We start from the raw sequence: 57,671 nt of genomic DNA, 5'->3' as shown, positions 1-57,671 counted from the left end.
ATATTGTCCTTTTTCAACATATTCCGTTCGAATACGTTCCATATCTTTTTTATCTTCTTCTGTCAATTCACGTACAACTTTAACAGGCGAACCGAAAGCTAAACTGTTCGGCGGAATTACTTTCCCAGGGGGGACGAGACTCCCTGCACCGATAAATGCACCTTCTCCGATGACAGCACCGTCTAAAATCGTTGCATCCATCCCGATTAATGCTTTCTCTTTAATATGGCAACTATGGAGTGTTGCGCGGTGTCCAATCGTGACGTCATTTTCTAAAATGAGTGGATGGCTAGGGCTTTGATGCAAACAACAAAAGTCTTGCACGTTCACTCGCTCTCCAATTTTTGTCGGTGAGACATCACCTCGTATAACTGTATTAAACCAAATCGAACTGTACGCACCGATCGTTACATCACCTGTAATTGTTACAAAATCCGCAATATAAGCGGTTTCATCAATATTAGGTGTCTTTCCATCGTATGGATAAATCATTCCGTTCACTCCTCTCTTCATAAATCATGTATAATAAGCCTAGCAAAAAATAATTGAAAAAGAAATGAAATAGGAAGAAAAATAAGGAATCCTTTCATTTTTGAAGCAGATTGGAGTCGATTTGATTGTGGAAATGGGAAGCAGAGGGACAAGCGAAAGCTGTAGTTGGGCTCATTCATAGTGCTTACGAGCATCACGAACGATATGCTTGGCTCATCCAACAGTTGCGTTCAAATCAATGCCACGTCATTACAGGAAATTTACCGGGTCACGGAATTGAAGGCCATGTACATAATGAGGCAATCGGCACTTATAATTTATATATAAAACGTCTTATTGCCGCATGTCATGCGGAAGAGTTGCCATTATTTTTAATCGGTCATGGTTTTGGCGCAACATTGTTAATTCGTTTACTTCAAAAAGAAAATATCGAATGCGCAGGCGTTATTTTAACGTCTCCATGGCTCGAGTTAACATATCAACCTCCTAAACTGTTGACGATGTTAATGAAAATTAGTCCAAGTTCTAAAATTGACCACGCGATCAATAGTACGTTGCTGACGAGAGACGATTTACACCAACGTCAGTTTGAAGAGGATCCGCTATATCATTGCGTCGTGACGAGCTCTTGGTATCACGATTTGCAACTCTTGATGAAGACGATTGAACAGACAGAACGCAAATATCAAGACATTTCGACATTAGTTTTTGTCGGGGCAGAAGATGAAGTGACAAATCCAAATTACACGCAACAATGGTTTTATGAGAGGAAATTATCTCATTTACAGTTTAAAAAATGGCCGCTCGTACGTCATGACGTGTGGCAAGAAGAAGAGCGAGAAGAGATGCTCGCTTATGCGAATGATTTTATGAACAATGTGTTACGTTCTTTAGGATATATCGTGTAAGAAAGGAAAGAATAATGACTCAACAACAAAAGAAAGAACAACCGAAAAACTTTAAACAGTGGATTATTTCCATTATCGTCGTCGCCATTGCTGGATATTTCGGTATCGATTTACTCGACTCGGAAGATGCCACACCTTCAAGGGAAGGATTAATTCCTGTTGAATTAGTCCGCGTCGTCGATGGAGATACGATTCGAATTATGTACGAAGGAGAAGAGAGAGCAGTTCGTTACCTTCTCGTCGATACACCGGAAACTGTCCATCCTAAAAAAACGACAGAACGATTCGGACCTGAAGCCTCCAATTTTATGAAAGAATTGATGAAAGACGGTAAAGTTGAAATTGAATTTGATGTCGGTGAGAAAGAAGATAAATATGGTCGCTTGCTCGCATATATTTATGTCGATGGCGAAAGTGTGCAAGAAATGTTACTCCGCAAAGGACTCGCACGTGTCGCTTTCGTTTACCCGCCAAATGATTCATACGTGACGCGCTTTAAAGAAATTGAAGCGGAAGCGAGAGAGAATAAATGTGGAATTTGGAGCTTAGAAGGATATGCGCATTCAAGAGGATTTAATACAGATCGTTATCCATATGACGAAAAAAGCAAAAAAGATATTCAAAAAGTATGTGATTGATAGAAATATGTGTTATACTAATTAATACAAAACTTATAAAAAAGAGGGATAACGATGAATATCGCACCCATTTGCATACAAAGACACAACTGTATATGTTTTTTAACACGCTAAACCTGACATTCCGATGTCAGGTTTTTTTGTTGCCTGTATGCAAACTTTTTGAAAGGGGAGAAATTTGATGGAACAAACAGTAGAACAGAAACACTCCTTCGCAGCACTCGTCGCGATTTGGGTTAGTTTAATTAGTAATATTTTATTAACGATTTTAAAAATAGGAGTAGGGGCGCTTTTCAACAGTCCCGTCTTACTTGCGGACGGTTTTCATAACGCGGCAGACGTCGTCGCATCACTAGCAGCACTCACATCGATGCGCATTTCAAAACGACCAGCCGATGAAGATCATCCTTGGGGACACGGAAAAGCAGAAGTGATCGGTTCAGGAATCGTTGCGATTATTTTAGCGGGTGCTGCGATTTATATCGCATACGAAGCGATTGTCACATTGTTTGAAGAACCGTTAAAAGCGAGTTACATCGCATTAATTACAGCAATCGTTTCATTAGTATGGAAACAAGCGTTATACATGTATACGATCAAAATTGGAAAAGCTGAAAATAGTAAAGGGTTAATTGCAACAGCGTACGACCATTTAGCAGACGTTTACGCTTCAGGAGCAGCGGTCATCGGTATTGGATTAGCACTCGTCGGAGATGCAATAGATAAACCATTTTTAAGTTATGGAGACCCGATTGCTGGGTTCATTGTCGCTTTACTCGTCTTAAAATTAGCGATTGAAATGGGGAAGGAATCGCTCGACGTATTGATGGAGAAAAGTGTTGCGCCAGAACGTCTCGTACAGTTTGAGGAAGTCATTCGTCAATTTGACGACGTTCGTCGTATCGACCGTTTACGTGCACGTGAACACGGTCATTACGTTTTAGTAGACTTGAGGATTGCCATTCCAGCGACGTTATCGATTCAAGAAGGACACGATTTGTCGAGTTCGATTCGCAATGCTATTATGGAAACATACCTAGATGTTGATGAAGTACTCATCCATTTAAACCCGTGGTATGAAGAAGCGAATTTTGAAATGAAGTGAGGAATGAATATGAACTACACGATTGTCGACCGCTGTTTAAAAGAAACAGACGAAGTCGTTGAACAACAAGTAACAGACGTAATACAACAGCCTTTAACGTATTTACAAACGCATCAAGATAGTTTTATTTATGTAGAGTCTGCGACATTTGATGAAGTGAATGTCGATTGCATGACGATTGAATTAGATGATGTGTTTCAAACATATACGGCATTATTCGGATTACGCGTATCGAAAGATGAGGAAGCTTTTTTAAAGTATTTCATCGAGACGGAGACGAATCCGACATTAGCGAAACATGCGATTTTATATGCGCAAGCGGATAAAATGTTCGATATGAATGTAACGTTGGAAGCGTTAAATGGTTTCGAAGCGAATTGGACGATTGAGCAAGCGATTGAAGCGGTCGTTCAGTTGATGCGCAAGTATGAAGCGGCACGTCAAGAAGCGCGATGAACTATTTATATTATTACGTGCGCCATATGGATGAGCGAGAAGTATGTGAATTGGAAATGCGTGCGCTTTTCGGAAAATCATCAAACGCTCCATATATCATTACGGAGCGTTGTATTGAACCGTCGCGCAGTCCATTTATAAAAGGTCGTCTCGCTATTTGGATTGAAGCGGATACGGAAAAAGATTTGATCGAACGTGTAGCGAGTTATTCATTTAAAACAGATGAAACGTATAAATTAACATGTTTAAATGAAGTCGATTTTGACGATGAGAAAAAATGGTCACATACGCAGAGACGTCAAATTGAACGTTCAGTCGGTTCTGCGATTACAGCAGAAGTAGACTTACATAATCCGACGGTCGAACTCGGTGTCATTTATTTAGAAGGAACGTATTATTTCGGTGCTGTTCAAAAAGGGGAAGCGGTGTGGTTTCATCATCAACAGAAGCCCCGCATGTATTCGACAGCGCTCAGTTCTCGCTTAGCTCGAGCGATCGTCAATATCGCGGTACCTCATATTGAAGCAGTCGAGAAAGTGATCGACCCTTGTTGTGGGATTGGGACGGTACTCGTCGAAGCGTTATCAATGGGTGTGCCGATTGAAGGAAGCGACGTCAATCCGCTCGTCTGTGACGGATCGCGTGAAAATATCGCTCATTTCGGTTATGACACGAGCGTGACATTATGTCCGATTGAACGAGTTGAAGGGCCGTACGACGTAGCCATTATCGACTTACCTTACAATTTATTTACACATGTGACGGATGAACAGTTGACGTCTATTTTAAAGTCAGCGTATCGCATTGCGAGTCGTGTCGTCTTCGTTGCGATTGAATCAGTAGAAGAACAGTTACAACAAATCGGATTTACAATTGTCGATGAAGCGATCGCTCGAAAGGCAAAATTTGAACGAAAAATTATCGTTTGTGAACGTTAAAAAAGGAATGGCTCCTCATATAAGGAGTCATTCCTTTTACTTTATACCGTTTCAGCGTCAAAATCTTCCGCAATTAAACTTGATAACACGTGTACTCGTAAAATAATACCAAGAATGCGGTTTTCTTCGTCTGTTACGACGAGAGGTAAGCCGGATTGGAGAACGAGTGGGATTAAATCTTGAATATACGTATCCGGTGACACTGTCGTCACTTCGCGTCTTAAAATAGATTCAATTGATTTCTTTTCACGAATAGCATCGATTGCGTCATCGATCGTAATATAGCCTTCTAACTTACGACTACGATCCGCAACGAAGAGTGAAGAAATACCGTTTTCTCGCATCATTTTAACCCCGACTTGCAAACCGTCTTTTAAAGTTAAAATGTTGTGCGGACGCGACATAACATGTTCCGCTTGAAGTACTTTCGAACGGTCAATGTCGTGTGTGAAGGAGGAAATATATTCGTTTGCAGGTTGCTCTAAAATTTCTTCAGGTGTGCCAATTTGTTCGACTCGACCATCTTTCATGACAGCGACCCGGTCCCCGAGTTTAAACGCTTCGTTAACATCGTGTGTAATGAAAATAATCGTTTTTTGAAGTCGTTCTTGTAAGTCGATTAATTCTAACTGCATTTCGCGACGAATGAGTGGGTCAAGCGCACTGAACGGTTCGTCCATAAGTAAAATATCAGGATTGTTCGTTAAAGCGCGCGCGATGCCGACTCGTTGCTGCATACCGCCTGATAGTTGGTCAGGATATTGATCTTCATACCCTTTTAATCCGACGTTTTCTAATTGATCCATCGCAATTTTACGTCGTTCCTCTTTCGATAAACCTCGAATTTCAAGTCCGTATTCGACGTTCTCTAAAATCGTTCGGTGACTAAACAATCCGAAATGTTGGAACACCATCGCGATTTTCTTTTGACGATATTCTCGCAATTGTTGTTTCGAATACTTTGTAATATCTTCTCCGTCGACGAGTATGCTGCCTGCTGTCGGTACGTTCAACATATTAAAGCATCGAATTAATGTCGATTTACCACTACCTGATAGTCCCATAATGACGAAAAATTCTCCGTCATAAATGTCCATCGAAGCGTCGTATACACCGACGGTATGTTTCGTTTCTTTCAAAATTTCTTCTTTTGATTTGCCTTGTTCAATGAGTGGCACAATTTTTTGTGGACGCGGTCCGAAAATTTTGCTCACATGTTGAAGTTGAATTTTAACTGTCATGATGCCTCACCTCTACGACTTTGCATTTTATCCGCAATTCCAGCAGTAATTCGGTCGATAATGATCGCTAAAAAGACGATACTAATACCCGCTTCGAATCCGAGTGACATATCGATTCGGTTTAACGCATGAAGGACGCGCTCACCGAGTCCATCTGCTCCAACCATCGAACCGACGACCGCCATCGATAATGCCATCATCGTCGTTTGGTTCACTCCCGCCATAATCGTCGGTAAAGCTTGAGGTAACTGGACTTTCACGAGCATTTGCATCCGTGATGAACCGAAAGATTCGGCACTTTCAATCACTTCTTCATCGACATTGCGAATGCCTAGTTCCGTTAAACGCATAACGGGTGGTAATGCATAAATAATTGTCGCAATCACCGCTGGAACATTTCCGAGCGGGAAGAAGAAAATAACAGGAATTAAGTAAACGAATGTTGGCATCGTTTGCATCGCGTCTAAAATCGGTCGCATAATAGATGCAAATGTTCGGTTGAACGCCATTAAAATTCCGAGTGGAATTCCGATTAGGAGGGAAAGGACGACAGAAATAATAATAACAGCTAGTGTCGTCATCGTTTGAGACCATAAGTCAAATGTTCCAATTAAAAATAAGAAGACACCAAATGTGATGCCACCTTTCCACGAAGTGAAGTACGTACCGATTGCGACAACGATCAAAATAAGTACCCACCAAGGAAGCATGAGTAGGCCTTGCTCGGTCGCTTTAATCGTGGAAGAAAAGATTACGAATAAAAAATCAAAAAATCCTTTAAAGTTTAAAGCTAAAAAATCGATAAACGCTGCTACTGTATCCCCAATGGGAAACTGTATGTCAGGAAAACTTTGCATAAGTATCGCTAACGTTCTAAGTTTGCGTTAGCGTAAGACCACCTTTCTCTATCATTTAGAAAACGTGCAGAAAGTCTGCACGCTTCGTTAAAATTATTGAATCGCTGATTTTACTTTTTCAGCAATATCTTCTGGCACCCATGAAGTCCAAATGTCTTCATGTTCATTCATCCACCATTTTGCAGCTTCTTCAGGTGAAGCATCGTTTTCATTCATGTAGTCCAGTGCTTCTTCTGTTAAAGTGTTGCTCGTTTCATATTTTTGTAAAAATTCATACACATCTTCCGCTTGTGTAGGGAAGTCTTTATGAACTGCGATGACGACATCATTCGGTGGGAATTCTGTGCTTCGATCTTCTTCCCATTTTTCTAAATCGAATGGTTCATCTTCTAATAAAACGAGGTCAAAGCTAGCTGTTACCCAAGTAGGTGACCAATAGTAGCCGACCCAAGGTTCACCTTGTTTCACTGCCCCAGCGAGTGAAGCGACAATTGCTGAGTCACTGCCAGGAACTAAATAGTTGTATTGCTCATCTAAGCCATATGTCTTTAATTTTTCATCTAAGTACTCACTGATGATCCAACTAGAAGGTGCACCAACGACACGGCCTTTTGACGTATCTTCTGGATCAATAAAAACATCTGCATATTTTTCTAAATCTTTTACTGTCTTTAAATCAGGTGCTACTGGTTCGATCCCGCGTTCAGAATCACCTTCAATGACGTAACGTGGTACGTAAAGACCTTGTGTATTGTCATCAAAGTTCGTTGCTGCACGTACGATATCACCGCGATCAATTGCTTTCGTGTAAATTTCTTCTAAGTTATCTGTCCACACTTCCATATAAACATTTAAATCACCTTGTTGAAGTGCTTGGAGTGTTGCAGTTGAAGTACCATTCGTCACTTCCGTGTCATAACCGTAACCATTTTCGATAATTGTTTGTGCCACACTATTGTGGAAGCGAATGCTATCCCAACCAGCATCAGCAAAGTGAATTGTTTCGATTTCTGTTGCTGAGTCTCCGTCACCACATGCTGCGAGGACGAAAAATAGTGAAGCAAACATCATTGTTAGCCATTTCTTCATGGAAAATATTACCCCTTTTCTAAAAATATAAAACAAAATATCCATTAATTTTAATGAATACATTAATTAATGATACGGGAACTATTTTTATAAATCAAATAATATCGTTGGAATATTCTGATAAAAAGCGCTAAAAAGTGACTAAGTACCTTGTTTTGACACTAAAAATGATTATAAAGAATTATTTTTAATATTTCGTTAATCGAACCTTTCAATAAATTATGAACATTCTTTTTATAGCAAATCATTATATTGAAGCGCTTTCTTATGGTATGATGAGGTGTAAGAGAAAGTGTAATATTTATTGAATAAAGGAGCGGAGTGTATGATTACGACTGAGGATAAATTATTTTTAGAAACGCCGATCGAACAATACTTAATATCAGCAGAAAAAGTAGCCCATGTCCAAATCGGAAACAATGCGGAACATGCGTTACTCGTCTTGACGAAAACGGGTTATTCAGCCATTCCTGTATTAGACGCACAATTTAAATTGCAAGGCTTGTTAGGAATTGGGATGATTACAGATGCCATCCTCGGCCTAGAGCGAATCGAATACGAACGTCTATCCGATTTGAAAGTAGACGACATTATGAATGTTGATATTCCGAGAGTGTATACGACAGATCGATTTCAAAAGGGTCTCGACTTACTCGTGAATCACACATTCTTATGTGTAGTAGAAGAAGACGGTACATTTGCAGGAATTTTAACACGACGCGTCATGCTGAAAGAGTTTAAAAAATATATTTATCAGCCACGCTAACATGTGATGGAATAAAAACTGTAGCCGAACGCAGCGCTGCAGTTTTTTATTTTGGAGGTGGAGAAATGAAGCGTCCCGTCGTCTTAGTCGCTGTCATATTAGCGATGTTCGTCAGTGCAGTAGAAGCGACAATCGTCACAACGGCTATGCCATCAATTGCCGCATCATTCGGAAGTTTTTCACGTTATAGTTGGATTTTTTCATCTTATTTATTAATGAGCACGGTTTCAGTTTTAATTTACGGCAAGTTGGCAGATGTGTATGGGAGAAAACGTATATTTAATATCGGGATGACGATTTTTTTAATCGGTTCATTGTTGGCAGGTTTTGCGACGACTTTTGAACAGTTGACGGTGTATCGTCTCATTCAAGGACTAGGAGCGGGCGCTTTATCACCGATTGCTTCAACGATCGTTGGCGATATTTATACGATGGAAGAGCGAGCGAAAATTCAAGGATACTTATCGAGTGTTTGGGGTATTTCAGCTGTGCTCGGTCCTGCATTAGGCGGTTTACTCGTTCAGTATTTCAGTTGGCATTATGTATTTTGGATTAATTTACCTCTCGGACTTTTAGCGATGCTCGGCATTACGCTATTTTTGAAAGAAGAAGTGGAGCCGAAACGAGTGGAGATTGACTATAAAGGAGCTATACTTTCCACGATTGTCCTTTCTTTATTTATCGTTTGGATTGTAGAAGGTGGACAGTCATTTGAGCGTTTCTCATTACTCGGATCGTTGATGCTTTTGCTCACAATTTTATTTTTATTTTTATTTATTCGTGCAGAGAAGCGAGCAATCGATCCGATTGTGCCGATGAACATATGGCGAAATCCACTCATTTTATATGCAAATATTGTATCATTATTAACTGGCATTATTTTGATGGCCATATCTTCTTATTTACCGACTTATGTGACCGGTTTGATGGAAGAGCATGCGCTCATCGCTGGATTTACATTGACTGCGATGTCTATCGGATGGCCGATTGCATCAACGATTTCAGGTCATTTACTCGTTCGTTACGGACCGTTTACGACATCTCTTGCTGGAGGAATTAGTTTAGCTGTAGGTGCAGGATTATTTGTGACGATGACACCGACGAGTGGCCCGATTTGGGCGGGTTTCGGGAGTTTTTGGATCGGTGTCGGAATGGGATTAACGAGCACGGCATTTTTAGTCGCGATTCAAAATAGTGTACCGTATGCATTAAGAGGAAGTGCAACGGCATCGAATATGTTTATGCGTAACTTCGGAAATACGATTGGTGCTGCGTTATTTGGAGCGGTATTGAATCGTTCGATTACTCATTACTTTCAAACGTTTGGAGCGAAAGGGACGATTGACGATATGAACGTTTTATTGACGAGCGAATCACGTGCGACATTGGAGGAATCTGTTTTACAATTGCTTCAACAAGTATTAGCACAGTCGATGTTCGTTGTCTTTAGCGGTGTGTTCATAATCGTAGCGATTTGTTTTTACTTTATATTTAAAATACCGAGAGGGAAGGTTGTCACTCATGACAGTGAATGAATTTGAAATTATCGTAACATTAGCGGAAGAACGCAATATGAGGAGGGCAGCAGAGCGTCTTTTCATTTCTCAACCGGCTCTGTCTCAGCGGCTTCAATCTATTGAAAAAGCTTGGGGAGAGCAATTGTTTATCCGCTCTCAAAAAGGGCTTGAACCGACTTCTGCAGGAGAGTTAATTATCGATTTCGCAAGAGGAACATTGTTGCGCAAAGAAGAAACGTTAGAACTGATCGCCTCTCTTCATAATAAAGTGCATGGAACATTGAAAATCGCTTGTGCGACAATTGTCGGGCAAACGTGGTTACCTCGCGTCTTGAAAGATTTCGTTGCGCGCTATCCCGATGCGAAAATATCGCTTATGACGGGGTGGAGCTCAGAAATAGTTCAAGCGATTCATAACGGAGAAGCGCATGTCGGAATCGTACGCGGAGATATCGATTGGAAAAGCGAAAAAACATATTTATTTCGCGATCAATTATACTTAGTGGACCGTGAAATCGATCAAGTGAGCGACATTATGCATTCAGAGCGTCCATTCATCCAATTTAAATCAGACTCCAGTTACTATATGGACATTGAAAAATGGTGGAAAGAAAAATTTAGTGCACATCCACAACGAGAAATTATCGTTGATCAAATTGAAACGTGTAAACAGCTCGCCTTAAATGGAATCGGATATGCGATTTTACCTTCGATTACATTGACAGGAAAAGAAGATGTCAACATGATTCCGCTCGTTGAAGAAGATAGTCCTGTCGAGTTATCGCGCGATACATGGCTCATCGGATATGAATCGGCATTTGAACTTCAACAAGTCGCAGCCTTCGCACAAGTCGCCAATATGCATGCGATTCAATTACGAAAAAAGTTGAAATCATTAACGTAAAATGTACATGAATATGCTTCCTTTTCTTTGTATACTAATAGAAAAGGAGGCGGTTGGATGGAGCGTTATGTATTTGAGGTAGTGCGCCAAGCGATTGTTCAGTTGGAGAGACCGGAAGTAATCCATTACCGCCAAGAGCGAATCGATTTTTTCTATGAAGGAGATCAATCTTATCCACATCATTTCATCTTTCGTGACGAATATTATTTACTCACTTATGAACTGAATGGGCTTGGTCCCCTACAAATTAACATAGAACGATTTAGATGGGATTTACAATTTCAAAAATGGTTGAAACAAAAAAATGAGTTTAGCGATGAAAGCTAAACTCATTTTTTTAAGATAATGCGCTTTGTTTTCTTTGAGAAGAGGCGTTTTGGACGAGCTCTGTATTGCGAATAGACCAGGTTTTCGTAATAGCATATCCAATAATTAATGTGAGCATACCTACGATATAAGGCGAACTAATGTTCCAGTCAAATAAAAGACCCGCTGTTGCAGGGCCGAACATATTTCCGAAGCTCATATATGAGTTCATCATACCAGCGGCATATCCTTGACGACTTTTCGAAGCTAATTTTGAAACGAATGTATTAACTGCTGGACGAAGGAGCGATGTCGATGTGAAGAAAATCGCTGCGACGAGAGCGATCGACCAAAATTGATGGACGAATAAAATGCCGAGCATCGAAAGACCCGCGACGATTAAGTTCATCAAAATGATACGCATTTCTCCGAAGCGTTCGAACAATTTTTGAATGAAGAAAGATTGTACGATGACACCTGCAAATCCTCCAATCGTAATAACGATTGCAATTTCTTTCGCACCATATAAAAATACTTTGTCTAAGAAAAGGGATAAAGTCGATTGGAAGTTCGCCAAGCCGAATGAGAAGATGAGCATGACGAGCAGTAAAACGAAGTAGTTTTCTTTCGTCGATTGTTTTAATTGTTGTACGAGTGACACGCGCACTTTCGCTTGTTCTAATTGTTCTTCAGACGGTTCGATATTCGGTAAGAAGAAGATGGAAAGTACGAACGCTACTAATGTAGCACCTGTCGCAAAGTAAAGTGGGAATAATAATGTAATTCCTGCTAAAAATCCACCGAGTGCTGGCCCGACAACGAACCCTAATGTGATCGCAGCACCGAGCATCCCCATTCCTTTACCGCGACTTTCAAATGGTGTAATATCCGCTACGAATGCCATCATAGGTGGGATGAGGAAAGCAGCCCCAAACCCTGAGAAAAATCGTGCGACGTACAACATCCATAATTGAGTAGATAAACTGAAAGCTAATTGAGATGCTGCATAAATGAGCAGTCCGATTAAAATAATTTTTTTACGTCCATGTTTATCGGATAATCGTCCAGAAATGGGCGAAAATAAAAATTGCGCAAATGAAAATGTCGCAATAATAAAGCCGAGTGCGGTTCCGACAGTATCTGCTGAACCGAATCCTTTTAAAAATTGTGGCATGATCGGAATGATAAGTCCGATACCTGCCATTGTAATAAATGTATTTAACATTAAAATACTTAACGCAATTTTATTTTGTTGTTTCATACATATTTCACCCCCATTCTATTAAATATACTCCGTTTCTTCATAGAGTTCACCGATTATGCCTTATTACTTAAAAAAGCTGTTTTACTTGAAATTTTTCCCTTCCATCCATTGACAATTAGAAAAACGACTATCGAAATAGTCGTTTTTTGAAAGTTATTGTAAGCTCATTTTAAACTCTAAAAAGTGTTCATTGTAGATGCCTAAATTTTTTAAACCGAGGTTTCGATACACTTCGAGATGTTCGCGCATTTCTTCATCTGGATAGTAGCGCTCGTCTTCGACAATTTCAGGGTCCATCAGCTCCAAAGCGGCTTCGTTCGGTGTCGTATAGCCGACGTACTCTGTATTTTGTGCCGCGATATCAGGACGGAGTAAAAAGTTTAAAAAGGCGTGTGCTCCTTCGATATTTTTAGCGGTGCACGGAATGACGAAATTATCAAACCATAAGTTAGAACCTTCTTCTGGGACGATGTAGTCGATGTTTTCATTGGAATACATCATATCTGCGGCTTGTCCAGACCATGTGAGAGCGACTGCTGCTTCTTCGTTCACCATCAGTTGTGTCACTTCGTCTCCGATGACCGCTTTCACATTTGGTGTGAGAAGAGCGAGCTTATCCATCGCTTCTTGAATTTCGTCACGGTCAGTCGAGTTCAGTGAGTAGTGAAGGGAGTTTAACCCCATGCCGACGACTTCTCTCGCACTATCGACTAAAATGACGCGTTGTTTTAAAGAAGGGTCCCATAAATTGTCCCAAGATTCGAATGTTTGGCCTTCCAATAAAGTAGGGTTAAAAGCGATTCCGAGCGATCCCCAAAAGTATGGAATCGAGTAGAGATTTCCTGGATCAAAAGGCAAGTCGAGAAAGTAAGGATCAATATTTTTTAAATTTGGCAAAAGTGAATGGTCGAGTGGAAGAAGTAAGTCTTTTTCCATCATCATTTCAATCATATATTCACTTGGAGCGGTAATGTCATAATTCGTTCCGCCTTGTTCGATTTTTCCCATCATCCCTTCATTGGAATCGAACGTTTCGTAAATGACTTTAATGCCGGTTTCTTGCTCAAATTGTTTTAAAACGTCGGGATCGATATAGTCTCCCCAGTTATAAACCGTGATAGAATCTGTCGTACCAGAAGCGGAGCCTTGTTCGAGTTTCCAAGCGATTCCGAGCATCGCAAAACCGACGAGTAAAATCGCGACAGCACTTTGAATGAGTGTTTTCATCGTTTCACCCCCGCAATGGATGTTTTAGAGCGTTTGCTAATGAAGTAATAGCCGACGACGAGTAAAATCGTAACGACGAATAAAATCGCAGACAATGCGTTAATCGTTAAAGTAACCCCAGTTCGCGCCATTGAATAAATTTCAACAGATAAGGTTGAAAAACCGTTTCCTGTGACGAAAAAAGTGACAGCGAAATCGTCTAAAGAATACGTTAACGCAAGAAAGAAACCTGCAAAAATCCCAGGCTGAATGTACGGAAGAATGACACGTTTTAACACGTCTTTTCTTGTAGCGCCGAGATCGAGCGCCGCATCGATGAGCGACGTATTCATTTCAAACAGTTTTGGCAAAATCATAATGACGACAATCGGAATACTAAATGCCGCATGTGAAATTAAAACGGAAGCGAAGCCGAGTTTCACACCGAGCATCGTAAATAAAATTAAGAAGCTCGCACCGATAATGACATCGGGGCTAACGATTAAAATATTGTTTAAAGAGAGCACCGTTTCGCGTGCTTTTTTATTTTTCATAAAATAAATGGATAATGCGCCGAGTGTGCCGATCGTCGTCGAGATGAGCGCGGAAAAGAGCGCGATAATGATTGTATTTAATACGATGACGAGCAGACGTGTATCTTCAAAAACAGCGGCATAATGTTCCCACGTAAAACTTTCGAAATGACTCATTTTTCCTCCGGAGTTAAAGGAATAAAAAATGAGATAGAAGATCGGTAAGTACAAAATAAGAAACACGAATGCTAAATAAATTTTCGGTCCTTTACTTAACTTTGTCATGTTTTTTCCCTCCGATCTCTTTCGTCGCTGTTAAGCGCATAATGATGAACATGAAAATAATTAAAAATACGGCAATTGTTGAACCCATTCCCCAGTTTTGTGTGACGAGAAATTGTTGTTCGATCGCTGTACCGAGGGTGATCACTTTATTCCCCGCAATGAGTCGCGTAATCATAAAGAGTGAGAGCGCAGGAATAAAGACGACTTGTACGCCGGATTTCACACCGTTTAATGTAAGTGGCCAAATGACTTTACGAAATGTCGTCCAACCGCTTGCCCCTAAATCTTTCGCCGCATCTAAATAAGAAGGGTTCAATTGGTCGAGTGCGTTGAAAATAGGCAAAATCATAAACGGAATAAAAATGTAAACAGCGACAAATACGAAACTAAAATCGGTAAATAAAATTTGCTGTTGATCGAACCCGAGCGCTGTAATGAGCGCATTGATCGGTCCATGCAATCCCATAATTCCGATGAAGGCATACGTTTTGAGTAAAAGATTAATCCAGCTCGGAACGATGACGAGCAATAACCATAATTGTTTATGTTTCGTTTTTGTGATGAAGTAAGCGGTCGGGTATGCGATGAGTAGTGTGAAAAATGTAATGAGAAACGCATACCAAAAAGAATTAATCGTTAAAATGATGTACGTCGATTTAAAAAAGTCAACGTAATTGGATAAAGTGAAAGCGCCCGTAATATCAAAAAACGAGTAATAAAAAATGAGTGCAATCGGAGCGATGACGAAAAAGGCGATCCAAATCATGTACGGAATCGTATACCACGGTCGGAAATTCGATTTATTCATCTTCAGCACCTCCGTAAGTTTCCATACGCATATCGAAAGCTTCTTCTGTTTCATTTAAACGCATGACGTGAACATCTTCAGGGTCGAAATGGAGCCCGATCGTTTCACCTACTTCTGCTTTTTTTGTTGAATGGACGAGCCATTCATTGCCATCTGCATCATATGTCGACAGTTCGTAATGGACACCGCGGAACAGTTGAGTATCGACTTCGACATCGATCATCCCCGCTCCTTGTGCAGTGATGACGAGGTCTTCAGGACGGATGATAATATCGACTTTTTCATTCGGTTTCACGCCACCGTCGACACATTCAAACTGTTTGCCATTAAATTCAACGAGATAATCGCGCACCATGCGTCCTTCAACGATGTTCGATTCTCCGATAAAGTCTGCGACGAAACGGTTGATCGGCTCGTCATAAATATCGAGAGGAGTGCCAGATTGTTGAATTTTCCCTTCATTCATGACGAAAATTTCATCGCTCATCGCGAGCGCTTCTTCTTGGTCGTGTGTGACAAAGACGAACGTTTTGCCGAGACGTTGTTGTAGCTCGCGAAGTTCGTATTGCATTTCAGAACGTAATTTTAAGTCGAGAGCTGACAACGGTTCATCGAGTAAAATCACTTTCGGATCGTTGACGATCGCACGGGCAATCGCTACACGTTGGCGTTGTCCACCTGACATTTCAGTAATTTCACGATTTTCAAAACCAGCTAAGCTTACGAATTTTAATGCTTCGAGTACACGTTCTGTCACTTCTTTATTGTTCACCTTTTTAATGCGGAGTCCAAAAGCGACATTTTCGAAGACATTTAAATGAGGGAAGAGCGCATAGTCTTGGAAGACTGTATTCACTTGACGCTCATTCGCTGGAATATTGTTGACGAGCTGTCCATCAAAATAAATATCTCCTTGAGTTGGTTCTATAAAGCCTGCAATGAGTCGAAGAATAGTCGTTTTCCCGCAACCTGATGGTCCGAGCAATGTGTAAAATTTCCCTTCTTCTAATTCAAAGCTAATGTCATCTAAAATGAGCTTCGAATCGTCATAATTCATCGATACATGTTCGAAGCGGATAATTGGTTTCGTCATAATGACCCTCCTTTATAAGTACGATTCTGTCGCAATTAATAAAAACTCACTCACTTTTTTACTCGCATTTTGAATTTGGTGGTGATCGAGTGATTCAAAGTAGACAGAGTCGCCTTCTTTAGCGATAAATTGTTTCGCTCCAATCGTAATTGTAATTTTCCCTTTCAAAACGTAAATAAACGTTTCAGCTTCCGATGGTTCATATTCTTTAAAGGCTCCACCAGGTTGCAATGTAATGTGAACGGGATCCATTTCATTTTCGTTTGAGCGCGGGATGAGCCATCGAATATCGTATTGTAAATCTTCATTTGTATAGACCGTTTGATCGCTCGCACGATAGACGACTTTCCCTAATTTTTTCGGTTCGTCAAAAAATTCTTTCGGACTGGAACCGAGCACTTCTAAAAGTAAAAATAACGTTTCGATAGAAGGGGAGTTTAAATCGCGTTCTAATTGTGAAATAAAGCCTTTCGATAAATCTGTTCGTTCCCCAAGTTCTTCTTGTGTCAGTCCTTTTTGAAGTCGTAAATTTTTAATTTTCCTTCCGATATCCACAGCACACGCTCCTTTATAATTAAAGTTTAGTAAAAGTAAACTTAAAGTTTATTTCAACCTTTTTAATTATAATCATTTCTTCTCGATTTGCAATAGTTTTTTTGCATGTTTTGGATGATTTTTTCAAAAGAAGAATGGAGCTTTCATTCGATACGTGAAAGGGAACGTGATACACTATAAAGAAAAAATAGGGAAGAAGGATTAAGATGAAAAAAGAGTTTGCCGTCATCGGCTTAGGGCGTCTCGGAGGAAGTATCGTCCAAGAATTAGTCGCGCTCGGTGCGAGTGTTATGGCAATCGATATCGATTCGGAGAAGGTAGATGAATTTGCACAAATTGCAACGCAAGCGGTCGTGGCAGATACGACGGATGAATCGGTATTGCGTTCACTCGGTATTCGCAACTTCGAACATGTCGTCGTCGCGATCGGTGAAAATATTCAAGCGAGTATTTTGACGACTTTAATTTTGAAAGAAATCGGGGTGCCTCGCATTACGGTAAAAGCGCAAAATGATCATCATGAGAAAGTGTTGCTTAAAATTGGCGCGGATCAAGTCGTTCACCCTGAGCGAGATATGGGGCGTCGTATGGCGAACAATATGTTATCGAATAACATTTTAGATTATTTAGAGCTGTCGGATGAATATTCCATCGTGGAAGTGAAAGCGAATCGTGAACTCGTCGGACATACGTTAATCGATTTGGACATTCGTGCGAAATACGGAATTAACATTGTCGCGATTAAGCGTGATAATCATCTTCTCGTTTCTCCACAAGCGATTGAACGGATTAAAGATGGAGATATTTTAGTCGTCATCGGTTCAGATCTTGACATTCATCATTTTGAAAAAGAAATTTTAGTATAAAAAAACTCGTAAATGGTTCGGAGAAAATCCGACCGTTTACGAGTTTTGTTTATTATTTTGAAACGTTCAACGCATAGTCTGCAAGTAAACGAGCACCGAATCCAGTTGCCGATTTTGCATAATAGCCTTTTGCAGCCGGAGCTTCCATCGTACCTGCCATATCGACGTGTAACCATTTCGTTTCTGGTTTCACGAAATGTTGTAAGAAGAGACCAGCTGTAATCGAACCAGCGAATCCGAGGTTACTAATGTTATTTAAGTCGGCATAGTCACTCTTTAAGCCGCGATTATAACTTTGAACGAGTGGCATCGGCCAGTTGAAGTCTCCGTTTTCATCCCCGATTTTTTTCATTTCGAAAGCGAGTGATTCGTCATTGCCGAAGACTCCTGCGATATCTGTGCCGAGTGCGTTATGAATCGCTCCTGTTAATGTTGCGATATCTACGACGTATTCAGCACCGAGTTCGTCTGCACGGAGGAGCGCATCTGCTAAAATGAGGCGGCCTTCTGCATCTGTATTCCCAACTTGTACTGTCGTCCCGTTTTTGTACGTAATAATTTCACCAGGGTAGACGCTCGTATTGTCTGGTGCGTTTTCAACCATTGGGATGAGACCGATGACGTTGACGTCTGCATTCGTTTCTGCGAGTAAATGCATCGCACCGACGACAGCAGCAGAGCCACCCATATCCATACGCATATCCGATAAGTCAGCACCTGATTTTAAGCTGATGCCACCTGTATCGAAAGTAACTCCTTTACCGACGAGTGCGACGAGCGGTTTAGAAGGGTTGTTTGCGAGACGGAGTTCAGCAAATCGCTGTTCGTATTTACTTCCTTGTCCGACTGTTAAAACACCGTTCATTTCATGTTCGATTAAAGCATCGCGATCTAAAATTGTTACGTCAACATTCGTTGAAGCGAAATGTTCTGTCATCCACTCTGCATAATATTCAGGGTTTAAATGGTCTGACACTTCATTCATTAAGTCACGTGCTAAAGCCATCGCATCCGCTCGTGTTTTTCCGAGTGAGACTGCTTCTGCGTCCGCTCCTTCAATGATGAGTTGTGCGACTGGGTTTGCTTTTTTCGATTTGTATTTATCGAATGCGTAAGCACCGAGGTGGAATCCTTCGACGAATGCAGTCGTTGCATCGTTCATGAGTGTGTCGATCACTTGTTGTGCCGCTGTCACACGCTCGATTTTTGCTTGTTGCGCATGGCGTGAAATGTCACCCGCGAGTGAGCGAACTTCATCGAGTTTGTTTTCTTTTAATGCAGAAGGGCGAACGACATAGTAAAGGTCACCGTCGATAAATGCTGTTGTGAATGTTCCTTCTTGGTCGTTCATATAGTTTGTTGCTTCGAGTTGACGTGTAATGCGTGCGTCATCTTGTAAAATAATATGTGCTTGTACCATAAAAATAGTACCTCCTTTAAACTATTTCGAATTCTAAAATAGTTTATCACATAAATGATATTTTGCCTAAAGGAAACAAACTGAAAATACAAAATGGTATACTCTTTAAAAAGGAGGGGATGAGATGCATGTATGGATCGATGCGGACGGTTCTCCCGTCGTTAAACAAACGTTGCACGTCGCGAGTCGCTATCATATATCCGTAACGATCGTTACAGATCGCTCGCATGAAATTTACGATGAACGAGCAGAAACAATCGTCGTGGATGAAGGACGCGACGCGGTTGATTTTGAAATTATTGCGAGGATGAAGGCGGGAGATCTCGTCATTACGCAAGATTACGGTCTCGCTTCTCTCGTACTTGCCAAAAATGGATTTGCGATGAATGAAAATGGTGTCATGTATCGTGAGGAAACGATTGATGTTTTATTGTATCAGCGAGCGATGCATGCGCATATACGCAAAAGTGGGGGACGGATGAAAGGGCCTAAAAAAAGAAAAACTGCTCAAAATGAACAGTTTTCCAAAAGTTTTAATCAATTTCTCCAGTCGCATGACATTCGTCTGAAATGAGTTGAATCGCTTTTAACTTATCATCATAGTCATGCATAAACATGACGAGCATTACTTCTTCAGCATGGTATTTTGCAGCGAGCTCTTTAATTTTGCGCTTCGCTGTTTTTGGTGAGCCGACGATCATCCGTTTTCGATTGTCTGCAATCGCTGCCAATTCATAACTATTATATTCACGATTCATCGCCTCTTCCGGTGACGGCGTACCATTTGATGGCATACCTGTCGCTTGCATAAGGAGTGAAAGATCCGCTGCTTTCGCTAAGTATTCAGCCTTTTCGTCCGTCTCAGCACAGATGAAAAAGACGGCGACCCCTTGCTCAGGATAAGCGAGTTCGTCGGAAGGGACGAAATGCTTGCGATAAATGCTCGCGGCATAATCGCCTGCTTCGTGATTGATAAAGTGAGCAAACATGTAAGGGAGTCCTTTACTCGCTGCGAGTTGTGCAGAACTCGTACTAGAGCCGAGCATCCAAACAGGAGTTTTCGTCTCCGTTAACGGTGTCGCTTTTAAATTACCGTACGGGTGGTTTTTTGGCAATGTATCGTATAAATAATGTTTTAACTCATCCACTTGTTCGGGGAAGCGGTCGACATTGCGATATTGTCCGTTGTTGAGCGCATATGTCGCACGTGGCATCCCCCCTGGTGCCCGTCCGATTCCAGCATCGATTCGGTTCGGGAAGAGTGTCTCAAGAATTTTGAAGTTTTCCGCCACTTTGTATGCAGAATAGTGGGGAAGCATAACGCCTCCTGTTCCAACGCGAATTCGTTTCGTTTGAGAAGCGAGATGGGTCATTAAAATTTCTGGAGAAGATCCCGCAAATTTTTTCGTATCGTGATGTTCAGATACCCAAAAGCGATGAAAACCTAGTTCATCCGCAAGTTGTGCAAGTTGTACTGTATTTTGAAGCGCTTCCGCCGCATTGCTCCCTGTCGCAATACGCGATTGATCTAATATGCTTAATTTCATAAAAAACATTCCTCCTTAACAAATTAGTATAGCGTTCTTTTGCAAGTTCATGAAGTTATTTCGAAACATTATCGGGAATAGGTCGTATAAGAGTGGAAGAAGATAAAGGAGGAATGAAAGATGACGAGTTATTCATTGCAACAATTTATCGATGAGACGAAGCAAGATGATAAAAAAGCTGATTATTTTCAACTGGAAACAGAGCGCGTGTTGGAAGTCAATTTAGACGGTACCGTATGGGCAAAGATGGGCGCGATGATTTCATATAAAGGGGATATTAAGTTTGAACGGGAGCGCATGGCTGAACACGGTCTCGGTAAAATGTTTAAAAAGGCATTTACAGGAGAGGGAACGTCCTTAATGAAAGCGATAGGAAAAGGAGAATTGTACTTAGCGGATCAAGGGAAAAAAGTGACAATTTTTGACCTACAAGGAGATACATTGACCGTCAATGGCAATGACTTACTCGCTTTTGAACCGAGTGTCGAGTGGGATATTCGCTTCATGCGAAAAATGGCAGGCATGATGGCGGGAGGATTGTTCAATGTCCATTTAAAAGGACCAGGGAAAGTAGCGATTACGACTCATTTTGAGCCTCTCACGTTAATCGTAAAACCTGGAGAACCCGTCATAACAGATCCGAATGCGACAGTCGCTTGGAGCGGTCATTTAGAGCCGGAGTTTGTGATGGACGTGTCGATGCGAACATTTATCGGACGAGGCAGTGGAGAGTCCGTTCAAATGAAGTTTGAAGGAGAAGGCTTCGTCATTATTCAACCATTTGAAGAGACGTATGCTACACAAGATAGTTAACAAAAAGTGCGAGAGAATCGCACTTTTTTGGATAGGAGGCGAGATGATGTTACAACGTTCTTTTTACGAGCGTCCTGTCATTCAAGTCGCTCGTGAGTTAATTGGCTGTTATTTAGTGCGTGAAATAGACGGAGAAAAGCTCATTGGCAAAATTGTCGAAACGGAAGCGTATGCAGGGCCTCTTGACCGTGCTGCTCATTCGTATTCGAATTGTCCGACAGAACGTACGAAAGCGATGTTTCAAGAGGCGGGACATGCGTATATTTATGAAATGCATACGCATGCTCTACTCAATGTCGTTACAGGAAGAGTGGGACAACCACACGGTGTACTCATTCGAGCGGTCGAACCGATTGCTGGTTTAGAAATAATCGAACAAAATCGTGCGACTGTGAAAAGACAAATTGATTGGACGAACGGTCCTGGAAAATTGACGAAAGCTTTCAATATTACGAAGGAGCTTTACGGACATTCGCTTAATGAATCTCCTCTCTATATAGAAGACAGCGAAAGGTTTGTTGACATTGCACGCAGCCCACGTGTCGGCATTGCAAATAGTGGACAGGCTGCACATTATCCGTGGCGATTTTTTGAGCGAAATAACGCTTATGTTTCTGCTTTTCGTAAATAAAATATACCCCCTTGAGCATTTTGTGAAGAAAACATGAACAATTATGATAGGATGTAGCAATAATGTGATATGAGGGAGGAATCAGGGTGAAAGAGAAACAAATCGATGCCATCGTCATAACAGATGAGAAGCAACAACAACTGTATAAACGGACGTTATGGATCGTTATTTTATCACAAATTTTTAGTGGAGCAGGGCTTGCTGCTGGGATTACAGTCGGAGCTTTAATGGCGAAAGAGATGCTCGGTGGAGACGGGGCAGCAGGGATTCCGAGTGCACTTTTCACATTCGGGTCAGGGCTTGCTGCTTATTTAGTTGGACGTTATACACAAAGCCATGGACGTCGTCTCGGTTTATCTTACGGATTTTTCGTCGGTGCAATCGGTGCAGTAGGGGTCATTGCTGCTGCTTATTGGGAGAGTGTCCCGCTTTTATTATTGTCATTATTCATTTACGGTTCAGGGACCGCGACAAATTTGCAAGCGCGCTATGCAGGAACAGACTTAGCACTTCCACAAAAGCGAGCGACAGCAGTAAGTGCCGCGATGGTTTCGACAACATTCGGTGCAGTAGCAGGACCAAACTTAGTAGCGCCAATGGGGCGTTTTGCTGACTCGATCGGCTTCCCGACATTGTCAGGGCCTTTCATGTTAGCGGCGGTCGCTTATGCATTAGCAGGTCTCGTTTTATACATTTGGTTGCGTCCTGATCCATTTATCGTCGCGCAACAATTGGAGAAAGAACGTCAACAAGATGAAGAAGTGGAAGTGGAAGTACCTCCAATGTCCGCACATGAAAAACGCGGTGTGACGATCGGTACTGTCATTATGGTCATTAGTCATGTCGTCATGGTAGCAGTTATGACGATGACACCGATTTATATGCAAAACCATGGATTTACGATGGAGCAAACAGGTATGGTGATTGGATTCCACATTGCAGGGATGTACTTACCTTCACTATTCACAGGAGTCCTCGTCGACAAAATTGGTCGTACGTGGATGGCGGTCGCTGCAGGAGTGACATTGCTCGTCGCAGGTGTGCTCGCAGCATTTGGCCCGATCGATTCACTCGGTCCGATTTTAATAGCGCTTATCTTATTAGGAGTCGGTTGGAACTTCGGATTAATTAGTGGAACAGCGATCGTTGTCGACTCGGCACATAAATCACGCACAGCGAAAGTGCAAGGTTCTGCGGACGTATTTATCGCATTGTCAGGAGCGGGAGGCAGTATTTTATCTGGTGTGATTGTCAGTCAAATGAGTTATTTAGCACTCGGCGTCATGTCTGGAATTTTTGCCTTTTTAATCGTTCCCTTCATCTTATGGGGACAAGCGAAACAACGTGCGACACTATTCAATCAATAAAAAAACAGTTTCTTTTCACATTATGTGAGAAGAAACTGTTTTTTACTTTATCCGATAATATTGTATCCACCGTCTACATAAATGATTTCACCTGTAACGCCTGTTGATAATTGGCTAAGCATCGCGATCGACATGTTCGCAACTTCTTCTTGCGTGATGTTACGTCGAAGCGGTGCTTCTTCTTCAATGCGCGTCAAAATGTCATTGAATGCAGGTACCCCTTTTGCGGAAAGGGTACGCACCGCACCTGCGGAAATCGCATTGACACGAATGCCTTCTTTTCCTAAATCATTTGCTAAATAACGAACACTTGATTCGAGTGCTGCTTTTGCGACCCCCATAATGTTATATCCGTCTAATACACGCTCTGCTCCGAGGTAGCTCATCGTTAAGATTGAACCGCCTTCTGTCATTAAAGGACGTACTGCACGGCTCACTGCCGCTAAAGAATAAGCGCTTGAATCGAGAGCGAATGCGAATCCGTCACGTGACGTATTGATGTAATCATCACGCAAGTCTTCTTGATGTGCGAATGCGACAGAGTGAACGAGTCCGTGAACAGTTCCTGCTGTCTCCTTTAATGTGGAGAAAGCTTCTTGAATGCTTGCATCTTCATTCACATCACATTGAATAATCGCATGTGCTTTAAATTCTGCTTTTTCCAATGCACGTTCCAAACTTTTTTTTGAACGGTCTTTTCGATAAGTGAAAATGACGTTCGCCTCGAGTGCGAATAATTGTTTGGCAATCCCCCACGCGATGCTTCGTTCGTTTGCAACACCCATGACGACGATGTTTTTATTTTTTAATTGTAATAAGTCCATTTCATAACCCTCCATTTATACCTTCTATTAGTACCTACTACTAAAACAAGTATAACATAATTTACAGAAAAGTTATAAACAAATAAAAATACATTTGACTTTATAAATATACATGTATATACTAATAATTACGAATACGAAGAGGTGAAGGAAATGAAAATTGCAATTATTGGCGCAACAGGTTTCGGAGGAGCTGAACTCATCCGCTTATTGCATAGTCATTCAAAGGTAGAAGCAATTGATGTCTTTACATCATCGGAAGTAGGGGAGTTATACTCCAATAAATATCCGAGTATGATTCAAATATACGATCAACCATTACTTGAGATTAATTATTCAAAATTAACACAGTATGATGTTATTTTTGCAAGTACACCAGCAGGGGTCACATCGACACTGTTTGAACCTTTAATGAATAAAGATGTCGTGTTAATCGACTTATCTGGCGATTACCGCCTTAAAAATTTAGAAGATTATGAAAATTGGTACAGCAAAAAAAGTGCGAAACAACAATATGTGGACAAGGCAGTATACGGCTTAACGGAATGGGCGAAGGAAAATGTGAAAGGATCGACATTCATTTCAAACCCTGGTTGTTATCCGACCGCAGCATTATTATCGACAATCCCATTGTATAAAGAGGACCTTGTTATTCCAGGCACATGCATAATCGATGCAAAAAGCGGTGTGACAGGTTCAGGAAATAGCTTAGTGAAAAGTTCTCATTTTTGTGAAGCGAATGAAAATATTTCAATATATAAAATGAATAAACATCAACATATTCCAGAAATTGAACAAGGATTAAAAATGTTTGCAGGGGCGGAAGATACGATTACGTTCTCTACCCATCTCGTTCCGATGATGCGCGGTATTTTGAGTACGACGTACATTAACGTTAAAGAAGGAACGACGGAAGACATGATTCAACGAGCGTTTGAAGAAGCGTATAAAGATGCTCCGTTCGTTCGTTTAATTGAAGAAGCAGGTATGTTTGGAACGAATCGTGTACGCGGAACGAACTATTGTGATATTCACTGGGACTTAGATGAACGTACAAATCGTTTAACAGTTGTCGCAGCAATCGACAACTTGGTGAAAGGCGCAGCAGGGCAGGCGATTCAAAATATGAACGTACTGTTCGGTTATGATGAAATGGACGGATTAGATCAAATACCATTATATATGTAATGAAAGATAGGAAGGTGACATGCATTGGAACTCGTACAAAAAATTCAAAAACAATATTCTCATAAAAATGTCATTACACCGAAAGGGTACCGCGCAGGCGGTATGCATTGTGGACTGAAATATAAGCGCAGCGACTTAGCAATCATTTATAGCGAAGTTCCAGCGCATGTCGCAGGAGTATTTACGACGAATGCGATTCAAGCAGCACCTTTACACGTGACGAAAGAAGTCGTTTACGAAACGAAAAAGATGCAAGCGATCGTCGTCAATTCAGGAAACGCCAACGCATGTACAGGAAAGCAAGGACTGGAAAATGCGTATAAAATGCAGCAAGCGACAGCTGAAAAATTAGGGATTGACTCTAACTTAGTCGGAGTAGCGTCAACAGGCATTATCGGGGAACAGATGAATATGGAACCTGTATTAACAGGAATCGATAAATTATATATCGGAACGTCTTCTGAAAATGCGATTCAAGTATCTCAAGCGATTTTAACGACCGATACTGTGACGAAAACGACATCATACGTTCTCGACATCGATGGAAAAGAAGTGACGATTTCAGGAGTGGCAAAAGGTTCAGGAATGATCGCGCCAAATATGGCGACGATGCTCGCATTCATTACGACGGACGCAGCGGTAACGTCAGAAGCGTTACAACAAGCATTGTCTTCGATTACAGATCGAACATTTAACTCGATTACAGTAGACGGCGACACATCGACGAACGATACGGTTCTCGTCATGGCAAACGGAATGGCTGAAAATGACATGTTAACAGACGAACATCCAGATTGGGATGTATTCGTTGAAGGGGTACGTGCAGTAAGTGAAGATTTAGCGAAAATGATCGCCAAAGATGGAGAAGGTGCGACAAAGCTCGTTGAAGTGAACGTAATGAATGGAACGTGTGAAGAAACGTCACGCATCATCGCGAAAAAAGTAGTCGGTTCACCGCTCGTGAAAACAGCGATGTACGGAAATGACGGTAACTGGGGACGCATTATTGCGGCAATCGGATATAGCGGTGTCCCGATTGACCCAAACAAAATTTCCATTAAAATCGGTCCATTTGAAGTGCTCTCTATGGGAGAACCTGTCCCATTTGAAGACGCAGCCGTGACACATTATTTAAAGAAAAGTGAAGTCGTCATCGATATCGATCTCGGAATCGGAGACGCTTCAGGAACAGCATGGGGGTGCGATTTATCATATGACTACGTACAAATCAACGCTTCATACCGAACGTGATACAATCGTTTTAAAATTAGGTGGAAGTATGTTAAGTGAATTAAATGACTCATTTTTTACGAAGTTGAAAGAGATGCATCAACATTCAAATATCGTCATCACACACGGTGGGGGACCGAACATATCGCGCGCATTAGAAGAAGCGAATATACCGTATGAAACGGTAAACGGTTTACGTGTCACGACGAAAAAGGCAGCAAAAATTGTGCGCAATACATTGAATGGTGAAGTGAACGCCCCACTCGTCCACCGATTGACGAATGCTGGACTAGAAGCGGTCGGTTTATCAGGGTATGACAATCAATTGTTCGTCTGTACATATTTAGACGAAGCGACATACGGAGAAGTAGGTGTCGTGCAAGAAGTGCATAAAGCGTGGCTTGAAAAATTGTTCGCGCTCAATGTAATTCCGGTCATTAGTTGTGTCGGATGCAATGAACAAGGAGAACCGCTCAATATTAACGGTGATGACGCAGCGACAGCGGTAGCCGTCAGCTTACAAGCGGATCAAATGATCTTCGTCACAGACGTACAAGGATTGCTCGTTGACGGAGAACTCATCGAGTCGACGACTGAATGTGAAATCAATCATTGGATTGAAGATGGTACGATTTATGGCGGGATGATTCCGAAAGTGAAAGGCGCTTTAGCGACGATGAAAGAAGGCGTTGCGAGTGTTCAAATTACGAACGAAACACTACAAGGAACGACGATTGTAGATGACATAAAGGAGAATGTACAATGAGTGTATTATTTCAAAACTATGCGAGACGACCGATTGAACTCGTAGAAGGAAAAGGAACAATCGCTTACGATCAAAACGGTAAAAAATATTTAGACTTCTCGAGTGGAATTGCTGTCACGAGTCTCGGGCATGCGAATGAAGAGCTCGTACAAGTCGTTTGCGAACAGAGTAAAAAAGTGTGGCATACGTCAAACTTATTCCAAAACTCGAAGCAAGAAGAAGTCGCAACGAAATTAATAGAAGGAACTCATTTCGGACAAGCGCTTTTTTGCAATAGTGGGGCGGAAGCGAACGAAGCGGCGATCAAATTAGCGCGCAAACATACAGGGAAATTTAAAATCATTACGTTCCAACAGTCGTTCCACGGTCGTACACTCGGTACGATGGCAGCGACAGGACAAGATAAAGTAAAAGAAGGATTCGGCCCGATGTTAGAAACGTTTGACATCATTCCTTACAATGACGAAGCAGCACTCGAACGAGCGATGGGAGACGATGTTGCGGCGATCATGTTAGAAGTTGTACAAGGAGAAGGTGGAGTGGAGCCGATTACAGAAACGTTCGCTGAAAAAATTAACGAGATGAGCAAACAGTACGGAGCGCTCATCATCGTAGACGAAGTGCAAACTGGAATCGGTCGAACGGGAACGAAATACGCTTTTCAACAGACGGTACTCCAACCTGATATTATGTCACTCGCCAAAGGTTTAGGGGGAGGTTTCCCAATCGGGGCGATGATCGCAACGAAGGAACTCGCCGACACATTCGGTCCAGGAACACATGGAACGACATTCGGTGGAAACTATTTAGCGACAGCGGTCGCATCGAAAGTGTGCGATATCATTTTCGATGAAACTTTCTTACAACAAGTGCAAGAAAAAGGAGCTTATTTAAAAGAAGCGGTCGAAAAAGAACTCCCTTCACTTGAAACGAAAGGACAAGGTTTATTATTCGGTATTCGTCAAGAAGGATGGGATGTTGCGAGCGTGTTAGCGAAAGCGGAAGAAGCAGGATTGTTAACTGTTGCAGCAGGAAATAACGTCCTCCGTCTCCTCCCACCACTCACCGTATCAAAAGAAGAAATCGACGAAGCCGTTCACATTTTAAAACAAATTTTATAAAAAGAAACTTTCAAACTATTTTTGCTCAAGCGATTATAGATTGAAAGCTTTTTATTATCCCCACATAAGTTCAGCGATGTAAATGACGACGGTCACCGTAATGGCGCTCAAAATCGTTGAAAATAGAACGATTTGCGCAGCGAGGTCAGGATTGACGTCATATTCAAAAGCGAGTGTTGAACTATTGCGTGATGTCGGGAATGAACTGCCGATAAATAAAGATTTAGCGACAACTCCGTCTAATTTAAATAACAAGATGAGTAAGAACGCAATCGCTGGGCTAATGATGAGACGTAAAAAGGAACTCCAATAAATAACTCCTTGAAACATCGCTTTAAATTCAATTTGAGCGAGTTGTGCTCCGAGTAGTAAAAGAGCGAGAGGGAGAAAACCGTCCGCCATTTGACGAATCGGAAGCTCGATGAAGATCGGCAATTGCCATTGTAAATAGTTGAGTAAACTCCCGATCCAAAGAGCGTGAATGATCGGCAAGCGAAAGAGCTCACGTAAAATGTCGAGACCGGACTTCGAAGTAGAAATGAGATTGTATAACCCGTATGTGTACGTCACAATGTTTTGTGCAATCGTTACGATAATTTGAATCGATACTCCGATCGGTTGCGTAGCGAAAATCATTTGACTGACAGGAACACCGTAATTACCAGAGTTCATTAACACGACACTATTTTTAAATGTCGCGCCTGTATCTCTTTCTAACTTTAGCGCTCGCGCTCCGATTTCGCTGATGGCGATTAAAGCTAAGTTGAAGACGACTAAGTATAAGATGAGCTGGACGATGAGCGGTCCGTCGATAACCGTTTCATATAAGCTAATAAATACAGCAGCTGGTAAAAGAGCGTACGTTAATAAATGTGAAAAAGAACGTAAGTCGAATTGAAAAATTCGTTGTAGCACTCCTCCGACGAACAGTAAAACTAAAATTGGTGCGATAATTTCTTGCACAATTGCAAAAAGAAACTTCATATGAAAACCCCTTTAATCCCGTAATATCCTAATTTCTTTATCTTAACATATTCAAAAGATGGGGGAATCCCCTAATAGTTCAAAAATTGAAGAGGGCGTACAATGGAATTACATTGAAGCGATACCTTATTGAAGGAGGATATTTTTCATGAAAAATCAAATTGAAAAGAAAATTGCAATTGTAGGAGCGGGGACAGCAGGCGTCACAATGGCGGCTCAATTACTTCGCAAAGCACCTTATTTAAAAGATGACATTATCATTATCGATCCATCAGACAAACATTACTACCAACCATTCTTCACATTAGTCGGTGGCGGTGATTCAAAATTAGAAGATAACGTGCGTCCGCAAGAAGAAGTCATTCCAGAAGGAGCACAATTACTTTTAGAAGCGGTCACAACATTTAACCCGAATTCAAACGAGATTGTAACGGACCAAGGAACAGTCGTAAAATACGAATATTTAATGGTTGCAGCTGGTATTCAATTAGATTGGGATAAAGTGAAAGGCTTAAAAGAAACGCTCGGTAAAAACGGTGTATGCAGTAACTATCACCAAGACTATGTGGAAAGCACATGGGAATCAATTAAAAATGTAAAAGATGGCTTAGCGATTTTCACACAACCATCAACACCTGTTAAATGTGCGGGAGCACCACAAAAAATTATGTATTTAGCGGATGAAGCATTCCGTCGTCGTGGTGTGCGTCATCGTGCGAATATGGAATTTATTTCAGGAATGGACGATTTATTCCCAGTAAAACGTTACTACCCTGTATTGAAAGATCTCGTAAAACAAAAAGAAATTAAAGAAACGTATTTCATGGACCTCGTTGAAATTGACGGTCCTAATAAAAAAGCGACATTCGAACATGTGGAAACGAAAGAACGCATCACGCGCGACTTCTCAATGATTCACGTCACACCACCGATGTCAGCACCAGATTTCATCGCGAAAAGCCCGATTGCGAACGAAGCAGGTTGGGTAGACCTCGATATGTATACGTTACGTCATACGAAATACGACAATATTTTCGGAGCAGGAGATTGCACGAGCCTTCCGACATCACGTACAGGAGCAGCAATCCGTAAACAAGCACCTGTAGCAGTAGATAACTTACTTGCAATGATGAACGATAAAGAAATGACAGCGAAATATGACGGCTATTCATCATGCCCAGTCGTAACAGGCTACGATACCGTGATGCTTGCGGAGTTCGTATACGGATACGAAGCGAAAGAATCATTCCCAATCGACCAACGTAAACAACGCCATTCGATGCATTTCATGAAGAAAAACATTTTACCGATGATGTATTGGAACGGTATGCTTAAAGGCACGATGTAAGAAACGAAAGAGAGGAGAATTACGGTGACAACAGAAAAACGAGATTTAACAGAAGTCGTATCGACATTAGAGCGCGATGAACAATTAGAATCACTTTCGTACTTAGTTGATAAATTACCGACATTCGTATCAACCTTACAAGCAGTAGAAGATAAACTCGCTTTCGTCGCTGCATCGATGCAAGATGAGCGCAGTCTTGAATTGATTGCGGATGATGTCGAAGGAAAAATTGAAAGACTCCATATCGATTCAACGCATTTAGATGCGATGATGACGATGGTTCAATTATTACCGAGACTCGTTCCTGTAATCGAACAAGTAGACAATGTCGTAGCATTCGCTGAAAGTGTGTGGGGCGACAAACGTACGGTTGATCAATTAACGACAACGATGACAGAAACAGTAAAAGAATACGTCCCAATCGATAAAGGGAAAGAAATTATCGAAGAGACAAAAGAAGAATTTGAACGTACGAAAGACGATAGCCCAATTACAATTTTCGGATTGATGAAAATTTTAAAAGACCCAGTCGTCCAAGACGGTTTAAAATATGCGCAAGCCTTTTTAACGACAGTTCAAAAGCATCGCAATTAATTAAACATATAAGAGGAGCGTAGGCAATACATCGCTCCTCTTTTTTGTTACACTGAAAAGAAAAGGAGGCGAAGACGTTGTCGAATACGATTGATCCATACTTCACAGAAAATTTATTCAATCATTTACAAGATGGCATTATCGTCATGACGAGTACCCGTACGATTATTCGAATGAATGAAGCGGCGAAACGTTTAATGGGATGGAAAGAAGGAGATATCGTTCCGTATTGTACATATTGTGAGACACGTGCTTTGCAAGATGGAGAAGAACGTTGCTTTTTACTCGCGAATGATGGAAAAATTCCTTATTTTTCATCTAAAATGCCGAAAGTCGGTCAATATATGGTCAATGTTGAGATGAGTAACGTTTTAATGTATGAAGAAGCGGACGAAAAATATTATTTACTCGTCATACGAGACCGCACATTGAAAGAAAAAGAAGATGCAGCGAAGTTATCAAAGAAAATATTGCACCGGTTAACAGAAGCGCGTGAAGTCGAACATAAACGTCTTAGTCAAGAACTCCACGATGGGGTAGGTCAAGCATTATATAGCGTCGCAATCGCGATGGATAATTTATCGATGTCGATTGAAGATGAAGAATTATCGACATACTTAAAAGAGGTGCGACAAGAACTTGGAAAAGCGATGGAAGATGTGAAATTTTATTCGCAATCACTTCGCCCGAAAAGTCTCGATGCTCTCGGGTTAATGCCGACGATTGAAACGTTATTGCAGTCGATCCGTCAAAAAATGCCGAGTTTAAATATTCGGTTAGAGACGAATTGTTACGACCGTTTAACGCCGATTGCTGAAATTAATATTTATCGAGTCGTACAAGAAGCAACGCATAATATGATGAAATATGCAAAAGCGACAGAAGCGCTCGTCCAATTTGAAAAAGATCCATTCGGTTTACAAATTACGATCGAAGACAACGGGGTCGGTTTTCATGTTGAACGAGAAAAAGATGGTTTAGGACTACTTCATATCGGAGAGCGAATTTCACAGTTGAGAGGCAAAACGATCATTCAATCTGAAATTGGAATAGGTACGAAAATAACGATGTACGTCCCGAAACACCAATTGGTAGGTGATGGCGATGAATATATTGATCGTAGATGATCACTTTCTCATCCGTAAAGGTGTAAGAATGTTGCTCGAACGATGGGAAGCTGTCGAGACGATTGAAGAAGCGGATAATGGGACTGATGCGATCGCATTAGCGGAGCAGAAGCAACCGGATGTCGTCCTACTAGACTTATCGATGCCGGAAGGATTAGATGGATTTACTGCGGCTCAAAACATTCATAAAACAGTTCCAGATGCGAAAATTATCGTATTGACAATGCATGATGAAGAAGCATATATACAAAAAGCATTACAATCAGGAATTTCAGGATATTTATTGAAAAATAGCGAATCGAATGAATTGCAAGAAGCTATTGAAGCAGTTATGCGTGGTGAGCGTTATTACCGCACACGGATTCCTTTAGAGCAATTAGAGAAGATGGTGGCAAATGAACCTCAAAAATCAATTTTAACACCGAGAGAACAAGAAGTACTACGCTTAGTAACTTTAGGTTATACGAATATTCAAATTGGAGAGCAACTCGTCATCAGCCCGAAAACAGTCGAACGTCATAAATCAAATATGATGCAGAAGCTTGAATTGCAAGAAATCCACGAATTAATTCAATATGGAATTAAAAATCATGTCGCTGATTTAGTATAGAAATATAAAAATTAGCCGATATAAAGAGTAGTGTGAAAAGTGTATGCCAAAGGAGAGAAGAGATGAAAATCGTCGTACCGATTGATGGTTCAAACCAATCGTATGAAATCGTACCGTTCGCAGTAGAACTTGCGAAGCGCTACGATGATGAAATTGTATTTTTAAATATCCAACAAAATTTACAAGAACTTGGATTGCCTGCTATAAAAAAAGCGGCAGAGTTAGTAAAGGACGAAGGAGTAGCGTACAGTGCGAAAGTACGTACGGGAATCGCTGCGATGGAAATCGTAGCAGAGTCAGGCGATGAGGATATTCGTTACATCGTCATGGCGAAGGGAAAAGGGGATGAAGAAGCGATTGGAAGTGTCAGCGCTCACGTATTGAAACTAGCAACATGTCCAGTCGTATTCGTTCCAAAACGTGCGATTGAAGCGAAACAATAAGGATTGAAAAAGCCAGCGATGAAGTGATCATCACTGGCTTTTTTATTCGTTTATTGGACTTCCATAATGACAGGTAAAATCATCGGACGACGCTGTGTCTTATTGTATAAGAACGGATTGAGCTGTTCGATAATTTCATTTTTTGCAAGTTGTGCATCATATTCATTATGGTGCAATAATACATTTAAACGTTTTTGAAGCATTTTTTGCGCTTCATGAATCATTGAACCGGATTCGCGCATGTAGACGAATCCGCGTGAAATGATATCTGGTCCTGATACGATGCGTTTACGTTTCGTGTCAATTGTTGCGACAACGATAACGAGCCCATCTTCAGATAAAATTTTTCGATCGCGTAAAACGACATTGCCAATATCTCCAATACCGCTTCCGTCGATGTATACATCACCTGAAGGAATGCGTCCTGCAACACGTGCAGTATCTTGCGTTAATGCGAGTACCTCACCGTTGCTTAAGATGAATGTGTTCTCTTCAGGGACATCACAGTCGATACCGAGTTTTGCGTGCATACGCATCATGCGGTATTCACCGTGAATCGGCATGAAAAATTTCGGTTGGATTAAACGAAGCATTAATTTTTGTTCTTCTTGTGACCCGTGACCTGATGTATGGATGTTGTTTAAAGGTCCGTGAATGACGTCAGCCCCTGCTTTGAATAATGAGTTAATCGTACGGTTGACGCTTAATTTGTTTCCTGGAATTGGAGAAGATGAGAAGATGACCGTATCTCCCGGTTGAATCGATACTTGACGGTGTGTACCGTTCGCAATACGCGAAAGAGCCGCCATCGGTTCACCTTGAGAACCTGTACATAAAATCATCGCTTCATTTGCAGGTAAACGATTTAAAGCGTGAGCGTCTACGAATAAATCGTCAGGTGCATCGATGTAGCCGAGTTCTCGGCCGATCGTAATTGCGTTATCCATACTGCGTCCAAAAACAGCTACTTTCCGGTTGAACAGCTGAGCGGATTCAATGACTTGTTGCAGACGATGAATGTTTGAGGCGAATGTCGCAAATATAATTCGTCCATCTACTGCACGGAAGATATCTGTAATGCTTTCTCCGACTTTACGTTCTGACATCGTGAAGTTCGGAATTTCTGCGTTCGTACTATCCGATAGTAAGCAGAGCACACCTTCGCTTCCAATCTTCGCCATTTTCGCAAGGTTCGCTGGTTCGCCAACAGGTGTGAAGTCAAACTTGAAATCTCCTGTATGGACGATGTTGCCTGAAGGTGTTTTGATGACGACTCCGTAAGCGTCTGGAATACTATGTGTCGTCATGAAGAACGAGACGGACGTTTTACGGAATTTAATGATGTCATCTTCATCAATTTCAATCAATTTCGTCGAACGTAATAATCCGTGTTCTTCTAATTTATTGCGCAAGAGACCAAGTGCAAGCTTGCCGCCGTAAACAGGGATGTTCACTACTTTGAGTAAATAAGGAATTCCACCGATGTGGTCCTCATGTCCGTGTGTGACGAAAAGTCCTTTAATTTTGTCTTCGTTGCGTTTTAAAAATGTGTAATCTGGAATGACATAGTCGATCCCGAGCAAGTCATCTTCAGGAAATTTAATCCCTGCGTCGATGAGGATGATCTCATCTTGGAACTGTATGCCGTACGTATTTTTACCGATTTCCCCTAGTCCGCCTAGAGCGAAAACGGCCGTTTCGTTATTTTTAATTATTTTCATTCGATGTCGTCAACCTCTGTGATGACAAAATGTTCTGATGCTTGTTCATATTCAAGGTGAGCGCCTTCTAAAGGTTGGATGAACTCAATGTTGAGTACTTTGCCTTTAAGTGCTTGACGCACATCTTGTTCTGAGTCTGCTTCAATGTACATCGCTTGAGTGTTTTCGCGGACTGGCACTTCATGTACATCTTTTTGATATAAAACTTTAAAAATCATTGTCGTATTCTCCTTTTTCGTTCAAATACTATTCATTTATAATATCATGGCAAATGAAAGAAATAAAGAAAAGCTAATCTGCATTTTCAAGAGATTAGCTTCTCTATCATTCTATTTTATTGCGCTTATGATTCGAGTGGTTGTGCGAACTCATTCGCTTTAAACGGGTTGCTCTCATCAATATGATCGAAGAACATGACGCCATTTAAATGATCGAGTTCATGTTGAAACGCAATCGCTGGTAAGCCACGGAGGCGTTTTTTAATTTTTTTACCTTCAATGTTGTAGGCTTCAATTGTGATGCGCGCATAGCGTGGTACGTAGCCTTCAACAGGACGGTCGACAGAGAGACATCCTTCTCCACTATCTAAAAAAGTTTGTTCTACCGAATGACTGACAATTTTAGGGTTGATTGCAATAATGTCGAGTTCTGGCTCATCTTCCCCTTCAATATAAATGGCAAACATGCGTTTTGAAACATTAATTTGTGGAGCGGCAAGGCCGATTCCTGGGCGTAAATCATATTTTTCTGCTAATTCATCATCTTGACTATTCAAGACGTATTCCATTAAGCTCTCTGCTATTTTTTGATCTTCTTCACTGAGAGGGAGTGCGACTTCTTTAGCAACTTCGCGCAATGTAGGGTGCCCTTCTCGGATGATATCTTTCATTAAAATCATGTAGTACTTCCTTTCTTTTTTAATCTATGAACAACGAACAGTCACTTATTTATTAAGTATAGAGCAAAACGTTCATTTAGAAAAGGTACAACTACAAACTCTTCTTTACAGAAATTCTGTTTGAAATGAATCGAGAAGTGGAATACGTAGGAGAGATAAAGGAAATAATAGATGTATTATAGTACAGAATGCTCGTTGGAGTAGTACAGAATGGTATAGCTAAAATGAATAGAAAACAGCTAAACACTAAGATTTCAATGATTGACAAGCGGAAAAAACGTCTGTATACTTTGAATTAAGATATTTTGTACTACCTTGTTATTCATAAAGCATTAATACAGTTAAAGGAGAGGTGCTCACATGGCAGCAAATAAAAAAACGCAATTTGACCCAGTTCAAACATTGCAAGAAGTTGAAGACAAATTTGAAATGCTTCAAATTTTAAACGAAAAAGGGGAGATCGTTAACGAGGATTTAATGCCCGATTTAACGGACGAAGAACTCGTTGAATTAATGGAACGTATGGTATACGTACGTGTACTCGACCAACGTTCGATCTCTTTAAACCGTCAAGGTCGTCTCGGTTTCTATGCGCCGACTGCAGGTCAAGAAGCATCACAGCTTGCGAGTCACTTTGCAACGACGAAAGAAGACTTCATCTTACCAGGATACCGCGATGTACCGCAAATCGTGTTCCACGGCTTACCGTTACATCAAGCATTCCTCTGGTCACGCGGTCACTATTTAGGAAGTGACTTACCAGAAGATTTAAATATTTTCATTCCACAAATTATTATCGGTGCTCAATACATTCAAGCAGCAGGTGTTGCGATGGGTTACCAAAAGAGTGGAAAAGAAGCGATCGCACTCACTTATACAGGTGACGGCGGTACGTCACAAGGGGACTTCTACGAAGGAATCAACTTCGCAGGAGCATTCAACTTGCCAGCAGTATTCATCGTACAAAACAACCAATTCGCAATCTCGACACCACGCGAATTGCAAACACGCGGTAAAACACTTGCGCAAAAAGGTATCGCAGCAGGTATTCCAAGCATCTTAGTCGATGGTATGGATGCATTAGCGGTATACAAAGTAACGAAAGATGCGCGCGATCGTGCAATTGCGGGCGAAGGTCCAACATTGATCGAAACGATGACATACCGTTACGGCCCACATACGATGGCGGGAGATGACCCAACACGTTACCGTACGAGCGACACAGACGATGAGTGGGAGAAAAAAGATCCACTCGTACGTTTCCGCATCTTCTTAGAAGGCAAAGGCCTCTGGACAGAAGAGAAAGAAAACGAAGTGATCGAACGTGCGAAAGAAGACGTTAAAGAAGCGATTAAAAAAGCGGACGCTGCACCGAAACAAAAGGTGACAGACTTCCTCGAAATTATGTATAAAGGCGAAATGCCATATAACGTTAAAGAACAATATGACATTTACAAAGCAAAGGAGTCGAAATAAACTATGGCACAAATGACGATGATTCAAGCGATTACAGACGCGATGCGCGTCGAGCTTAAAAAAGATGAAAAAGTACTCGTCTTTGGAGAAGACGTCGGTGTTAACGGCGGTGTATTCCGTGCGACGGAAGGTCTTCAAAAAGAGTTTGGAGAAAGTCGAGTGTTCGATACTCCTCTTGCAGAATCAGGAATCGGTGGCCTCGCAGTAGGTCTTTCAATGACAGGCTACCGCCCAGTAATGGAAATTCAATTCTTCGGTTTCTTATTCGAAGTGATTGACTCAGTGAGCGGTCAACTTGCACGTCAAAGTTTCCGTACAGCAGGTAAATTAAATGCTCCTGTGACGATTCGTTCGCCATTCGGTGGCGGTGTAGCAACACCGGAAATGCACGCGGACAGTTTAGAAGGAATCGTTGCATCACAACCTGGATTAACAGTCGTTATTCCATCATCACCATACGATGCGAAAGGGCTTTTAATTTCAGCGATTCGCGATGAAAACCCGGTCATCTTCTTAGAACATATGAAATTGTACCGTTCATTCCGTGAAGAAGTTCCGGAAGAAGAATATACAATTCCACTCGGAAAAGCAGCAGTGAAACGTGAAGGAACAGATCTCTCAATCATCACATACGGTGCGATGGTTCACGAAAGCTTAAAAGCGGCTGAAGAATTGGAAAAAGAAGGACATTCTGTGGAAGTTATTGACCTTCGAACAGTTCAACCGTTAGATATTGAAACGATTATCGCATCTGTCGAAAAGACAAACCGTGCAATCGTCGTCCAAGAAGCGCAAAAACAAGCAGGTATCGCGGCGAACGTCGTAGCAGAAATTACAGAGCGTGCGATTTTACATTTAGAAGCACCTGTACTTCGTGTAACGGCACCGGATACAATTTATCCATTCGCTCAAGGTGAGCGCGCTTGGTTACCAGATGCAAATGATATTAAAGAAACAGCATTGAATGTATTGACATTTTAATTGACACAATAAAGGATGAGCGAGAGTCACATGGACTCTCCGCTCGAATTTGATAAAGAAAGGGTGAGCAATTTGGCATTTAAATTTAAGTTGCCAGATATCGGTGAAGGTATCCATGAAGGTGAAATCGTAAAGTGGTTCGTAAAAGAAGGCGATTCAATCGAAGAGGACGATACATTACTTGAAGTCCAAAACGATAAGGCAGTCGTTGAAATCCCGTCACCAGTGACAGGTAAAGTTGAGAAAATTCACGTTGAAGAAGGTACGGTAGCGGTTGTAGGAGACGTCTTAATTAGCTTTGACGCACCTGGCTACGAGTCAGACGATTCAGATGCTGAGGAAGAAATCGAACAGCCGAAAGCAGAAGAAAAAGTAGCGGAAGAGCCGAAACAAGAAACGGCACCAGCTGCGAAAGAACAAGAAAAAGGTGAAGCGGTTCCATCAAAAGGTCCTAGCCGTGTCATCGCAATGCCATCTGTACGTAAATTTGCACGCGACAATGACGTTCAAATTGCAGACGTAACAGGAACAGGCAAAAACGGCCGTATTTTAAAAGAAGATATTGAAGCATTCTTAAACGGTGATCAAACAGCACCATCAGCAGATGCAACTTCTGAAGAAACTGCAGCACCAGAAGCAAAAGCTTCAAAACCTGTCGTTCCAGAAGGAGACTTCCCAGAAACACGTGAAAAATTATCGGGTATGCGTCGTGCAATTGCAAAAGCGATGGTGAACTCGAAGAAAACAGTTCCACACGTTACATTGATCGACGAAGTAGACGTAACGAAACTCGTTGCACACCGTAAGAAATTTAAAGAAGTGGCAGCAGCGAAAGATATTAAATTAACATTTTTACCATACGTCGTAAAAGCACTCGTTGCGACATTACGTGAGTTCCCTGTATTGAACACATCACTTGATGACGAGACAGACGAACTTATCCAAAAACATTACTACAACATCGGAATTGCAGCAGACACGGACCGTGGACTTCTCGTTCCAGTCGTGAAACATGCAGACCGTAAATCAATCTTCAACATTTCATCTGAAATTAATGAACTCGCAGTAAAAGCACGTGACGGCAAACTTGCTCCGAACGAAATGCAAGGTGCTTCATGTTCAATTACGAATATCGGTTCAGCGGGTGGCCAATGGTTCACACCAATTATTAACCACCCAGAAGTGATGATTTTAGGAATCGGCCGTATCGCTGAAAAAGCGATCGTAAAAGATGGCGAAATCGTTGCAGCTCCAATGCTCGCATTATCATTTGTATTCGATCATAGAGTTATTGATGGCGCAACAGGCCAAAATGCGTTAAACTATTTTAAGGAACTCATAAGTAATCCAGAACTATTATTAATGGAGGCGTAAGCAAATGGTAGTAGGAGATTTTCCAATCGAAGTTGACACACTCGTAGTAGGATCAGGCCCAGGAGGATATGTTGCAGCAATTCGTGCAGCACAACTTGGTCAAAAAGTAGCAATCGTTGAGAAAGATGAACTCGGTGGCGTATGTTTAAACGTCGGCTGTATTCCATCTAAAGCTTTAATCTCAGTCGGAGAGCGTTTTGTACAAGCACAAGAAGCAGACGATATGGGAATTGAAGTGAAAGACGTTAAGCTCGATTTCTCACAAGCAATGAAGTATAAAGAAAGCGTCGTAAACCGTTTAACAGGTGGCGTTGAAGGATTGCTGAAAGGGAATAAAGTTGAAATTATTAAAGGGGAAGCATATTTCAACGATGCGAACACTGCACGCGTGATGAACGAAGACTCTGCACAGACGTACAAGTTCAAAAATGCGATTATCGCAACAGGTTCACGTCCAGTTGAAATCCCTGGTTTCGCTTACTCAAAACGTGTTCTCAACTCAACAGGAGCACTCTCATTAGAAAAATTACCTAAAAAATTAGTTGTCATCGGTGGAGGATACATCGGGACAGAACTCGGTTCAGCATACGCGAACTTAGGAACGGAAGTAACGATCCTTGAAGGTGGAAAAGACATCTTACTCGGCTTCGAAAAACAAATGACAGCAATCGTCAAAAAAGGCTTGAAGAAAAAAGACGTTGAAATCGTTACAGAAGCACTCGCTAAAGGTGTGGAAGAAAAAGACGATGAAGTGAAAGTAACTTACGAAGTAAAAGGTGAAGAGAAAACAATCGAAGCTGATTACGTACTCGTTACAGTAGGTCGCCGTCCAAACACAGACGAAATCGGTTTAGAAGGCGTTGGAATCGAAATGACAGACCGCGGATTAATCAAAGTAGATAAACAAGGTCGTACGAATGTTCCAAACATCTTCGCAATCGGTGACGTTGTCGAAGGTCCACAACTTGCGCATAAAGCTTCATACGAAGCAAAAGTAGCGGCGGAAGCTATTTCAGGTGAAAAATCTGAAGTAGACTACATCGCAATTCCTGCAGTATGCTTTACATCTCCAGAACTCGCAACAGTTGGTCTTTCAGAAGATCAAGCGAAAGAAGAAGGTTATGAAGTAATCGCTGGTAAATTCCCATATGCTGCAAATGGCCGTGCACTTGCACTTGGTGCGACTGAAGGATTCGTTAAAATCGTCGCTCGTAAAGAAGACGGACTCATCCTTGGTGGTCAAATCGTAGGCGCGAACGCATCTGATATGATTTCAGAGTTCGGTATTGCGATTGAAGCAGGTATGACACTTGAAGATATGGCAATGACAATTCATGCTCACCCAACATTAGGTGAAATTGCTATGGAGGCAGCGGAAGTTGCTCTCGGCAAGCCGATTCATATGGTAACAAAATAAAATAGCTTTTTATACCGCTTATACGTCGTATAAGCGGTATTTTTCATAGGAGGATATAAATGGATTACAGTTACCCACTCGACCTCGATTGGTCAACAGAAGAAATGGTACAAGTGGTGCGCTTTTTTGAAGCGGTAGAGCAAGCGTATGAAACATCGGTTTCCCGCGAAGCATTAATGGAAGCGTACCGCCAGTTTAAAGTAGTCGTACCATCGAAAGCTGAAGAGAAAACGATTTTCCGTCAATTCGAAAAAGCGAGTTCATACAGCTGTTATCACGCTGTCAAACTCGCTAAAGAACGACCAGATGCCGAAAAGATTTCAATGGATCGTTAAGGCGTATTAATATAGAGACGGTATAATGGCATCAATTGTTCAAACGTTTTATGAACGAGATCGAAAAATTGAGTTTTCGATAATTGGCAAGCCTCTTTCGCTGTCAAACTAACGCCGATGACGAGCTCTGCACTTTTCACATCATGTAAACGAGTGATGAGCGCCTCTATGCCGCTTTCGCCGAGTGACTGTAAAGAGTCGCTCGGTTTTTTCGTATGGTCTCCACTCATAATAAAGTGTTCAGGTAAATTTGTAATAACTTCAGGATGCTTCGTTAAAGTTTCGCTAATTTCACGCTTTTTCGTATTTTCGTAAATGACGACGAGTGTAATAAATAGTCTGTCGTCCCATAAGCCAATTTGAAAGTGAGGTAACGCTTTATAGCCTCGTTTTGACGGTGCGAAAGCGACCCAGCTATCACTTGGAGGATTGACCGTCCGTCGCGCATGCTTCGCTACATGGGGATGAAACTCACCTAAACCATGAGCGGACAATGTCGCGCTATACAATTCACCTAACTCTCTAAATTTCGGTTGGATTTGTTGCTGTAAAGCAGTCATTCTATTTTCTAGTCCTTCTATCGTAAATACATTAAAATCATCTTCTGTCCAATATGTCACAAAACATTCTCCTTTCACATATGTTTAGTGTAACAAAATTGTGGGAACAAGTAGAGTATAAAGAACGAGGAGAAAGGGTGATTACTATGCGACAAGTTATCGATTTAAATACTGAATTAAATCAGTACGAAGTGTATATTCAAAATTTACGTTATGAATTAGACTATGAACTTTTGTCACTCCATGAAGCGTTACAAAATAAAGAAGAAAAAGCCGTTCAGTCCAGTAAAAAACGTTTATTTGAAATTACAGATGAATTACAACAGTATGGTGAACTGTAAAGGAGAACATACATGACAGAAAATTGTACATGTCCATAAAGGTGTGAACGAGCGAAGAACCGTTTGTTCACACCTTTTTCATGTTATACTAAGAAATAGAAGGTGGGTGACACGTATGAATTGGGGAGCAATTGACAAATATGCGAAATCATTAATTAAAGAAGCGGGACATCGCATTCGTGTCTCGTTTTATACGAATATTTCGGTAGATACGAAGGCGAGTGCGAATGATTTAGTGACAAATATTGATCGAGAAATTGAGCAATTTTTCATCGAACATATAACGCGTGATTTTCCAGAGCATCGCATCGTAGGTGAAGAAGGATTTGGAGATCAAATCGATTCATTAGACGGTGTCGTTTGGTTTTTAGACCCGATTGACGGCACGATGAATTTCGTTCATCAAAAGCGTAATTTTGCGATTTCATTAGGCATTTATCTCGATGGAGTTGGCATGCTTGGATATATTTATGATGTCATGCGTGATGATTTTTATCATGCGACGCGAGGAGAAGGTGCATACTTTAACGATGAGCGTTTACCACGCCTTGAAAATACACCGCTTTCTGAGGCCGTGATCGGCGTAAATGCAATCTGGGCAACCCCGAATCGATATGTCGAACATGAGCCGTTAATTGAGCTTGTGCGCAGTTGTAGAGGGACTCGCTCTTACGGGTCAGCTGCAATCGAGCTCGCCTATGTATCGAGCGGTAGAATGGATGCTTACATGTCGATGAGACTTTCCCCTTGGGATGTAGCAGGAGGAATGGTTATAGCATCGGAAGTGGGTGCTGTATCTTCAACGATGAAAGGAGAACCTCTTTCTTTGCTCGGACAAGAAACGTTCATCGTCGCAAAACCGGGGCTTCAACAACATATATTGAAACATCATATTCGACTGAAATAAAAAATGCCTGCGCACATATGAGTACGCAGGCATTTCACTGTCAATTATTGTGTAATTTCAACATCTTGAATTTTGAAGATGTTCGCTGTCGACATTTTGAAACCTTTTACTTTATTGCTAACTGCTGTTAAGTAATCTGGGTGATTCAAGTACATCATCGGAGCTTCGTCAATGAGAAGTTGTTGCAATTCTTCATAGACGAGACGACGTTTTTCAGTGTCTTGTTCTTCACGACCTTGCTTTAACAATTCGTCTACGCGATCATCTGCGAAGAACATAGCGTTCGGAGGTGAACCTTTACCAGATGAATGGAATAAGTTGTACAATCCGTTATCGCCATCTGCTAAACTGTTCCCCCAGCTCAACATGTACATATCGTGTTTTCCAGCGCGAAGTTCATCTAAATACGCACCGAATTCCATCGTTTCAATCGTCATATCAATGCCGAGGTCTTTTAAAGTTGATTGCAAGATGACTGCTGTATCTTTACGTTTGTCATCATCGTTTGTCCAGAATGATAATTTCATTCCTTCAAGATTTTTTTCTTTTAAGATTTTTGTCGCTTCTTCCACATCATATGGAAGTGGTTTTAAATTTTCAGAGAAGCCGAATGCGAGTGGTGCGAGTGGACCGATTGCTTCTTGAGCATAACCTTCATAAACGCCGTCGATAATTTCTTGTTTATTGATGAGCATCGTCATCGCCTTACGAACATCGACATCATTGAACGGTTCTTTCTCAACGTTGAATCCGATAAAAGTGAGACCTGTCGATTGTGTTACATCGATTGTCGCATAGTCTCCTTCGTTGATCGTTTCAACTTGTGTCGCTTGCATTTCTTCTGCGATATGAATGAAGCCGCGCTCTAAGTCAGCAACACGTGTCGCTGTTTCAGGGATGACTTTAAAAATCGCTCTTTCATATTTTACAGGTTCTCCCCAGTAATCTTCGTTTTTCACGAGTGTAATTTCTTGGTCTGGTTTCCACTCTTCAAACTTTAAGAAGCCTGTGCCAATCGGTTTTTGGTTGACGACAGTGCCGACTGCTTTCCCTTCTTTCATCGCAGCGTAATCTTCTTCGATGACTTTAGGACTGACCATTCCTCCAGCACTGTGAGATAAGTGTACGAGAATCGGTGAAAATGGGAATTCTGTTTTCACTTGTACTGTGTAATCGTCGATGACTGTGACCGATTCGATCATATCGAGTGTGTTCGCTTTCGGTGAAGCGACTTCCTCGTCTAAAATACGATCGATATTCATTTTGACTGCTTCGGCATTGAAGTCTTCTCCATCATGGAATTTAACGCCTTGACGCAATTTGAATTCGACCGTCGTTTCATCGATAAACTCCCAAGATTCTGCGAGTCCTGGAACGATTTCGTTATTGTCGTCACGCTCTGTTAATTTTTCGAAAATATTCGCTTGAATTTTTTCACTTGATAAATCGTTGGATCCTGCAGGGTCAATCGTCGTCGCTTCGATTGCGACACCGATGACGAGCTCATCTGCTGCTTTGTCATTTGATTCTGGTTCTTTATTGGATGTGTCGTCATTTGAATCGTTTGAAGAACAAGCAATTAAAACGACAGATAACATCGCAAGTAAGAAAGCAAAACCGAATTTACGTATTGTCATATTGATAAATACCCCTTTCTACATATAAAATAATCGTGCTTCCTCTTACTTTACCAAATGTCATTAGATTTATAAATCATTTTGATTAAAATCATTCATTTCAATTATCGTTCATGTCATACTATAATGACCGATGACGACTTTTCATCGTGGACGCAATGAGAAAGAAGGTTGAACTTATTGGAGATTCGTCAATTACGAACATTTATTGAAGTAGCTAAATGTGAAGGATTTACAAAAGCTGGAGAACAGCTCGGATATACCCAATCTACCGTGACGAACCATATTCGTGCGATTGAGGAAGAAGTGGGCAATCGTGTATTTGATCGTTTAGGGAAAACTGTCACATTAACGGATAGTGGAGAACGCTTATTGACGTATGCGAAGCAAATTGTACAATTGCATGATGAGGCAGTGCGGTCTGCACAATGTATGGAAACGCCGAAAGGGACGATTCGCATCGGAGCGAATGAGTCGCTTATGGCATACCGTTTACCGACGATCTTATCGGAATATAAAAAGAAATATCCGAATGTTCATCTTTTATTACAGCCGTCAGAAAATCAGTCGTTACAACAAGAATTAAAAGAGGGGAAATTTGATTGTGCTCTGTTCATTAATCCAGAGCGATTGAATGAAGACATCGTCACGATCGATTTAATTGAAGAGGAGCTCGTCATTGTCGCCTCGCCGAACCATCCGTTAGCGCAAGGTCCGAACATTCATTACAATCAATTGAAAGATGAAGTATTTTTACTTACGGAGCCTGGCAGTTATCGTGAATTGTTGGAATTAGAGTTAGATGAGCGACGCATTCCGTATCAAGCGTTATCGTTTTGGAGTATTGAAGCGATTAAACAGTCTGTAAAAGCAGAGCTCGGTTTATCATTTTTGCCGAAGATGACAGTTTGTGAAGAATTGAGTCGAGGGGAACTCGTGCAGTTGCAACTCGCTTGTCAAACATTTATCGTGCATACGCAGCTCGCTTATCATGAAGATAAATGGATGACACCGGCGCTTGAGAGTTTTATGCACACTGTGACGACGCAAGCGAAAGAATGGAAGTAAGAATGGAGGTAGCCCGTGTCAAAATGGCTTGAATGGTTAGGACTTGTAGTCGGTTCGTTTCTTTTCGCTTTCGGGGTAAACTATTTTTCTATCCCAAACGAGTTAGCGGAAGGGGGCGTCATCGGTCTTACGATTATCGCCTATTACGTATTCGAATGGTCACCTGGCTTGATCAACTTTATTTTAAACGGACTTTTATTAATTATTGGGTATAAATATTTTAGTCGAAAAACATTGTATTATACGATTGCTGTAACACTTATGTCATCTTTCTTTTTATATATAACAGAAGGAATTTTACTCACTCCTCATGACGATACATTACTCGCCGCTCTATTTTCAGGACTTTTCGTCGGAATTGGACTCGGATTTATTTTTCGTGCTGGTGGGACGAGTGGAGGTTCAGCTATTTTAGCGCAACTAGCGCATCAGTTTTTAGGATGGTCGATTGCGAAAGGGATGCTTCTCATCGACGTGCTCGTCATCGTAGGATCGTACTTTGTTATCGGAGAAGCGAAAGCGATGTACACACTCGTTGCAGTTTATGTTGGAGCGAGTGTGATGGATTATGTCATCGAAGGATTAAATCACAGAACAGCAGTGACGATCATTTCACGTCAACCGGAAGCGATTCGCGATGAAATTATGAAAAAAATTCAACGTGGAGTTACCGTATTAGATGGACGTGGAGGTTATACAGGGGAAGAAAAAGAAGTGCTTTATATCGTCATTAACAAACCGGAGCTCGTAAAGTTAAAAGCGCTCGTGTCGAATGTGGATGAAGATGCTTTCGTCGTCATTCATGACGTGCGTGAAGTGCTCGGAGATGGTTTCCAAAAAGCAGTGAAATGAAAAATGCCTGAAGTCAAGAAACGATGACTTCGGGCATTTTCGATTTTATTGTTGCGACATTTTCGCGCGTTTGCGACGACCTTTCCACATTTGGTATTGGAAACGCACTGTACAGCCTAAGCAGAAATCAAAGAATAACGCTAAGCCTGTCGCAATTAACATCATAATCGAGAAGACGTACGCTGCAATCGTCCAACCCATCGCGAACGATAAAATAGCGAGTCCGAGCATAATTGTCGCAATCCATTGGTTGAAGATTTGTTGATCTTTATCTTCTGGATGGTATTGATCTGCTGGTTTACGTAAAAATGGGCGCGCTGCGATGATCACAGGATTCATTTTAGTAAGTACGGTAAATAGTCCGAGAACGAACGGAATGTACAAAATGTTCGTATTGACGAACATTCCGAGTAAAACAGTGACGATAATAAATACTTGGTTCGTCTGTACGAGTGGTTTTGGAATAATTTGTGGTGTTGACATATGAAACTTCCTTTCTAACTATGTTTATCTTTTCACATACTATGTAACAATTTAACATGATTAGTTGTGAAACTCTAGCGAATTGCTCATACGGTATGGGGTTTATGAAAAGTTGTCATATCAATGATTACAGCGTTTCTCAGATGATAAAAATGCCATTGTATGATAAAATAATAGTAGAGATTATTACGGAAGTTCACAATTTAGACAAAAAGATAACGGTTGAAAGAAGATGCTATTTTGTAAGATTTCTTATATCATAGTAAGAAGGAGAGTGAACAGATGAAAAAATGGGTGAAGCCGTTTGTTCTCGTCATAGTGCTCACGCTATTTTTAGCAGGCTGTTCAGCACTTGAAAAAGAACGTTCCGTACTTGTGATTGGGGATGAAAGAGAGTGGGAAGACTCACCGATTGCTTGGACGAATCAATTAGAGAACAACAAAACATTTGAAATAAAAAAAGAAGAAGTAGACGGTAAGAAAATAGTGTATATGAGTCGACAAATGGCTGACATATTAATAGATGAACGATTACTGCGTGTGAAAACAGATAAAAAATATAAAAAATGGCGTCGAATCGACTCGCAGCGTCCACTGTTATCTTTTGCTGAGTCGGAATCTGTTTTACCAGAAGAAATCCGTGTGACAACGAGTTACAGTGGTGACTTAGCGATTGGGGATGAGCGATTTGATTATGCGGATGTCGTCATTATTGCGGATGTTGAATCGTTTGAAGATTTAGACTTGGAGACGCGTTCGCTCGCTTTATTACAATTTAAAGAAGAGCGACTTGCACAGTTGTTTACGCATTTTGAAGATGATATCGCGATTGAAGCTTTTAAAGTTGTCAATTAATAAAAAGAAAACAGAGTAGGGAGCCTATGCGCTTCAACTCTGTTTTTTTGATGAATTATTGAAAAGGGTGATATGTTGTTATTTCTAATTCATATGTTTGAACGAATGTGACGACACCTCTCGCTCCGAACGCTCGATCGACATGAGGTTTTACATAAGAGTAATAATCGTCAATTGTCCGACATGAACGATTTTCGGGAAAGACGACAGTGAAGTGAAAATCAACGCGGTTCTCATCGTAGGATGAACGGTACCGCAAACGAGCGTTTGTTGTTTGGATGACAGTAGCGTCAGTAAAGTGAAAAGTGTCATTTGGAATGATGGAAGCAATACCGATGGCGACGATCAAAAACTCATCTCCTTTTGTAGAAAATTCGTACTAATTACTTATTGTAAGCTTGCCCCACTGCTTGCCCCAAATTTAGGGGGTTATATCGGAGGGGCATATTCAGCTGAAAACATAAGAAAACCCCATCATATCAACGTTTGTTGATTGATGAGGTTTCTTGTAAAAAGGCTGAAAAATCGTGAAAAAATTAACGTGAGTAGAACTCAACGATTAATGCTTCGTCGATTTCGCCTGATAATTCGCTACGCTCTGGTAAACGAACGAATTTCGCTTTTTTAGCTTCTGCATCAAACTCTAAGTATTCTGGAACGAAGCTGTTTAATTCTAAAGCTTCAGTTACAACGCTTAAGTTTAATGAACGTTCACGTAAAGAGATCTCTTGACCTGGTTTTACGCTGTATGATGGGATGTCAAGACGTTTTCCGTCCACTAAGATGTGGCCATGGTTAACGAGCTGACGAGCAGCACGACGTGTGCGTGCAAGACCCATACGGTATACTAAGTTATCAAGACGTGTTTCGAGTAAGATCATGAAGTTCTCACCGTGAACACCTTGCATTTGTCCTGCTTTGTTGAATAAGTTACGGAATTGACGTTCGTTTACACCGTACATGAAACGAAGTTTTTGTTTTTCCTGTAATTGTTTACCGTACTCTGATAATTTCGTACGTTGAGTTGGACCATGTTGTCCTGGTGCGTATGGACGCTTTTCGATTTCTTTACCAGTACCGCTTAAAGAGATTCCTAAGCGACGTGAGATTTTCCAAGTTGGACCTGTATAACGAGCCATGAATGACTCCTCCTTTTAATTTGGTTTTATTTGTAAAATAAAAACCAGAAGTACGCGTCATCTCATCTATTCTAACTTATTGCACCTTCGTTCGAGCAGCCATCGAATTACACGATGCATCACCACGAATGTGGATTAGAATAAAATGAAGATGTGTACAACTGCTGCGTTTATCTTACACCTGAACCATTCTACTAATTTTTCTGCCGCTTGTCAATAGAAAATAAGGTTAAAATAGAAAGAATCGTGTTACGTAATTCATTTCGTTTAGTAGCAATAGTAGTTACTTTGTATTATAATAGTTTTGCTAATCAACTGGATAGTGAGGTGACCCATTGAATGGATGATCAAACGTATGAATCGTTGAAAACGGAAATCTATAGCTTATATGATGTAGAGATGATTGATTGGACGCATATTTTATTGTACGAAAAGATTAATATGGTTTTAAAGAACTATTTCAACGTTCAACGTACGCAGCTTTTGTATGCAGAACATCAACAGCTCGTCTCCTATCAAACATATAATAATTTACCTTGCTCTATTTTAGATTCTCGTATTAAAGAAGAAGAATTCAATCAAAAAATGCAATGGTTATATGACATGTACAATCATCAATACGATGACGTTTTAGCTTATCGAGAAGAAGAACAAATTTTAGCGTTAATTTTACTTCAGTCTACAAATCAATGGACGGAATTTAAAAAAACAGAACAGTATAATGAATTTAGACGCATGTTCTTTCGGGCGTGCAATTTCATTACAAAACTGATGAAAATGCAAAATCGTGAATCGAACTATCGAAAACTTTATGAAGTGACGAAGGCTTTCAATGCCACGATGGAAAGTAAAGAGATTTTGGACATCGTCATGCAAACAATTAAAGAGCGTTTTCCGAACATGAGTGTCGATTTATTACTCTCTCATGAACAGAAGGAACAAGTGACGAGTTATCGTCTATTCGATTATTTAAACGAGCGCCAACTGACGATTGAGGCTTTTCTTTCTGGTGAAATGACGATTGATACAGGGCGGTTACCGACACGTGTCGTGCGCAACGTCCCGATTAAAGGAAAACAAGGGATTTATGGAATTTTACAAATTTGCTCAAGTGAGCATTACGTGTACTCTGAACTCGAAATCGAATTTATCCAAATGGTTGCACAATCAGCAGGAAACGCTTTGGAAAATGCGAGCTTGTACAACCAATCATCGAACTTGATTAATGATTTGCAATTAGTGAATGAAACGTCAAAACGTTTAAATGATAATTTAGAGTTACATGAAATGATCATCTTTTTAAAAAATCAACTCGTCCGTGCATTTAAACCGACAGAATACGCCTTTGTTTTTTTTGAAGAAGGCTTACTGCACATTTTAAAAGAAAGTTCACCCTATTTCGCATCTGAGTGGGGTGAGCGTTATTTGTATCAAATCGGACAAAAGATTATCGAAACGAATGATGCGATTTTTGATGCGGATTTTGATATCGATTCGTCGAAAGTGCCGGAGTTCCAGTCTTTAATTGCAGCACCGGTCGTCAGTCGAGGTCAAGTACAGGGGTTTGTCATTTTATTACATCGAGAGAAATATGCCTTCTCCTTTGAAGATTTTAAATTAGTCCGCTCTTTAATTAGCCATGCGAGCTTAGCAGTTTCTAACATTTTATTGCGAGAGCAACTTCAAGAGCTCGTCGATAAAGATAGTTTGACTAAATTGTACTCTCGTCGTTACGCAGACAAGGTCATCGCTCAATCATTAAAATATGATGAATGTGGCGTGTTACTCATTTTAGACATTGACGACTTTAAGAAAGTGAACGATACACATGGACACGCAATCGGAGACCAAGTGCTCGTTCAAGTAGCGAATATCGTAAAGTCGATCGTCGGTGAGTACGGAGTAGCGAGTCGTTGGGGTGGAGAAGAAATCACTGTCTTATTGCCAGCGATTGATTTGGAGAGTGGTTTGCGATACGCGAATGAGATATTAGAACAAATTCCAGTAAGTACAAATCCACAAGTGACCGTTTCAATGGGAGTTATGCATTGGTCAGAAGCGAACCAGTATACGTATAAGGAACTGTTTATTTTTACAGATGAAGCTTTATACGAAGCGAAAGAAACGGGAAAAAATAAATACGTAATATATAAGCCACTGCAATCCAATGGATGATAGAAAGCGACAGAACTGTAAGCAGTCTGTCGTTTTTTTGCGGAGAATGAGAGGAATTATAAAAAAAGAAAGGAAAATGGTTTAAACCGCTTAACATATAAGATAATATAAATATACATAGTGGAAAATAGAGGTGAACGTGTTTGGGTAAAATGATTGTATTAATCATCGTATTTTTATTTGCAATTGCAATGGTCATTTATTTAATACGTAAAAAACATATAAACGAAATTTTGTTATTAGAAGATGAAAAATTACAAATTCAACATCAACCAATCTTCGAAGAACTTACAAAGTTAAAGCGTTTAAATATGACAGGGGAAACAGAAGAGAAGTTTGAAAGATGGCGTGAAGAGTGGACGGAAGTAATCGATGTCGTCATGCCTCAAATCGATACGATGCTTTTTGACGCAGAAGATGCGATCGATCGTTTGAAATTTAAAAAAGCGAGCGCGATTGAACGAGAAATCTTTGAAGAAATTCAAAAGTGTGATCAAAAGCATAAACAAATTTTAGAAGAATTGGATGAGTTGATGGGAAGTGAAGAGAAAAATCGCTTTGAAATGGAAGCGATTCAAGAAAACTACCGAATAGCTCGTCAAACGATTTTAGCGAAACAATTTGATTTCGGTCAAGCATTCGAACCGTTAGAAAAGAAATTAGAAACTTTCACACCGCAATTTGAAGAGTATGAAAAGTTGACGGAACAAGGTAATTATTTAACGGCTCGTGAAATTGTTTTGCATTTGACACAAGAGTCTGAAGAAGTATTTAAGTTAATCGATCAAACCCCTACCTTGTTAAGTAAATTGAATAAAACGATTCCAGCGACGATGAAAGATTTACGCAACGGAATGCGCGATATGGAAGAACAGCAATATCACTTAATCCATTTAGGCATCGAAGAACAACTTGAACAGATTGAAGTGCAATTAAAAGAGTTAGGGCTCGAAGTGAAAGAGCTGAACTTGCAAGTTGTCGAAGAACAGTTGCTACAAGTTGAAAATCAAATGGAACAATTTTATGATTTATTAGAACAAGAAGTGCGTGCGAAAGGAAATTTACAGAAGGAAATAGAAGATGGATATGATCGATTGAATCACTTGATGCATGATGCGAATAGCGCGATTGCGGAAGCGGAGGCTGTTCAAAGAAGTTATCAATTAAGCGTTCAAGAAGCGGCTTTACCTGAAAAGTTGTTACGCGCTTTACAAGAATATCGTATTCGTTATGAAGATTTACTCCATCAGTACAATCATCCACCGACGACATATTCAGTCGTTTGGGAAGAAGTTGAAAAAGTTTTGCTTCATATCGATCAAAGCGAAGAAGAGCTAGAAAGCTTCACTTCAAAAATTAAAAACTTACGCACCGATGAAAATCGAGTACGTGAACAGTTAGATCGTTTGACGAAGCAAATGCAAGAATCAGATCGTCTATTACATCGCAGTAATATGCCAGGGATTCCAAGCGATATTAATACGCGCATGGAAGAAGCGGAAGAAAAAATTTACATCGCTTATGAAAGTTTAAATGAAGCGCCAATCGATATGGAATCTGTAGAATTACAAGCGCAAGAAGCAGAGACAGCAACGAACGATATAGCGGAAGAGGTCGAGCAACTGTTAGCGAATGTCCATTTGATTGAAGAAATTATTCAATACGGAAACCGTTATCGCTTAAATGACTCTCAATTGGATGAACGTTTAAAGATTGCAGAACGAGCATTTATGGATTATCGTTATACGAAAGCATTAGAAGAAGCGATGGCTGCTGTTGAAGAAGTAGAGCCAGGAGCGCTTGAAAAAATTAAACAATCATTATAACATCGAAAAGATGAGCCACCGCGCATTCGTTGCTGGTGGCTTTCATTCGTAAATAGTTGGAGGAAAGAAGAAAGATGATTTACTTAGACCATAGCGCAACATCCCCACCAAATGAGGAAGTGATTCAATCATATGTTGCAGTGAGCACAAAATACTTTGCGAATCCGTCATCTTTGCATAAATTAGGAGTAGAAGCGAATGCACTGTTTGAACAGGCGACTGTTCAAATTAAACAATTGCTTTCCATGCCCCAAGGAGAAGTCATTTATACATCAGGTGGTACAGAGGCGAATAATTTAGCGATTATCGGTTATGCGAGAAAAAATGTCCATTTAGGTAAGCATATCGTGACGACGACGATTGAACATGCTTCTGTATTAGAAGCATGTCGCGCATTAGAAAAAGAAGGCTTTACGATTACGTATTTACCTGTCGATGAACAAGGCCAAGTCGTTATAGAACAATTAAAAGAAGCATTGACGGATGAAACGATTCTCGTCTCGATTATGCATGTCAACAATGAAATGGGAGCTACTCAAAATATTCGCGCTTTGAAAGAAGTCATTCAACGTCATAGTCAAGCCGTCTTTCACGTCGATGCAGTACAAAGTTTTGGGAAAATTGACGTGCCATTTGGAATCGACGGGGCGGATATGATGTCAATTTCCGCCCATAAAATTAACGGAATGCGTGGAAGTGGTGCACTATTTTTACGTCATCGCTATCCGCTAGAACCGATATTGTATGGTGGTGGCCAACAACAAAATATCCGTAGCGGGACGATTCCGTTAGCAGAAGCAGTCGCCCTAGCGAAAGCGATGCGTCTTGCGATTCGAACGACAGAACGGGAAGAATATCGTCAATGGAAAAATCAAATGATCGATCATGTTGAATCGTTAAGTGAGATTCAAGTGGTCGGTCCGCACGACGGTGCAGCGCACATTATTGCGTTAGCGATTCGTGGTATACGCGGGGAAGTAGCAGTGAATTTTTTACAACAGCGCGACATCATCGTCTCGACATCGAGTGCATGTAGCTCATTGGACGGCACATTAAGTCATGTAGCGGAAGCGTTGAAAATTCCGAAAGAATGGGCGACAGGTATCATTCGAATTAGTTTAGGAGTAACGACAACCGGTGAACAGATCGAACAATTATTACATGCTTTAACAGCATTAAATGAACAAGTAAAGTGAGGATATATACAATGAAATGGAATGAAATTTTAGTGCGCTACGGAGAATTATCACTCAAAGGGCGCAATCGTAACTTATTCGTACAACGTCTACGCAAAAATGTGAAGTTTCAAACGAAAGATTTAGAAACGGTTTCTGTTCATGCGGAACGAGATCGTATGTTTATTCGAGCGGAAGATGAATCGGAAATTGAAGAAGTGCTTCAACGTCTGCAGCATGTTTTCGGCATTCATTCTTACAGTCCGATTGCACGTACAGAACGGACAGACGAAGCGATTGAAAAGCTCGTCCTCGATGTATTAAGTATGAAAGACTTAACGGGAAAAACATTTAAAGTGGAAGCGAAACGTGCGGATAAAACATACAGCAAAACATCGCAACAAATTCAACAGTGGATCGGTGCACATGCTCTGCGCAACTATCCAGAGTTAACCGCTCAAATGAAAAACCCTGATTTCGTACTTCATGTCGACATTCGTCGCGATGCTGCTTACGTTTCAAGTGAAGTGTACAAAGGTCCAGGAGGACTCCCAGTCGGTTCAAGCGGGCGTTCTTTACTCATGTTATCAGGAGGAATTGACAGTCCTGTCGCTGGTTATTACATGTTGAAGCGCGGTGTTGCTTTAGAAGCGATTCACTTTGCGAGTCCGCCGTATACGAGTGACTTAGCGAAAGAAAAAGTGCTCGATCTTGCCGAACATTTATCGAAATTTGGTCCGACAATTAAAGTGCATGTCATTCCATTTACGAAAATTCAAAAATTAATCGATGAAAAAATCCCAGCGAACTTAACGATGACAGTAACACGCCGTCTCATGATGCGCATTGCAGACCGAGTACGTGAAGAGCGAGATTTACTCGGAATTGTAACAGGGGAAAGTATCGGGCAAGTCGCGAGTCAAACGTTAGAAAGTATGACAGCGATCAACGCAGTAACCGCAACACCGATCATTCGTCCACTCGTCACGTTCGACAAAAGTGAAATTATTGAAACTTCCGAGCATATCGGAACGTATGACATATCGATACGTCCTTACGAAGATTGCTGTACGATTTTCACACCAGCGAACCCGACGACAAAGCCAAAACTTGATAAGGTAGAACATTTCGAAGGGCAAGTTGATTTTGAAGAACTCATTACGGAAGCAGTGAATGAGCGAGAAGTAGTCATTTCAACGAAGCGTGACAAAACACCTTCATTCAGTGAATTGCTGTAAGGATAGATAAAAAAGAGGAGAATTGAATAATGAAATTAAAACAAATTATTGCATTAATTACAGTCGTTGCACTAATTTTCATTTCAGTCGCTGTGAATGTCGTTTGGTCATTTGTGACGACTGACTTTTCAACAGCGATGGAAGAAATGCAAGAAGAAGCTTTAGCAAGTACAGGAATGAAAGTGATTGAAAAAGGCGATGCGATGAATCGTATTGCTGTGTTAGAAGTAGATGGCGCGATTCAAGATTTAGGCGCGACCGGCATGTTCAGCTCAGGTTATGACCATACATTTTTCATGAAGCAACTCCAAGACATTCGTGAAGATGAATCTGTAAAAGGAATCGTGCTCGCTGTCAACAGTCCGGGTGGCGGCGTGTTGGAATCTGCAGACATTTATGATGCATTAATTGCGATTCAAGAAGAACGCGAAATTCCAATTTACGTATCAATGGGTGGAATGGCAGCGTCAGGTGGTTATTACATTAGTGCGCCAGCCGATAAAATCTTCGTCAACCGTGAAACGATTACCGGATCAATCGGTGTCATTATGCAAGCGATGAATTATAGTGAACTTGCAGAAAAAGTAGGGATTTCATTCAATACGATTAAATCAGGCGAGTTTAAAGATATGATGAGCCCGAATCGCGCGATGACAGATCGTGAACGTAACTTATTGCAAGAAATGTTAAATGATTCGTATGAACGTTTTGTAGAAATTATTGCAGAAGGTCGTGAAATGTCTGTCGCCGATGTGAAAAAAGTAGCCGACGGACGTATTATGAATGGTCGCCAAGCGATCGAAGCTGGTTTAGCAGATGACTTCGGCAAACGTGAAGAAGTCATTGAAGCATTGAAAGCAGACTTCGGATTAGAGAACGCGCAAGTATTCTCTTATTCACAAAATCAAGGATTCGCTTCATTATTCGGCTTAAAGATGCAACAAATGTTACGTCCGGACTTTGAATCACAAATGGTAGCGAAATTGTTGAGCGATAATGGCGCACCACGCATGATGTACTTATATGGTGAATATTGAGAGGAGGAATACAAATGATAGAACGACAAGCGACAACAGCCGATCAATATGAATTGAAATACGCTGGTTTTTGGGTTCGTTTTTGGGCATTTGTCCTCGATATGTTAACGGTTAATGCGATAGGCTCCATTTTAGTAAAGCCGCTATTTAAATGGTTTGGATGGTCGATTAGTAAAGGATGGTTTTTATTTTTCACACCTTACCGCATCGTACTATTTGTGATTGCTTTCATTTATTTTGCCATCATGACGAAAAAGTTAGGACAGACACTCGGTAAAATGATTGTCGGGATTCAAGTGAAATCAGCGTTTGATGCACCGCTAACATGGAAGCAAG

61 protein-coding genes (2 of these 61 running past the window's edge) are annotated in these 57,671 nt (G+C 41.0%); 39 read left to right on the top strand and 22 right to left on the bottom strand.

All coding sequences use genetic code 11. The features are described from left to right. Positions 1-492, bottom strand: partial view of a gamma carbonic anhydrase gene (locus tag ACFQ0V_RS11520; protein WP_381013654.1) — the 5' portion only. Its footprint begins 21 nt before the window's first position; the window shows 492 of its 513 coding nt (coding positions 1-492); its start codon is at positions 490-492; its stop codon lies off the left edge, out of view. Between the two features lie 125 nt (positions 493-617). Between ACFQ0V_RS11520 and ACFQ0V_RS11515 the strand changes: the two genes are divergently transcribed. From ACFQ0V_RS11515 to ACFQ0V_RS11495, 5 genes are all read left to right on the top strand, one after another. Next, on the top strand, positions 618-1,400 hold the full coding sequence (locus tag ACFQ0V_RS11515; RefSeq protein ID WP_381013651.1) for an alpha/beta hydrolase: 783 nt from the start codon (positions 618-620) through the stop codon (positions 1,398-1,400). 14 nt (positions 1,401-1,414) lie between these two features. Then, on the top strand, positions 1,415-2,038 hold the full coding sequence (locus ACFQ0V_RS11510; RefSeq protein ID WP_381013648.1) for a thermonuclease family protein: 624 nt from the start codon (positions 1,415-1,417) through the stop codon (positions 2,036-2,038). A 181-nt stretch (positions 2,039-2,219) separates the two neighbouring features. Continuing rightward, a complete protein-coding gene (locus ACFQ0V_RS11505; RefSeq protein WP_381013646.1) occupies positions 2,220-3,143 on the top strand; it encodes a cation diffusion facilitator family transporter in 924 nt (307 codons plus the stop codon). A 9-nt stretch (positions 3,144-3,152) separates the two neighbouring features. Further along, positions 3,153-3,599: a hypothetical protein gene (locus tag ACFQ0V_RS11500; protein WP_381013643.1), complete on the top strand. Its 447-nt coding sequence runs from the start codon at positions 3,153-3,155 to the stop codon at positions 3,597-3,599. After that, the gene (locus ACFQ0V_RS11495) at positions 3,596-4,537 is read left to right on the top strand and encodes a TRM11 family SAM-dependent methyltransferase (RefSeq protein WP_381013640.1); all 942 of its coding nucleotides are present in this window, start codon (positions 3,596-3,598) and stop codon (positions 4,535-4,537) included. The genes ACFQ0V_RS11500 and ACFQ0V_RS11495 overlap by 4 nt, the downstream gene beginning before the upstream one ends. 41 nt (positions 4,538-4,578) lie before the next feature. Here ACFQ0V_RS11495 and ACFQ0V_RS11490 read toward each other — a convergent pair whose 3' ends face one another. From ACFQ0V_RS11490 to ACFQ0V_RS11480, 3 genes are all read right to left on the bottom strand, one after another. Next, on the bottom strand, positions 4,579-5,778 hold the full coding sequence (locus tag ACFQ0V_RS11490) for a quaternary amine ABC transporter ATP-binding protein (protein WP_381013637.1): 1,200 nt from the start codon (positions 5,776-5,778) through the stop codon (positions 4,579-4,581). Beyond that, a complete protein-coding gene (locus tag ACFQ0V_RS11485) occupies positions 5,775-6,635 on the bottom strand; it encodes an ABC transporter permease (protein ID WP_381013634.1) in 861 nt (286 codons plus the stop codon). The genes ACFQ0V_RS11490 and ACFQ0V_RS11485 overlap by 4 nt, the downstream gene beginning before the upstream one ends. A 93-nt stretch (positions 6,636-6,728) precedes the next feature. Beyond that, positions 6,729-7,724: an ABC transporter substrate-binding protein gene (locus ACFQ0V_RS11480; RefSeq protein ID WP_381013632.1), complete on the bottom strand. Its 996-nt coding sequence runs from the start codon at positions 7,722-7,724 to the stop codon at positions 6,729-6,731. Positions 7,725-8,049: 325 nt separating this feature from the next. On the opposite strand from ACFQ0V_RS11480, the gene cbpB reads away from it, so the two are divergent. The 4 genes from cbpB to ACFQ0V_RS11460 all read left to right on the top strand — a co-directional run bounded on the left by cbpB (position 8,050) and on the right by ACFQ0V_RS11460 (position 11,238). Next, a complete protein-coding gene (gene cbpB / locus ACFQ0V_RS11475) occupies positions 8,050-8,490 on the top strand; it encodes a cyclic-di-AMP-binding protein CbpB (RefSeq protein ID WP_381013630.1) in 441 nt (146 codons plus the stop codon). Between the two features lie 65 nt (positions 8,491-8,555). Then, positions 8,556-10,025 (top strand): MDR family MFS transporter, encoded by a 1,470-nt coding sequence (locus ACFQ0V_RS11470; protein ID WP_381013627.1) that lies wholly within the window; start codon positions 8,556-8,558, stop codon positions 10,023-10,025. After that, positions 10,012-10,911 (top strand): LysR family transcriptional regulator, encoded by a 900-nt coding sequence (locus tag ACFQ0V_RS11465; protein ID WP_381013625.1) that lies wholly within the window; start codon positions 10,012-10,014, stop codon positions 10,909-10,911. Before ACFQ0V_RS11470 ends, ACFQ0V_RS11465 begins: the two co-directional genes overlap by 14 nt. 57 nt (positions 10,912-10,968) lie before the next feature. Next, entirely contained in the window at positions 10,969-11,238 is a 270-nt protein-coding gene (locus ACFQ0V_RS11460; protein ID WP_381013622.1) for a hypothetical protein, read from the top strand. A gap of 10 nt (positions 11,239-11,248) precedes the next feature. Here ACFQ0V_RS11460 and ACFQ0V_RS11455 read toward each other — a convergent pair whose 3' ends face one another. The 6 genes from ACFQ0V_RS11455 to ACFQ0V_RS11430 form a co-directional block, all read right to left on the bottom strand. Then, positions 11,249-12,478: an MFS transporter gene (locus tag ACFQ0V_RS11455; protein ID WP_381013620.1), complete on the bottom strand. Its 1,230-nt coding sequence runs from the start codon at positions 12,476-12,478 to the stop codon at positions 11,249-11,251. A gap of 156 nt (positions 12,479-12,634) precedes the next feature. Then, the gene (locus tag ACFQ0V_RS11450; protein WP_381013617.1) at positions 12,635-13,708 is read right to left on the bottom strand and encodes an ABC transporter substrate-binding protein; all 1,074 of its coding nucleotides are present in this window, start codon (positions 13,706-13,708) and stop codon (positions 12,635-12,637) included. Beyond that, positions 13,705-14,505, bottom strand: coding sequence for an ABC transporter permease (locus ACFQ0V_RS11445; protein WP_194563243.1), 801 nt, complete (start codon positions 14,503-14,505; stop codon positions 13,705-13,707). The genes ACFQ0V_RS11450 and ACFQ0V_RS11445 overlap by 4 nt, the downstream gene beginning before the upstream one ends. Further along, entirely contained in the window at positions 14,489-15,313 is an 825-nt protein-coding gene (locus ACFQ0V_RS11440) for an ABC transporter permease (RefSeq protein WP_381013614.1), read from the bottom strand. Before ACFQ0V_RS11440 ends, ACFQ0V_RS11445 begins: the two co-directional genes overlap by 17 nt. Then, a complete protein-coding gene (locus ACFQ0V_RS11435; protein WP_381013611.1) occupies positions 15,306-16,406 on the bottom strand; it encodes an ABC transporter ATP-binding protein in 1,101 nt (366 codons plus the stop codon). Before ACFQ0V_RS11435 ends, ACFQ0V_RS11440 begins: the two co-directional genes overlap by 8 nt. Before the next feature lie 12 nt (positions 16,407-16,418). Then, a complete protein-coding gene (locus ACFQ0V_RS11430; RefSeq protein ID WP_381013608.1) occupies positions 16,419-16,961 on the bottom strand; it encodes a helix-turn-helix domain-containing protein in 543 nt (180 codons plus the stop codon). Between the two features lie 206 nt (positions 16,962-17,167). Between ACFQ0V_RS11430 and ACFQ0V_RS11425 the strand changes: the two genes are divergently transcribed. Further along, positions 17,168-17,827 (top strand): potassium channel family protein, encoded by a 660-nt coding sequence (locus ACFQ0V_RS11425; protein WP_381013605.1) that lies wholly within the window; start codon positions 17,168-17,170, stop codon positions 17,825-17,827. 52 nt (positions 17,828-17,879) lie between these two features. On the opposite strand, the gene ACFQ0V_RS11420 is transcribed toward ACFQ0V_RS11425, so the two are convergent. After that, positions 17,880-19,247 (bottom strand): leucyl aminopeptidase family protein, encoded by a 1,368-nt coding sequence (locus tag ACFQ0V_RS11420; RefSeq protein WP_381013602.1) that lies wholly within the window; start codon positions 19,245-19,247, stop codon positions 17,880-17,882. 124 nt (positions 19,248-19,371) lie between these two features. On the opposite strand from ACFQ0V_RS11420, the gene ACFQ0V_RS11415 reads away from it, so the two are divergent. Continuing rightward, positions 19,372-19,821 (top strand): YaiI/YqxD family protein, encoded by a 450-nt coding sequence (locus tag ACFQ0V_RS11415; RefSeq protein ID WP_381013599.1) that lies wholly within the window; start codon positions 19,372-19,374, stop codon positions 19,819-19,821. Here the strand turns inward: ACFQ0V_RS11415 and ACFQ0V_RS11410 are convergent. Beyond that, on the bottom strand, positions 19,781-20,794 hold the full coding sequence (locus ACFQ0V_RS11410) for an LLM class flavin-dependent oxidoreductase (protein ID WP_381013596.1): 1,014 nt from the start codon (positions 20,792-20,794) through the stop codon (positions 19,781-19,783). The genes ACFQ0V_RS11415 and ACFQ0V_RS11410 overlap by 41 nt on opposite strands. Before the next feature lie 120 nt (positions 20,795-20,914). Between ACFQ0V_RS11410 and ACFQ0V_RS11405 the strand changes: the two genes are divergently transcribed. From ACFQ0V_RS11405 to ACFQ0V_RS11395, 3 genes are all read left to right on the top strand, one after another. Further along, entirely contained in the window at positions 20,915-21,607 is a 693-nt protein-coding gene (locus tag ACFQ0V_RS11405) for an AIM24 family protein (protein WP_381013593.1), read from the top strand. A gap of 46 nt (positions 21,608-21,653) precedes the next feature. Continuing rightward, on the top strand, positions 21,654-22,238 hold the full coding sequence (locus ACFQ0V_RS11400; protein ID WP_381013590.1) for a DNA-3-methyladenine glycosylase: 585 nt from the start codon (positions 21,654-21,656) through the stop codon (positions 22,236-22,238). Between the two features lie 86 nt (positions 22,239-22,324). Then, a complete protein-coding gene (locus tag ACFQ0V_RS11395; protein ID WP_381013587.1) occupies positions 22,325-23,605 on the top strand; it encodes an MFS transporter in 1,281 nt (426 codons plus the stop codon). 47 nt (positions 23,606-23,652) lie between these two features. On the opposite strand, the gene ACFQ0V_RS11390 is transcribed toward ACFQ0V_RS11395, so the two are convergent. Next, positions 23,653-24,429, bottom strand: a complete 777-nt coding sequence (locus tag ACFQ0V_RS11390; RefSeq protein WP_381013584.1) for an enoyl-ACP reductase FabI — start codon at positions 24,427-24,429, stop codon at positions 23,653-23,655. Between the two features lie 153 nt (positions 24,430-24,582). Between ACFQ0V_RS11390 and argC the strand changes: the two genes are divergently transcribed. The 4 genes from argC to ACFQ0V_RS11370 are packed head-to-tail and all read left to right on the top strand — an operon-like array spanning position 24,583 to position 28,734. Beyond that, positions 24,583-25,617: an N-acetyl-gamma-glutamyl-phosphate reductase gene (gene argC, locus ACFQ0V_RS11385; protein ID WP_381013581.1), complete on the top strand. Its 1,035-nt coding sequence runs from the start codon at positions 24,583-24,585 to the stop codon at positions 25,615-25,617. A 24-nt stretch (positions 25,618-25,641) separates the two neighbouring features. Beyond that, positions 25,642-26,868 carry a bifunctional glutamate N-acetyltransferase/amino-acid acetyltransferase ArgJ gene (argJ, locus tag ACFQ0V_RS11380; protein WP_381013578.1) on the top strand — a complete coding sequence of 409 codons (1,227 nt, stop codon included), beginning with the start codon at positions 25,642-25,644 and terminating at the stop codon, positions 26,866-26,868. Then, positions 26,831-27,613, top strand: coding sequence for an acetylglutamate kinase (gene argB, locus ACFQ0V_RS11375; protein ID WP_381013576.1), 783 nt, complete (start codon positions 26,831-26,833; stop codon positions 27,611-27,613). Before argJ ends, argB begins: the two co-directional genes overlap by 38 nt. Continuing rightward, a complete protein-coding gene (locus ACFQ0V_RS11370; RefSeq protein ID WP_381013574.1) occupies positions 27,610-28,734 on the top strand; it encodes an acetylornithine transaminase in 1,125 nt (374 codons plus the stop codon). Before argB ends, ACFQ0V_RS11370 begins: the two co-directional genes overlap by 4 nt. A gap of 54 nt (positions 28,735-28,788) precedes the next feature. Here the strand turns inward: ACFQ0V_RS11370 and ACFQ0V_RS11365 are convergent, their stop codons facing one another. Continuing rightward, positions 28,789-29,718 (bottom strand): AEC family transporter, encoded by a 930-nt coding sequence (locus ACFQ0V_RS11365; protein WP_381013571.1) that lies wholly within the window; start codon positions 29,716-29,718, stop codon positions 28,789-28,791. Positions 29,719-29,866: 148 nt separating this feature from the next. Between ACFQ0V_RS11365 and ACFQ0V_RS11360 the strand changes: the two genes are divergently transcribed. From ACFQ0V_RS11360 to ACFQ0V_RS11340, 5 genes are all read left to right on the top strand, one after another. Further along, positions 29,867-31,066, top strand: a complete 1,200-nt coding sequence (locus ACFQ0V_RS11360) for an NAD(P)/FAD-dependent oxidoreductase (protein WP_381013568.1) — start codon at positions 29,867-29,869, stop codon at positions 31,064-31,066. A gap of 24 nt (positions 31,067-31,090) precedes the next feature. Continuing rightward, on the top strand, positions 31,091-31,660 hold the full coding sequence (locus tag ACFQ0V_RS11355) for a DUF1641 domain-containing protein (RefSeq protein WP_381013565.1): 570 nt from the start codon (positions 31,091-31,093) through the stop codon (positions 31,658-31,660). Positions 31,661-31,737: 77 nt separating this feature from the next. Further along, positions 31,738-32,787 (top strand): sensor histidine kinase, encoded by a 1,050-nt coding sequence (locus tag ACFQ0V_RS11350; RefSeq protein WP_381013562.1) that lies wholly within the window; start codon positions 31,738-31,740, stop codon positions 32,785-32,787. Continuing rightward, positions 32,765-33,397 (top strand): response regulator, encoded by a 633-nt coding sequence (locus tag ACFQ0V_RS11345; RefSeq protein WP_381013559.1) that lies wholly within the window; start codon positions 32,765-32,767, stop codon positions 33,395-33,397. Before ACFQ0V_RS11350 ends, ACFQ0V_RS11345 begins: the two co-directional genes overlap by 23 nt. A gap of 62 nt (positions 33,398-33,459) precedes the next feature. Beyond that, entirely contained in the window at positions 33,460-33,840 is a 381-nt protein-coding gene (locus tag ACFQ0V_RS11340; RefSeq protein ID WP_381013558.1) for a universal stress protein, read from the top strand. A gap of 50 nt (positions 33,841-33,890) precedes the next feature. Here ACFQ0V_RS11340 and rnjA read toward each other — a convergent pair whose 3' ends face one another. From rnjA to def, 3 genes are all read right to left on the bottom strand, one after another. Continuing rightward, a complete protein-coding gene (rnjA, locus tag ACFQ0V_RS11335; protein ID WP_381013555.1) occupies positions 33,891-35,561 on the bottom strand; it encodes a ribonuclease J1 in 1,671 nt (556 codons plus the stop codon). Further along, positions 35,558-35,779 (bottom strand): DNA-dependent RNA polymerase subunit epsilon, encoded by a 222-nt coding sequence (locus ACFQ0V_RS11330; protein ID WP_381013553.1) that lies wholly within the window; start codon positions 35,777-35,779, stop codon positions 35,558-35,560. Before ACFQ0V_RS11330 ends, rnjA begins: the two co-directional genes overlap by 4 nt. Positions 35,780-35,904: 125 nt before the next feature. Continuing rightward, entirely contained in the window at positions 35,905-36,459 is a 555-nt protein-coding gene (def, locus tag ACFQ0V_RS11325) for a peptide deformylase (protein WP_381013550.1), read from the bottom strand. 360 nt (positions 36,460-36,819) lie between these two features. Between def and pdhA the strand changes: the two genes are divergently transcribed. From pdhA to ACFQ0V_RS11300, 5 genes are all read left to right on the top strand, one after another. Next, complete coding sequence (gene pdhA / locus ACFQ0V_RS11320) at positions 36,820-37,935, top strand: pyruvate dehydrogenase (acetyl-transferring) E1 component subunit alpha (RefSeq protein ID WP_381013547.1); 1,116 nt, start codon at positions 36,820-36,822, stop codon at positions 37,933-37,935. Positions 37,936-37,938: 3 nt separating this feature from the next. Beyond that, positions 37,939-38,916 (top strand): alpha-ketoacid dehydrogenase subunit beta, encoded by a 978-nt coding sequence (locus ACFQ0V_RS11315; RefSeq protein ID WP_194563222.1) that lies wholly within the window; start codon positions 37,939-37,941, stop codon positions 38,914-38,916. A gap of 72 nt (positions 38,917-38,988) precedes the next feature. Next, the gene (locus ACFQ0V_RS11310; protein WP_381013544.1) at positions 38,989-40,290 is read left to right on the top strand and encodes a dihydrolipoamide acetyltransferase family protein; all 1,302 of its coding nucleotides are present in this window, start codon (positions 38,989-38,991) and stop codon (positions 40,288-40,290) included. 4 nt (positions 40,291-40,294) lie between these two features. Continuing rightward, positions 40,295-41,707, top strand: a complete 1,413-nt coding sequence (gene lpdA, locus ACFQ0V_RS11305; RefSeq protein WP_381013542.1) for a dihydrolipoyl dehydrogenase — start codon at positions 40,295-40,297, stop codon at positions 41,705-41,707. A gap of 59 nt (positions 41,708-41,766) precedes the next feature. Next, positions 41,767-42,042 (top strand): UPF0223 family protein, encoded by a 276-nt coding sequence (locus tag ACFQ0V_RS11300; RefSeq protein ID WP_381013539.1) that lies wholly within the window; start codon positions 41,767-41,769, stop codon positions 42,040-42,042. Here ACFQ0V_RS11300 and ACFQ0V_RS11295 read toward each other — a convergent pair. Beyond that, positions 42,039-42,662, bottom strand: coding sequence for a YktB family protein (locus ACFQ0V_RS11295; RefSeq protein ID WP_381013536.1), 624 nt, complete (start codon positions 42,660-42,662; stop codon positions 42,039-42,041). The genes ACFQ0V_RS11300 and ACFQ0V_RS11295 overlap by 4 nt on opposite strands. Before the next feature lie 77 nt (positions 42,663-42,739). On the opposite strand from ACFQ0V_RS11295, the gene ACFQ0V_RS11290 reads away from it, so the two are divergent. Together ACFQ0V_RS11290 and ACFQ0V_RS11285 are read left to right on the top strand one after the other, a co-directional pair. Next, complete coding sequence (locus ACFQ0V_RS11290) at positions 42,740-42,943, top strand: hypothetical protein (protein ID WP_381013534.1); 204 nt, start codon at positions 42,740-42,742, stop codon at positions 42,941-42,943. Positions 42,944-43,058: 115 nt separating this feature from the next. Further along, entirely contained in the window at positions 43,059-43,850 is a 792-nt protein-coding gene (locus ACFQ0V_RS11285; protein ID WP_381013531.1) for an inositol monophosphatase family protein, read from the top strand. A 44-nt stretch (positions 43,851-43,894) separates the two neighbouring features. On the opposite strand, the gene ACFQ0V_RS11280 is transcribed toward ACFQ0V_RS11285, so the two are convergent. Next, a complete protein-coding gene (locus ACFQ0V_RS11280; protein ID WP_381013528.1) occupies positions 43,895-45,487 on the bottom strand; it encodes a glutathione ABC transporter substrate-binding protein in 1,593 nt (530 codons plus the stop codon). 180 nt (positions 45,488-45,667) lie between these two features. Between ACFQ0V_RS11280 and ACFQ0V_RS11275 the strand changes: the two genes are divergently transcribed. Both ACFQ0V_RS11275 and ACFQ0V_RS11270 read left to right on the top strand, forming a co-directional pair. After that, the gene (locus ACFQ0V_RS11275) at positions 45,668-46,555 is read left to right on the top strand and encodes a LysR family transcriptional regulator (RefSeq protein WP_381013525.1); all 888 of its coding nucleotides are present in this window, start codon (positions 45,668-45,670) and stop codon (positions 46,553-46,555) included. A 15-nt stretch (positions 46,556-46,570) separates the two neighbouring features. Continuing rightward, the gene (locus ACFQ0V_RS11270) at positions 46,571-47,407 is read left to right on the top strand and encodes a YitT family protein (RefSeq protein WP_381013522.1); all 837 of its coding nucleotides are present in this window, start codon (positions 46,571-46,573) and stop codon (positions 47,405-47,407) included. A gap of 45 nt (positions 47,408-47,452) precedes the next feature. Here ACFQ0V_RS11270 and ACFQ0V_RS11265 read toward each other — a convergent pair whose 3' ends face one another. Then, positions 47,453-47,890 carry a DUF4395 domain-containing protein gene (locus ACFQ0V_RS11265; RefSeq protein ID WP_381013520.1) on the bottom strand — a complete coding sequence of 146 codons (438 nt, stop codon included), beginning with the start codon at positions 47,888-47,890 and terminating at the stop codon, positions 47,453-47,455. A 282-nt stretch (positions 47,891-48,172) separates the two neighbouring features. Between ACFQ0V_RS11265 and ACFQ0V_RS11260 the strand changes: the two genes are divergently transcribed. Further along, a complete protein-coding gene (locus ACFQ0V_RS11260; protein WP_381013517.1) occupies positions 48,173-48,745 on the top strand; it encodes a lipoprotein BA_5634 family protein in 573 nt (190 codons plus the stop codon). A gap of 55 nt (positions 48,746-48,800) precedes the next feature. Here the strand turns inward: ACFQ0V_RS11260 and ACFQ0V_RS11255 are convergent, their stop codons facing one another. Next, positions 48,801-49,094, bottom strand: a complete 294-nt coding sequence (locus ACFQ0V_RS11255; protein ID WP_381013514.1) for a hypothetical protein — start codon at positions 49,092-49,094, stop codon at positions 48,801-48,803. Positions 49,095-49,281: 187 nt separating this feature from the next. After that, positions 49,282-49,884 carry a 30S ribosomal protein S4 gene (gene rpsD, locus ACFQ0V_RS11250; RefSeq protein ID WP_381013511.1) on the bottom strand — a complete coding sequence of 201 codons (603 nt, stop codon included), beginning with the start codon at positions 49,882-49,884 and terminating at the stop codon, positions 49,282-49,284. 339 nt (positions 49,885-50,223) lie between these two features. Between rpsD and ACFQ0V_RS11245 the strand changes: the two genes are divergently transcribed. The 6 genes from ACFQ0V_RS11245 to ACFQ0V_RS11220 form a co-directional block, all read left to right on the top strand. Beyond that, on the top strand, positions 50,224-52,059 hold the full coding sequence (locus ACFQ0V_RS11245) for a sensor domain-containing diguanylate cyclase (RefSeq protein WP_381013508.1): 1,836 nt from the start codon (positions 50,224-50,226) through the stop codon (positions 52,057-52,059). A gap of 152 nt (positions 52,060-52,211) precedes the next feature. Next, positions 52,212-53,885: a septation ring formation regulator EzrA gene (locus ACFQ0V_RS11240; RefSeq protein WP_381013689.1), complete on the top strand. Its 1,674-nt coding sequence runs from the start codon at positions 52,212-52,214 to the stop codon at positions 53,883-53,885. Between the two features lie 74 nt (positions 53,886-53,959). Then, entirely contained in the window at positions 53,960-55,081 is a 1,122-nt protein-coding gene (locus tag ACFQ0V_RS11235) for a cysteine desulfurase family protein (RefSeq protein ID WP_381013505.1), read from the top strand. Positions 55,082-55,092: 11 nt separating this feature from the next. After that, positions 55,093-56,298: a tRNA uracil 4-sulfurtransferase ThiI gene (gene thiI, locus ACFQ0V_RS11230; protein WP_381013503.1), complete on the top strand. Its 1,206-nt coding sequence runs from the start codon at positions 55,093-55,095 to the stop codon at positions 56,296-56,298. Between the two features lie 29 nt (positions 56,299-56,327). Beyond that, the gene (gene sppA, locus ACFQ0V_RS11225) at positions 56,328-57,335 is read left to right on the top strand and encodes a signal peptide peptidase SppA (protein WP_381013500.1); all 1,008 of its coding nucleotides are present in this window, start codon (positions 56,328-56,330) and stop codon (positions 57,333-57,335) included. Positions 57,336-57,349: 14 nt separating this feature from the next. Beyond that, a protein-coding gene (locus ACFQ0V_RS11220; protein ID WP_381013498.1) for an RDD family protein crosses the window boundary here: on the top strand, positions 57,350-57,671 show its 5' portion. Its footprint extends 212 nt past the window's final position; the window shows 322 of its 534 coding nt (coding positions 1-322); its start codon is at positions 57,350-57,352; the stop codon falls past the right edge of the window.

This window comes from Savagea faecisuis, from assembly GCF_042675605.1.
In the GTDB taxonomy this organism is placed as follows: Bacteria; Bacillota; Bacilli; order Bacillales_A; family Planococcaceae; genus Savagea; species Savagea faecisuis.
This window is presented reverse-complemented; position numbering and strand designations above follow the sequence as displayed.

Bases quoted from the DNA above. Each gene is read 5' to 3' on its own strand.
- ACFQ0V_RS11480 (WP_381013632.1), bottom strand. From the start codon at position 7,724: ATGAAGAAATGGCTAACAATGATGTTTGCTTCACTATTTTTCGTCCTC.
- sppA (WP_381013500.1), top strand. From the start codon at position 56,328: ATGAAATTAAAACAAATTATTGCATTAATTACAGTCGTTGCACTAATT.
- rnjA (WP_381013555.1), bottom strand. From the start codon at position 35,561: ATGAAAATAATTAAAAATAACGAAACGGCCGTTTTCGCTCTAGGCGGA.
- ACFQ0V_RS11440 (WP_381013614.1), bottom strand. From the start codon at position 15,313: ATGAATAAATCGAATTTCCGACCGTGGTATACGATTCCGTACATGATT.
- ACFQ0V_RS11360 (WP_381013568.1), top strand. From the start codon at position 29,867: ATGAAAAATCAAATTGAAAAGAAAATTGCAATTGTAGGAGCGGGGACA.
- ACFQ0V_RS11415 (WP_381013599.1), top strand. From the start codon at position 19,372: ATGCATGTATGGATCGATGCGGACGGTTCTCCCGTCGTTAAACAAACG.
- ACFQ0V_RS11470 (WP_381013627.1), top strand. From the start codon at position 8,556: ATGAAGCGTCCCGTCGTCTTAGTCGCTGTCATATTAGCGATGTTCGTC.
- ACFQ0V_RS11405 (WP_381013593.1), top strand. From the start codon at position 20,915: ATGACGAGTTATTCATTGCAACAATTTATCGATGAGACGAAGCAAGAT.
- rpsD (WP_381013511.1), bottom strand. From the start codon at position 49,884: ATGGCTCGTTATACAGGTCCAACTTGGAAAATCTCACGTCGCTTAGGA.
- lpdA (WP_381013542.1), top strand. From the start codon at position 40,295: ATGGTAGTAGGAGATTTTCCAATCGAAGTTGACACACTCGTAGTAGGA.
- ACFQ0V_RS11240 (WP_381013689.1), top strand. From the start codon at position 52,212: ATGATTGTATTAATCATCGTATTTTTATTTGCAATTGCAATGGTCATT.
- ACFQ0V_RS11490 (WP_381013637.1), bottom strand. From the start codon at position 5,778: ATGACAGTTAAAATTCAACTTCAACATGTGAGCAAAATTTTCGGACCG.
- cbpB (WP_381013630.1), top strand. From the start codon at position 8,050: ATGATTACGACTGAGGATAAATTATTTTTAGAAACGCCGATCGAACAA.
- ACFQ0V_RS11390 (WP_381013584.1), bottom strand. From the start codon at position 24,429: ATGGACTTATTACAATTAAAAAATAAAAACATCGTCGTCATGGGTGTT.
- ACFQ0V_RS11420 (WP_381013602.1), bottom strand. From the start codon at position 19,247: ATGGTACAAGCACATATTATTTTACAAGATGACGCACGCATTACACGT.
- ACFQ0V_RS11445 (WP_194563243.1), bottom strand. From the start codon at position 14,505: ATGACAAAGTTAAGTAAAGGACCGAAAATTTATTTAGCATTCGTGTTT.
- ACFQ0V_RS11265 (WP_381013520.1), bottom strand. From the start codon at position 47,890: ATGTCAACACCACAAATTATTCCAAAACCACTCGTACAGACGAACCAA.
- ACFQ0V_RS11460 (WP_381013622.1), top strand. From the start codon at position 10,969: ATGGAGCGTTATGTATTTGAGGTAGTGCGCCAAGCGATTGTTCAGTTG.
- ACFQ0V_RS11345 (WP_381013559.1), top strand. From the start codon at position 32,765: ATGAATATATTGATCGTAGATGATCACTTTCTCATCCGTAAAGGTGTA.
- ACFQ0V_RS11365 (WP_381013571.1), bottom strand. From the start codon at position 29,718: ATGAAGTTTCTTTTTGCAATTGTGCAAGAAATTATCGCACCAATTTTA.
- ACFQ0V_RS11435 (WP_381013611.1), bottom strand. From the start codon at position 16,406: ATGACGAAACCAATTATCCGCTTCGAACATGTATCGATGAATTATGAC.
- ACFQ0V_RS11370 (WP_381013574.1), top strand. From the start codon at position 27,610: ATGAGTGTATTATTTCAAAACTATGCGAGACGACCGATTGAACTCGTA.
- argC (WP_381013581.1), top strand. From the start codon at position 24,583: ATGAAAATTGCAATTATTGGCGCAACAGGTTTCGGAGGAGCTGAACTC.
- pdhA (WP_381013547.1), top strand. From the start codon at position 36,820: ATGGCAGCAAATAAAAAAACGCAATTTGACCCAGTTCAAACATTGCAA.
- ACFQ0V_RS11485 (WP_381013634.1), bottom strand. From the start codon at position 6,635: ATGCAAAGTTTTCCTGACATACAGTTTCCCATTGGGGATACAGTAGCA.
- ACFQ0V_RS11260 (WP_381013517.1), top strand. From the start codon at position 48,173: ATGAAAAAATGGGTGAAGCCGTTTGTTCTCGTCATAGTGCTCACGCTA.
- ACFQ0V_RS11245 (WP_381013508.1), top strand. From the start codon at position 50,224: ATGGATGATCAAACGTATGAATCGTTGAAAACGGAAATCTATAGCTTA.
- argB (WP_381013576.1), top strand. From the start codon at position 26,831: ATGACTACGTACAAATCAACGCTTCATACCGAACGTGATACAATCGTT.
- ACFQ0V_RS11235 (WP_381013505.1), top strand. From the start codon at position 53,960: ATGATTTACTTAGACCATAGCGCAACATCCCCACCAAATGAGGAAGTG.
- ACFQ0V_RS11510 (WP_381013648.1), top strand. From the start codon at position 1,415: ATGACTCAACAACAAAAGAAAGAACAACCGAAAAACTTTAAACAGTGG.
- ACFQ0V_RS11400 (WP_381013590.1), top strand. From the start codon at position 21,654: ATGTTACAACGTTCTTTTTACGAGCGTCCTGTCATTCAAGTCGCTCGT.
- ACFQ0V_RS11315 (WP_194563222.1), top strand. From the start codon at position 37,939: ATGGCACAAATGACGATGATTCAAGCGATTACAGACGCGATGCGCGTC.
- ACFQ0V_RS11280 (WP_381013528.1), bottom strand. From the start codon at position 45,487: ATGACAATACGTAAATTCGGTTTTGCTTTCTTACTTGCGATGTTATCT.
- ACFQ0V_RS11505 (WP_381013646.1), top strand. From the start codon at position 2,220: ATGGAACAAACAGTAGAACAGAAACACTCCTTCGCAGCACTCGTCGCG.
- ACFQ0V_RS11425 (WP_381013605.1), top strand. From the start codon at position 17,168: ATGAAAAAAGAGTTTGCCGTCATCGGCTTAGGGCGTCTCGGAGGAAGT.
- ACFQ0V_RS11455 (WP_381013620.1), bottom strand. From the start codon at position 12,478: ATGAAACAACAAAATAAAATTGCGTTAAGTATTTTAATGTTAAATACA.
- ACFQ0V_RS11500 (WP_381013643.1), top strand. From the start codon at position 3,153: ATGAACTACACGATTGTCGACCGCTGTTTAAAAGAAACAGACGAAGTC.
- ACFQ0V_RS11340 (WP_381013558.1), top strand. From the start codon at position 33,460: ATGAAAATCGTCGTACCGATTGATGGTTCAAACCAATCGTATGAAATC.
- ACFQ0V_RS11495 (WP_381013640.1), top strand. From the start codon at position 3,596: ATGAACTATTTATATTATTACGTGCGCCATATGGATGAGCGAGAAGTA.
- ACFQ0V_RS11410 (WP_381013596.1), bottom strand. From the start codon at position 20,794: ATGAAATTAAGCATATTAGATCAATCGCGTATTGCGACAGGGAGCAAT.
- thiI (WP_381013503.1), top strand. From the start codon at position 55,093: ATGAAATGGAATGAAATTTTAGTGCGCTACGGAGAATTATCACTCAAA.
- ACFQ0V_RS11465 (WP_381013625.1), top strand. From the start codon at position 10,012: ATGACAGTGAATGAATTTGAAATTATCGTAACATTAGCGGAAGAACGC.
- ACFQ0V_RS11285 (WP_381013531.1), top strand. From the start codon at position 43,059: ATGAATTGGGGAGCAATTGACAAATATGCGAAATCATTAATTAAAGAA.
- def (WP_381013550.1), bottom strand. From the start codon at position 36,459: ATGATTTTAATGAAAGATATCATCCGAGAAGGGCACCCTACATTGCGC.
- ACFQ0V_RS11330 (WP_381013553.1), bottom strand. From the start codon at position 35,779: ATGATTTTTAAAGTTTTATATCAAAAAGATGTACATGAAGTGCCAGTC.
- ACFQ0V_RS11450 (WP_381013617.1), bottom strand. From the start codon at position 13,708: ATGAAAACACTCATTCAAAGTGCTGTCGCGATTTTACTCGTCGGTTTT.
- ACFQ0V_RS11300 (WP_381013539.1), top strand. From the start codon at position 41,767: ATGGATTACAGTTACCCACTCGACCTCGATTGGTCAACAGAAGAAATG.